The organism is Gelidibacter pelagius, from assembly GCF_017581925.1.
GTDB lineage: Bacteria > Bacteroidota > Bacteroidia > Flavobacteriales > Flavobacteriaceae > Gelidibacter > Gelidibacter pelagius.
Genome location: NZ_JAGEVG010000001.1, coordinates 346,029 through 390,838 on the forward strand (window position 1 = coordinate 346,029; position 44,810 = coordinate 390,838).

Below are 44,810 nucleotides of genomic sequence, written 5' to 3' on the forward strand. Positions count from 1 at the left end.
CCTTCAAATAGTTCATTAACATTGGTCATGTTGAAATTCCCTGCTACAATCAGGTTTCTGTGCATCCAATTATTTTGTCTTAGGAAAGGATGGACATTCTCTACACTGTTTTTTCCAAAAGTTCCATATCGTACGTGTCCCAAGAGTACTTCCCCTATATAAGGAATGTTCTTTTTTTGTAAGGCCACATCGTCTGCATATTCTGGATGCTCAGTAAGTTCTTTATTGATGCGCTCGTTGATTTGGGCAAAAATATCCTGAATTGGTTGTTGGGCGATCGAGCGTACTCGACTGATATAGCGTTCCCCTGGTGCGGTATCGAGTTTAATGCTTGCAAAGCCAGCCCCATCTTGTCCCCGATTGTGCTGTTTTTCCATCATCAAATACATTTTATTGACACCATAAAATGCACTGCCGTATTTTTCTTTATAAAATTCTAAAGGTTTTAAAAGTCTGATGAGTGCAATTCCGCACTCATGTTTTATCGCATCACTCATTGGGTTTTTACAATTTTAGATTCGCTATTAATTACTGAGGTTTAGTCTTAATAAGTTGAGGATTATTACAAACTAAGGTTATTAAAAAACGCGCTCCATTTAGAGCGCGTTAGTTTATGTCAATTCAATTTATAGGTTTCCAATAGATGTTGATTAAAATCCATATTAAATTGTTTTATTTTTTTAGTTCTGATGATATGTTTTTTTGTAATCTTATTGGTTACTCTAAAATGATTTCAAATTTGGTCAATTGTTTAAACTGATTCAATCGTTGATAGACTTCTCTATCTTGGAGTTGTTCCATGCGTTCGGTTCCAAATTTCTCAACACAGAATGATGCTAATGTCGAGCCGTAAATAACAGCAGTTTTCATATTCTCAAACGAATAGTCTTCTGTTTTCGCCAGATATCCGGCAAATCCACCAGCAAAGGTATCGCCAGCACCAGTTGGATCAAATACCTCTTTCAAAGGCAAGGCCGGTGCAAAAAAGACATTTTCGTTATGGAACAATAAAGCGCCATGTTCTCCTTTTTTAATGACCACATATTTTGGACCCATCTTATGGATTTTCTGAGCGGCCACGACAAGCGAATATTCTCCGGTCAACTGACGTGCTTCTTCATCGTTGATAGTGATCACGTCCACTTTATTGATGACTGCTTTTAATTCGTCCAAAGCACAATCCATCCAAAAATTCATAGTGTCTAGAATCACCATTTTTGGTTTTTTGTTCATTTGTTCCAAAACACTCATTTGGACCAAAGGATGCAAATTGCCTAACATCACTACGTCTGCCTTTTTGTAATCTTCTGGAACTATCGGATTGAAATCGGCAAGGACGTTAAGCTCTGTTGCCAGAGTATCACGTGTATTCATATCATTATGATATTTGCCACTCCAAAAGAAGGTTTTGCCCTCTTTTACAATTTCAACACCAGAGATATCAAGGTTTTTATTAGCTAATAAATCTAAATATTCTTTAGGAAAATCACCCCCAACAACCGAAACAATGGCGGCATCTACATTAAATTGGGATGCAGCCAAGCCTATAAAGGTTGCAGCACCACCCAAGATTTTATCAGTTTTTCCAAAAGGGGTTTCGATAGCGTCAAAGGCAACGGTACCTACAATTACTAATTTGCTCATATTGCGGTTTCAAAATTTGGTGCAAAGATAATGCTTTTTAGCTACGAATTCAGCACTATTTTTGAGGAATTTATGTGTGTTTATTCGGAATTGAAATGTCGCAAAAAGGCATTGGGGTCATTTAAAAACGATTTTGTAACCGAATAATGATCCGTGTTTTCGAGTGGGGTTGCCTGCATTGCTTCATTGGTAATCTCATAAATGGTTGCTCCAGGATAAGCCATCAACATGGGGGAATGTGTGGCAATAATGAATTGGGATAAGTGATTTTGCAAGTGGTTATGGAGAAAATAAATAAAAGACAGTTGTTTTGATGGAGAAAGTGCCGCTTCGGGCTCATCCAATAAGTAAATACCTGGCGACTTTATCATTTGCTCCATGATATGAAGATAGGCTTCCCCATGGGAAAACGCATTTAATTCCTGACCATAGTTTTTCCGCATATAGCGCAGTTGGTAATTGGCGTTTTCTTTCATTTGACTGATGATGTGATCCGGAACATAACCTTCTAAGTCAGAAAATTTATTTTGAATTTGGGCATCTGTTCTATTCACACTGTTCAGATAATCGCCAAAATCTTCAGCCCTAAAGAAAAATCCTGTAGGACGTTCTATGGTCCAAGTGAGCTCCAAATAGGGCAGTAGTCGTTTTGCCGCATCAAAACTAGGTTTGTTGTAATCGGCACCGTCCATGTGTGGCAGCTGTAATCTACATGCCAATGTTTCCAGCAAGGTCGATTTTCCTGAGCCGTTTTCTCCAATCAAAAACGTGATTGGGTTGGATACATCAATGTTTTTCGCATATTTGATTGCAGGAATATCATACGGAAAAGGGTGGGTTCTGTTGGTTTCGATATGTAGGGAAGAAAGGTAGGACATTGTTTTTATAAAAGGAATAAGATGTTTCTATAATATCAAGATACATATTTTAATTCTTCCAATTTGGAGAATGAGAAGATAATAAAAAACATCACTTCGGCATAAAAATATTTGACATGAATGATGCGTATTCTCACAAATATGATTAGAACAAAAACCTTAGATATTCCTTTCCGTATAAATTACAAGATATGGATTTGCAAAAAAAACGCAAAGAAATTGTTTTAGATGAAGGAACGCTATCCATTCTTGAAGAAAAGGCAAAAACCCAAGGTTGAGATTTAAAGAATTATATAGGATTTGTGTTACGATAAAAAAACAAATTACACGTCGTGGGAGGAGGTTAAAAAAGAACTGTTTTAATGTCTTTTTTGATAAAATTTAGTAACGAATCGAAATTGGATTTGACGTAAGCCAACGCCTATTATTTGGCAGTCCCTAAGGAGTTATTCGCCAAATTCAAACTCGAAATGAGCGAAACCATTGATAGAATCGTTAAGAACCCCGAGTATTTTTAAAAACGCTATCGCAGTATCAAAATTGTTTTTACCAAGGTGTTTCCTTTTGGTGTTCATTATTTGGTTGAAGGCAATACAGTTTTTATTCAGAGGATCATGTGCCAAAAGCGGCTTTATCAGTAAGCTATTTTCGTCAAGAAACCTTTAGAAACATATTTCTAAACCTTTGCTTCCGACAGATTTTTATAAGATGTGATCTTTAGTTTTGCAAAATCGAAAAAGCTAATTTAGAGTAAAAGAAGCGTTGGTAAAGATTTAACTAAAATTAATAAATTGAGTATCTTTATTTAAATTTTAAGGCCAGTTATGACAACAACAGCGAAAAAGAAAGAATTGATTGATTGGATCTCTTCTATGGAAGATAAAGATACTTTGTAGCAAATTTTTCAGTTCAGAAAATTGAAAAACCAGAATTTCGATAAACATTTTGAGCGGGCTATTACCGTTGATGAGTTAAGAGAAGAGACCGATGTTTACATAAAATATTTATTTAGTGACGTTTATATCAAATAATCACCAACCTATTTCCAATCATTTTTGATGGTCATTTCCTCCCAAAATCCGCAGGGATTTCCCCCCAAGCTTTCGTTTCCCACTTAACTATAGTCGTCGAATAAGTATTCGTTTTAAGCCAATTTACGGCCCTATCCACCAACTCAAACAATGCTTTGTTTTTGGCATTGCGAGGTAATTTTGTATTACACGTTTTCTTCTTGACCCAACTCATCGCAATTTTTGAATCTGTGTAAAGAATACGCTGGCTATTGTTGTTTTTAAGGAAGGCCAATCCGTGAACAAGCGCCAAAAATTCTCCAATATTATTCGTGCCCTCAGGAAATGGGCCTTGGATGAACAATTGTTTTTTAGTTTTGGTGTCCACACCTCTATATTCCATAATGCCCGGGTTGCCACTTGATGCGGCATCCACCGAAATGGAATTGTAGTTGGGCTGTCCTATTTTTTTGAGTTGCGCCTCGGACAAATCACTTTTAAAGCTTTTGGATTTGCCAATATAGTCCTTGTAGTTGCCATTTAATGCTTTTTTGGCAGCATCGAAGGTTTCAAAAGACTTGTATATTGCACCTTGGTAATCTTTGATTTGGGCTTTGCAGTCATTCCATTTTTCAAAAACACCGGTGTTGTGGCCTTTCCAGACGACGTAATATTTCTTTTTTTTAGACACAGATTACACAGGTTTTTACGGATTGCTTTTTGAATTTGATCTTTGGGAAATTAATAATTCCTCCACCACCTTCGGAAAATGTTCCATCTCCAACTCATGTATTTTTGCCGCAACCGTTTCTGCAGTATCTGATGGATTTACTTCGCATTTCGCCTGAAAAACAATCGCACCTTCATCATAATGTTCATTGACATAATGGATGGTAATGCCTGTTTCAGTTTCCTTATTGGAGACGACTGCCTCATGAACATAACTGCCGTACATCCCTTTTCCACCGTATTTGGGAAGCAACGCAGGATGGATATTGATGACTATATCTGGGAATTCATGAAGTATGAAATCCGGGAACTTCCATAAAAAGCCGGCCAGAACAATCAGATCGGGTTGGGATGCCTTTAAAATATTAAGGACATCATTGCTTTGGGAAAAGGCCGTTCTGTTAAAAGACAGCGCGCTCACTTTTAGGCTTTTACACCGATCTAAAACTTTGGCATGAGGATTGTTAGTCAACACCTGAATGACAGAACCTATATCTCTGTTGTTGAAATACTTGATTAAATTTTCAGCATTAGTACCACTTCCGGACGCAAAAACAACGATACGTTTCATCTGCTACTTTCTATTTTTAAATTATTGTCAGACCTGTCTGTCAAAATGCAGGTGCAATTCACTATCAAATTAAAAAATGTTCAGCAAAATTCCATAATCTCATTTCATTTACAGATATTAGCTTCGAAATCAAAAACAAAAAAAAGAATAAATATTAACAATTAGGAGGTAAAATAGAAATACTTAGATGTATTTTTGCTAAATTACAAACACATTGTAGAAATAAAAATGGGTTTTAAACTAAAGTTTTTTATTTTTGCCAATTAATAAAACTTAAAATTAAAGATTATGTCAGACATTGCATCAAGAGTAAAAGCGATTATAGTAGACAAATTAGGTGTAGACGAGAACGAAGTTGTCACTGAAGCAAGCTTCACAAACGATTTAGGAGCAGATTCTTTGGATACTGTGGAATTGATCATGGAATTCGAAAAAGAATTTGATATCCAAATTCCGGATGACCAAGCAGAAAACATCGCTACAGTTGGTCAAGCTATCTCTTATATAGAAGCAGCAAAATAAGTAACAGACTTTTATGGAATTAAGGCGAGTTGTAGTTACAGGGTTAGGTGCTCTTACACCAATCGGGAATACCAAAGATGAATATTGGAATGCCCTGGTTAGTGGTAAAAGTGGTGCTGCGCCAATAACATATTTTGATACTGAAAAGTTCAAAACTAAATTCGCGTGCGAATTAAAAAACTTTGTGCCCACCGATTTCATTGAGCGCAAGCTGGTCAACAGAATGGACAAATTTACGCAGTATGCCATGGTGGCTTCAGATGAAGCTATTGCTGATGCTAAATTGGATCTAAGTGTGGTTGACAAGCTTCGTGTTGGTGTGATTTGGGGAGCAGGAATTGGAGGGTTGGAAACTTTTCAAGAAGAAGTACTTAATTTTGCCGCAGGAGATGGAACCCCGCGTTTCAATCCTTTCTTTATTCCGAAAATGATTGCAGATATAGCTCCAGGAAACATTTCCATTAAACATGGGTTTATGGGTCCTAACTATACCACGGTTTCGGCCTGTGCATCTGCTGCCAATGCAATGATTGACGCCCTAAACTATATACGTTTGGGCTATTGTGATGTTATTGTTACTGGCGGTAGCGAAGCAGCCGTCACCATTGCAGGAATGGGTGGCTTTAACGCTATGCATGCTTTATCAACAAGGAATGAGAGTCCAGAAACGGCTTCACGACCATTTGACGCTACCAGAGATGGTTTTGTCTTGGGTGAAGGTGCTGGTGCCATTATTTTGGAGGATTACGAGCACGCAAAAGCAAGAGGAGCTAAAATATATGCTGAGGTATTAGGTGGCGGTTTGTCATCCGATGCCTATCATATGACTGCCCCACATCCTGAAGGGATAGGAGTTATTGCCGTAATGAGAAATTGTTTGGAAAATGCTGGATTGAAACCGGAAGATGTTGATCATATCAACACACACGGTACCTCCACACCTTTAGGTGATGTTGCCGAACTAAAAGCTATTACGGAAGTTTTCGGTGAACACGCCAAGAACATCAATATCAATTCAACAAAATCAATGACAGGTCATTTGTTGGGTGCTGCCGGTGCCATTGAGGCTATTGCCTCTATTATGGCAATGGAGCATGGCATTGTGCCTCCAACGATCAACCATTCGGTTGTTGATGAAAATATTGATCCGCAATTAAACTTAACACTTAACAAAGCTCAAAAGAGAGAGGTTAAAGTGGCCATGAGTAATACTTTTGGATTTGGCGGTCATAACGCTTGTGTATTATTCAAGAAATTAGATTAAATCCCGAATGAATTACATTCGTAACATATTAAATTCCCGTTCTAAAAATGACGGGAATTTTTTTTTAGAACTTCAAAAAATATTAGGTTATAAACCTAAAAACAAGAGTCTTTATATCAAAGCGTTTACGCATCGCTCCATGAACGTCAAGGACAAAAATGGAGTAGCGCTTAACTACGAACGGCTTGAGTTTGTTGGAGATGCCATGCTTGGCCTTGTCATTGCCGCTTATCTTTATGGTGAAGTACCAGAAGGAGATGAAGGTTATTTAACCAAAATGCGTTCTAAAGTGGTCAGCAGGGAACATCTTAATGAGCTGGGCAAGGAACTTAAGCTTATTGACTTTGTCGAATCAAAAATCCCTAAAAATAATTTTGGCAGCAACATCCACGGTAATTTGTTTGAAGCCCTTGTTGGCGCCGTGTTTTTGGACAAAGGCTATAAGCAATGCGAGAAATTCATCAATAAAAAAGTCATCAATAAACATATTGATATTGAGACGCTTGAAGGCAAAGTTATCAGCTATAAAAGTTTGTTGATCGAGTGGTGCCAGAAGGAAAAGAAAACTTTTGATTATAATGTTTATGAAGATTCAGGTAATGATAATCTCAAACATTTTTCGGTTAAACTCTCCATTGACGGTAAAGTAGTTTCAAAAGCAAGGGCAACCTCCAAAAAGAAGGCCGAAGAAAAGGCTTCCAAACGTGCTTTTTTTGCTTTTCAAAACAAGATCAATCGCTCTTTTAAAGAATAGATGTAGGCATTCAATAAAAGTTACTAACTATATCGATTTCGCTTGCTGAGCCTGTTAAGAATATTCCAAACTTGATATTACAGTGGAGATAAAGTACTATCTTTACCATTCATGTTATTATCACTATGGCGTTACACAAACTACTTGTAGATGATTTTTATGACGCATCCTACTCACTTTTAGCCGTACACTGTAGATTGGAAGATTACAGATTAGCGTATCTTCTCAATAAATATTTGAACCTGAACCTGAAACGTCAACCTCAAGATTTAGACTACAAGTATTTTGCTGCCTCCTATCCTATTTATGAATGGTTTGATGAAGAGCTTTTTACGACTTGGAACATGGTGTCAAATGTCTGTAAAAGAGAGGAGGACAGTCTGCAAAGTTCTGGTTCATTGTTTTCAACGAACGAAAAAGTATTGAAAACATATCATTTATTGCCAGAACTTAAGAATGTGGATTTCTTGATTAAGATCACCAATGATGATCGGTATTTGGACGAAAAACTGATGTTAGATAAAATCCAAGCCATACCTCGAGTAATAACAACCTACACTATAGATGTAGACCAACTAAGGTCTAGAGATAACTTAATTTTTTGATTAATGCAAAAACGAAAAAAAACAAAAATAGTAGCGACATTAGGACCAGCTACAAGTACTAAGGCCATATTGAAAGGAATGCTTGAAGAAGGTGTGGATGTCTTTAGAATCAACTTTTCGCATGCCGATTACGCAGATGTTGAAGAACGTATCAAAATGATTCGTGAACTCAATGAAGAATTTGGATATAATGCCGCCATCTTAGGTGATTTGCAAGGACCTAAATTACGCGTTGGTGTAATGAAAGGCGAAGTGGTGGTTAATGCAGGCGATGAGATTATTTTTGCTACTGGCAAAAAGTTTATTGGCACGAAAGAGCGGGTCTATATGACTTACGATAAATTTCCACAAGATGCAAAACCAGGCGAGCGCATATTGCTAGATGATGGCAAATTGATTTTTGAAGTGGTTTCTACAGATAAGAAATCTGAAGTCAAAGCTCGTGTCATTCAAGGTGGACCGCTAAAGTCGAAGAAAGGCGTTAACCTTCCAAATACCAATATTTCACAACCAGCGCTGACCGAAAAGGATATTGAAGATGCCATTTTTGCCATCAAGATGAAAGTGGACTGGATGGCCTTATCTTTTGTGCGCCATGCGGAAGACTTAATGGAACTTGAAGAATTGATCAAGAAACATAGTGATCATAAAATTCCGATCATTGCTAAAATTGAGAAACCGGAAGCGGTAGAAAATATTGATAAAATTGTTGCCTATTGTGACGGATTGATGGTAGCACGTGGTGATTTGGGTGTGGAAATTCCGGCAGAGGAAGTTCCTTTAATTCAAAAACAACTGGTTTTAAGAGCAAAACGTGCTCGTATTCCTGTGATTATTGCCACGCAAATGATGGAGACTATGATTTCCAGTTTGACTCCAACGCGAGCAGAAGTTAATGACGTTGCCAACTCCGTGATGGATGGCGCTGACGCTGTGATGCTTTCTGGGGAAACTTCTGTGGGACAATATCCTGTGCAAGTGATCAGACAAATGAGTAATATTATTAAAAGTGTGGAGGACTCACCTTTGATTAAAGTACCACAATCGCCACCACACATTCGCACCAAGCGTTATATTACAAAATCTATATGTTTTCACGCCGCAAACATGGCCAACGAAATCAATGCGAGAGCTATTTCTACGCTGACGAATAGTGGCTATACGGCCTTCCAGATTTCAGCATGGCGACCAAGCTCGCATATTTTAGTATTTACATCTAATAGACGTATTTTGACTCAACTTAGTATGTTATGGGGTGTTAAAGCTTTTTTCTATGACAAGTTTGTAAGCACCGATGAAACTATTGAAGATGTCAACGCTATAGCGTGTAAGCAAGGCTATCTTGAAACAGGAGACATGTTGGTGAGTTTAGCCGCAATGCCTATACAGGAAAAAGGCATGGTGAATACCTTAAGAGTTACTGAAATCACCAATTGTAATTTTTAGATATCAGAGACCCTTTACAATTAGCTGATAAGCATAAAAACCTCAAAAGACTTTCAAAGTCTTTTGAGGTTTTTTTATTCTCCCTAATAGGCTTTATTCTCCTGATGTTCTTGATTGGGATACATGAGCTGATTAAAAAAGATTAAATTTGTAGTAATTTAATTTTTCTTATTCATAAACGCAACCAATTGATTGAAAATGCATCTATTATTAAAGTATCACTAAATAGGCTTTGCTGCAAATCAAATCAAACTCTGATGAAAAGATGAAAAAAGCTGTTCTTCTCTTACTCGTACTTATTGGCTTTAGCTGCGCCAATAACGATGATAGCAGTCAAGGCGCCATTAATTTAAAAGTAGATGGGTGCTTTGACAAGTTTGAAAGTGGTGCCAAAATATGCTTAGACTCCATTTTCAATGATTCAAGATGCCCAACAGGACTTGATTGCGTTTGGGAAGGTGATGCCGTGGCCGCTTTCACATTGACTAAAAATAACAAGGTCAATAGCTTTAATTTGCACGCTAATAAGAAATTTCAAAATGACACGATCATTGAAGGAATTGCCATCAAGCTACTTCGAATAACACCTTACCCTGTGGCAAATCAACCAATTGATCCCTATGCTTATAGATCTGAAATAAGTGTAGATGAAAATTAAACTGAGGATAAACCCAATCTAAAATCCAAACTTTAACTGTACGTTCACGGTTTGTTTTATGTTTTTGACAGCTGTAGCCTTGTTGTCTTCAGTATTTAGGTTGGACATTGATATGCCAAGTAATCTTACCGAGTTGCTCATTTTTTCTTGATATAATAAATCTTTGGCAGTCTCAAGAATGATCTCTTTGTTGCTCACAAAATATGGTAAGGTTTTACTTCTGGTCTGTAGTGTGAAATCGCTGTACTTAATTTTTAAAGTGACCGTTTTTCCTGCAACCTTACTATGATCCAAGCGCTTGGCCACTTCTTTGGCAATTTTCTCCAACTTTTCAAGCATAAAAATTTCACTCGATAAGTTTTCATTGAAGGTTCGTTCGGCAGCTAAGGATTTTCGGATGCGGTTTGGCTTTACAGAGCTATTGTGAATCCCTCTAACCAAATAGTAATAGTAACTTCCTGATTTACCAAAATGCTGTTCAAGATATTCTAAGCTTTTTGTTTTTAAATCTTCACCCGTAAAAATACCAAGTTGGTACATTTTATCGGCAGTTACCTTTCCTACCCCATGAAATTTTTTGATATCCAAAACTTTTATGAAGTCTAAGACATCTTCCGGATTGACCGTTTTTTGACCGTTGGGCTTGTTGTAATCGCTGGCAATCTTAGCTACAAATTTATTAATGGATATTCCTGCGGAAGCCGTTAGCCCAACTTCCTTAAATATACGTTCCCTGATTTCTTGGGCAATCAACGAGGCACTTGGATTTCCTTTTTTGTTCTCGGTCACATCCAGGTAAGCTTCGTCCAATGAAAGTGGCTCCACCAAATCGGTATAATCATAAAATATGGCTCTTACCTGGTTTGAAATTTCCTTATAGCGATCAAAACGCGGACTTACAAAAATCAATTCCGGACAATTGCGTTTGGCCTGCATCCCGCTCATGGCGCTTCGAACCCCAAATTTTCGCGCTTCATAACTTGCGGCTGCAACCACCCCTCGTTTCTCACTGCCACCTACGGCCAATGGTTTACCTTTTAATTCAGGATGGTCCATTTGTTCAACAGAAGCGTAAAAGGCGTCCATATCTACATGAATGATCTTTCTTATTGGTAAATCGTTTGGCATGGCGTAAATTTATGACATCTAAACGGAACAGAAATTATAAAAGATGGCAAAAACCGCTATTGTTTTGGGTGCGACTGGATTGACAGGAAACATTTTGTTGAACATGCTATTGGAAGATGAGCGCTATGGTCACGTGACTGTTTTTGGAAGAAATAGCTGTAATATCAAGCATCCAAAATTAGAAGAATATATTATTGATTTATTTGAATTGACGCATTACGGCAATAAGTTTAAGGCGGATGAAGTGTATTGTTGTGTTGGAACTACCAAAGCGAAAACCTCAAATAAGGAGACCTACATTAAAATTGATTTCGGAATTCCTGTGGCAGCGGCAAGACTCTGTAAAGAAAATGGTATTGAAACCTATGTTGTTATTTCAGCGTTGGGAGCCAAAAAGAAGAGCAAGATTTTTTACAACAGGACCAAAGGTAAAATGGAAGCAGTCGTATTGGAGCAACAGATCCCTAATACCTATATTTTACAACCTTCATTGATTAGTGGTAAACGCGAGGAATTTCGATTGGGAGAATCCGTATTCAATGCTATAATGAGTCTATTTAAACCCATGTTTCGTTTTGGTGCGCTAAAACGTTATCAGCCGATTGCACCAGAGACGATTGCTAAATGTATGATTTGGTTGACGAATAATAATTATGTATCAGGACGAATAGAATCAGAAAAAATACAGGAATTAGGTGAGTGAATTAATTGAAATAGAACGAAAGTTTTTGGTGGTTTCCGACGCTTTCAAATCGGAAGCATTTAGACGAACACGGATAGTTCAAGCCTTTTTAAATTCTGATAAAAGTCGGATTGTCCGGGTGAGAATAAGTGGGGAGGAAGGTTTTTTGACCATCAAAGGTGAGCCGTCGGAAGATGGCGTATCACGTTTTGAATGGGAAAGACAAATTTCCAAATCAGATGCTGAGGCATTGTTGAAGTTATGTGAAGAAGGCTTTATCGATAAGATCAGATATGAGGTCAAATCTGGAGACCATATCTATGAGGTAGATGAGTTTTTTGGCTCAAATGTGGGGCTGATAGTTGCTGAAATTGAACTCAGTCATGTTTCTGAGAGTTTTTTAAAGCCCAAGTGGTTAGGAAAAGAAGTTACCGGCCAGCCAAAGTACTTTAACTCCCAATTGCTAAAGAACCCCTATAAAAACTGGTCTTAGTAATAATTTTATAAAACTGAGAATGATGAAAAATATAGTTTGGATGATAGGAGCAATGCTCTTTTTGACGTCCTGCAATGAGAAATACAGAAAAATAGACAAAGATGATGTGACGGTCAGTTCAGAACGTTTAGATACGATTATCCCTGAACCCAAGACCCAAACGGAAATTAGGGAGGACTTACTCACCAAGGGCTATCAAATCTTTGATGTTATTGATGAGAAAACGAATGATACCATTATCATGCAACAATATTTTGTGGCATTCTTAAAAAGCGGCGGCAATAAAATTCAAAACGAAGAAGAATCCAAACGTTTATTAAAGGAACATTTAGCGCATTTAAAGAAGATGTACGATTTGGGTTATGCTGATATTTCTGGACCTTTTGGGGATATTGATGAGATCACTGGCATTACCATTTATAACGTGCCGACTTTAAAAATGGCGGATAGCCTGGCAAATGCTGACCCTATGGTAAAAGCGGGCAGTTTAGAAATTGAAATGCATCCATGGTGGGCACCTAAAGGTTATTCTTTGAGATAGGATCAAAAAAACCACTATCGTAAAAACAGTGGTTCTTTTAATCTTAAAATTTCAGAAGTCCTATGCTTTTTCTTTTTTAGCACAGCATGCCATTTTACAGTCGTCTTTACATGCTTTTTTGTTCGCGGAAGCTTGCTCCTCTCCCATGTTTTTATCAGCACAACAGGCCATTTTACAATCAGCTCCACAGTTATGATCTGTAGAAAATGCATCCACATTTTTCATCTCCTTAACGCTGTAGGTATCTGAAACCGATACAACAGCTTCTTCAAGAGAAGTAGCGGTTACTTTGGCGTTGTCGTACTCAACCATGGCCAAACGCGTGTCAAAATCGACGGTAGCTGATTTGACACCTTCCATATTTGCGATTTTCTTTTCAATCATTTTAGCACAACCCATGGCGCAGGTCATTCCTTCAATACCAAATTCTGCTTTTGCGTAGGTGGCATTAGGATCCAATTGTTTTTCAGAGACTATTTCTGGTTGCTCCATATCAATCGTTTTTACTTCTGGCTGAGCTTCTTTGCAACTTGCTGAGAAGATTGCCAAGACAGTAAGCAATACTAGTGTTTTGAATGTTTTCATAGTGTATAATAATTAGAACTCCATTTGAGTTAAGGATTTAGATGCTGATAAAAATCAAAATTAAGAAAAGTTCAGGTTTATTTCATGAAAATAAACAATTAACTCCTCAGATAGTTAGAAGAGGAAAGATAAACATATTATATGGTATTACTTCAGCCACTGGGTTTTAATGTCCCGAGCTTCTTGATTGCCTTGAGCATGGAGCATAAAAAAAGTCTGAAGTTCAAAACTTCAGACTTTTATATTTATTCTAAAAATGAAATGTTAATTGAAATCAGCTTCAGTAACACCTTCATTAACTCTGTGGTTGGTCACGTTCATTTTGATGACCTGTGGGCCTGTCGTAACAGACATGCTGTAAGGGTACATCATTCCTTTAACTGGCGAGTAATTACCAAAATCCTCAACCGTAGTAAAGGTCTGTCCTTGTGCTTCTGTTGTTTTTTCAACTCTTACCAAATAACCTGACTCTACTTCGTAATAACGGAACGAATCTTTGCCATTTAAAGTAACTTTTACTTTATAAGCATCCTTTCCATCAATACCGATCACACTTTCTAAAGATAATGCACTTGGCTCAAAATACAATTCAGGGTAAATCGAATTCTCAGCTTTTTGGTCTGCAATCTGATCTTCTGTTAGTTCTAACTTGGCACCTTGTTGTTCAATATAACCGGTGGTGCCATTGAATTTTTGCTTCATGATAACACCCATTCCTTCAATGGACATTTCCAAAGAGGTTTTGTTTGGTGTCATTGCTTTCATTTCACCCACTGGAGAAAAGGGCATACCTTCAATGGTGACATTGGCATCAGTCCAAACTGTTTTTACATCTTTTGCCTTGTCCTTGCCTCCAACAGCTTCAAAATAAGAGTCCATCACGGTTTGTGCAGTGACTCCAGCAGGAATCGGTTTTGAGAACTTAGGCTTATCAATAGGATTCGCAAAGGCGTCAAAATATAAAATCGGGATGCCCGTTTTTTCTAAGTTTTCTAACACATCGGCACCTTTACCAACAATAATAATACGTGAATTTTCTGGTTTGAAATACTTGTTGGCTACACGATTGACATCATCTGCAGTAACCGCATTTATTTTCTGCAAGAAAGTCTCGTAAAAATCTTTTGGCAAGTTGTTCAACTTAATGTTTAACGCATAACGGGCAACAGTTTGTGGGTTTTCCAAGGCCAATACAAAATCACCTACATATTTTGCTTTTGCGTTTTTAAGCGCTACAGCATCGACCGGTTCTGTTTTAATACGGTTGATTTCCGCCAATGTTTGAACCACCGCGCTATCCGTTACTGCGTTTCTGACAGCAGTACTAGTTCTAAAACGACCGATATATTTATCAGCATTTACATTAGATCCTGCACCATAGGTATAGGCATGCTTTTCGCGTAAGTTCATATTAAGGTAACTATCAAAACCACCACCCAAAATTTTATTGGCAATCAATACGGCGTGGTAATCTGGATCATTCATTTTCAAATTGATGTTATTGGTCAATACAATGTTTGATTGTACGGCGTTTGGCATATCCACAAAATTGATTTGTGTGTATTGTGCATTTGGCATGGCATCTGGTACAGTAGATTGAATGTCTACAGATTTTGTCCAGTTTCCGAAACGTTTTTCGATTTGAGACTTAATTGTTTTAAAATCTACATCGCCAACAACCACTAAATATGCATGATTGGGGTTGAAACTTCCTTCATAAAAACTCTTTACATCTGCAAAGGTGATATTATTGACCGTTTCAGTAGATACAAATTCTCCATAAGGATGATTTACGCCATAAGATAAAGCTCCTCCGACACGTGAAGCGACAGCATCAACGCTTTTTTCTTGCGTTTTTAAACCTTCAATGAGTCGTTCTTTCTCTTTTAGAAATTCTTCCTCAGTCAACAACGGGTGGATGGTAGCATCTGCCATTAATTCTAAAATTCTATCAGAATATTGAATTAATGCACTCGCAGAAGCACTTGAAGATCCAAAGTTTAAACGCGCACCTAGGAAATCAATTTCTTCATTAAACTCTTCTTTGGAAATAGATGTTGTCCCGTTGCCCATCATGGCGCCAACTATACTGGAAACACCAGCTTTAGCACCTTCTCTTTCTGGCTTGTTGTCAATAGTCAGGTTAAAAGAGACTCTAGGAAGTTTATGGTTTTCAACGACCATCACTTTCATCCCGTTATTAAGCGTGAATTCTTTAGGTGATTTTAAATCGATTTTCGGAGCAGGTCCTGGTTGCGGTTGTTTTGAACGATCAATTTGTGCATGAGCAGAAAAAGCCATAAAAAACACCATTAAGAACCCTGATATATATGTTTTCATATGATACAATGTTTGTTTTAAATTTTAATTATTGGTTATCTTTTTTTGGAAGATAGTCAAGCTCAAGACGATGGTTTGAACTCAAATATTTTTTAGCAACATCTCTAATTTCTTCCCTTGTGACAGAACGATAGATATCAATTTCGCTGTTGATAAGGTTCACATCACCTTTTAAAAGGTAGTTGGTTGCCAAATTCGAAGCAATACCTGCAACGCTTGAGTTTGAGTTGACATATTGGTTCTCAAACTGATTTTTGAGTTTTTGGTAATCTCTTTCAGATATCAATTCATTTTGAAGTTTCACAATCTCTTCATCCATTTCAGATAGTAAGCTGTCCAGCGACACATCCCCTAAAGGCAATGCTAAAATTGCAAATATGCTGTAATCCATTTGGCCTACGTTGATGGCCTGTGCTTGAAGAGCCATTTTCTTCTCATCTACCATTTTTTTGTAAAGGACTGAACTTTTACCTCCACTTAAGTAGCTCGAAATCATATCTAATATATAAGATTCACGTTCTTTAAATCCTGGTGTGCGGTAGGCAGCAATGACTGCTGGAATTTGAATGTTGTTGTCGTAATAATTGGCCTTTATGGTTTCAGTAATTGGTGTTTCTTTTAGGAAATTTCTTACCACGTCAGCACCCCTTGGGATGGGACCAAAATAATCCTTTACCATTTTTTTGGTTTTTGCTACATCAATATCTCCAGCAACTACTAAAACCGCATTGTTCGGTACATAGTATTTTTTGAAATAAACTTCAAACTCTTCTAAAGTAGCAGCATCTAGGTCTTCCATTTCACCAATGAGCTTTTCTTTGTAAGGATGTACTTTGAATAAGTTTTCTCCAATCGCAGCTAAGAATCCACCATAAGGAGCATTATCAAAACGCAATCGTTTTTCTTCCTTTACCACTTCATTTTGAGTATCTACACCAATTTGATTGATGATTGGATGCATTAAACGCTCAGACTCCATCCATAAACCCAGCTCTAAATTATTAGAAGGGAAAACTTCGTAATAATAAGTTCTGTCTTGAGATGTATTGGCATTGTTGGATCCTCCGTTTGAAGAGACTATGGTAAACCATTCGCCACGACCAATATTTTCTGTACCTTCAAACAATAAATGTTCGAAAAAATGGGCAAAACCGGTGCGGCCAGGTTCATAATCTTTCCCTCCAACATCATACATGACTGAGGTAATTACTACAGGAGCTGAATTGTCTTGATGAAGAATGACGTGTAATCCGTTGTCTAAATCAAACTCTTCAAATTCAACCTGCTGTGCGTTGGCAAGAGACCCAAAAAGCAGCAAAGAGGTTAAAGAGAATAAGAATTTTTTCATTGTGTGTTTTTTTAATTAGTTATTGTATACCATAAGTAACCTTAAGTGAACATTTGTTACAAATTCCAACAAAAATAAGAAATGATTACGCCAATTGGGTAGGCACGACAAAAAATAAGCATGAAATATTGTTATAATAAAGATTTTTTCACGAATTTTAAGATTCGAAAGTTTAAAACACGCATTTTATGAATAGATCCTTATCAGTAGCCTTAAAATATGGGGTGCTTGTTGCCGTTAGTCTAATTGCTTATTTCCTGATTTTGAGATTGTTTAATTTGCATGATCAACCATGGTTTCGTTTAGCCAATGGTCTCTTTATGGCTGCAGGGATTTACTTTGCCATCAAGTCTTACAAGTTTAAGTACAATGCTGAATTCACTTATGTAGATGGTTTTAAAACGGGTTTACTTACTGGATTTATTGCCACGGGATGCTTCATTATTTTTATGGCTATCTATATGTTCCATCTCGATACGGGCTTTCCCGAAACCATTTTAAAGAATTGGTTTGACAATACGGAGCGCGGCGGTGGTATTTTAATTATTATTATCTTAATGGAAGGGCTCGCCTCAACTGCCGTATTGACTCTGACTTGGATGCAAATCTTCAAGAAAAGCCAACATGTTGGGCAACAGGAGCGTATTGGTGATAATTCCCAAGAAGATAAAAGCTAAGATTAACTTTATTCTGACGTCGATAAGTCAATCAAACCATTGAATCAAAGCCTCATTCATTACGGAATCGTAATATCCAATTCTGTTGATAAAAAAGCTTTTATACATCATGTATTATCCAAAAAATGTATAGGTGCTTTGGGCATATTTAATGCTTATGATGGCGTGTTGTTTTCTGATTTGGCAATTGCCGAGTTCATAGAAAAGGAGCACAGACACCACACTATTGAAATTACAACATCAGAAAATAGACCGTTGCGCACTTTTTCTTCGGGAGAGCGACGAAAGCTTTTCTTAGAATATTGCTTGGCCCAAAATCCCGACTATATTATTTTTGACAATCCCTTTGACCATCTGGATCAACAATCGAGAATAGAGCTGCACCATCAACTTTTCAAGTTGTCGCATTCCATTTCGATACTTCAGTTGTCCCACCAAAAGGAAAACTTACTATCATTCATAAAACATAGAGGTTCTGTGTCTGAAAGCTCATTTGTGGTGTCTGAGATTAATAAACTAATTGAACCTCAAATAATTAAGTATAAATCAGATTTTCCGAGTTCATTAGTATCTTTCAAAGAGACTTATGAAACCCTCATAAAATTTCACCAAATTTCTGTAAATTATGAGGAGCAGACAATTGTCAAAAATATTTCATGGGAAGTTAATCATGGGGAATTTTGGCAATTAATTGGACCTAATGGCTCAGGCAAGAGCACCCTGTTATCTTTAATTACTGGAGACAATCCGAAAGCCTTTGGACAGGATATCACTATTTTCGACAGAAAGAAAGGAAGTGGTGAAAGTGTATGGGACATCAAAAGGAAAATAGGTTATTTTTCGACTCATCTAACCGAGTTGTTTAAAAGAAACCATACGGTCGAACAGATGGTTCTGTCAGGTTTTTTCGATTCTATTGGTTTATATGTAAAGCCCAGTGGGTTACAACAACAAAAGGCCTTACAATGGCTTGATGTCATTGAAATGAGGCATTTAAAAAGCAACTACTTCAATAGACTAAGCCTAGGACAACAACGTTTGGTATTAATTGTTAGAGCATTAATTAAGCAGCCACCCTTATTGATTTTGGACGAACCTTTTGAAGGTCTTGATATAGAAAACACAGCCCTGGTATCTCAATTGATCAATAGCTTGGTTGAAAATTCCGAGATTACGATCATCTACGTCTCCCATACTGTTGAAAAGACATTGGCACCGTCTCATATTTATGAATTGATTCCTACTCAAGATGGTTCTATTGGGCAATTGAAATTAGAGGGTTAATTTGGTTTTTTAAGGAAATTCAATACTTTCGAAAAATAGGAATTTTAGGTTCCATAATATTAAAAGTCGTCATCTTTCTCCAATTAAGGGCAAATATTCCGTTCTGTCGTTAAAAAACGTTTGTAGATTAATTATTTAGGTGTATATTTGCACCCATTTTATAATAAAAATTAACTAATTTAAACGTTACGCTATGTACGCAATTGTAGAGATAGCAGGGCAACAATTCAAAGTTGAAAAAGACCAGAAAGTGTTTGTTCACCGTTTAGCAACAGAAGAAGGAAAGACAGTGTCTTTCGATAATGTTCTTTTGATTGGTGATGGTGATAAATTTACTTTAGGCGCCCCAGCTATAGACGGAGCTCAAGTAGGAGCAAAAGTCTTAAGTCACCTTAAAGGTGATAAAGTTATCGTTTTCAAGAAGAAAAGACGTAAAGGTTACCGTGTGAAAAACGGACACCGTCAAGCCCTTACTGAAATCGTTATTGAAAGCATTGTTGCTTCGGGAGCTGTTAAGGCAACCAAAGAGACAGCTAAAGCCGACAAAACTGTAAAAGCTAAACCTGCTAAGGCAGAAAAGCCAGCAAAAGCTGAGAAAGCTGCACCAGTTAAAGAGGCAAAAAAAGTAGAACCTAATAAAACTGCTAAAAAAGAAGTTGAAGTCAGTGAGAATTTAGTAACTCGTGCAGAGCACAGAGCGGAAGATGCTAACGTTGAAATCAACATTGACAAAGTACTTCACAGTATTGGAACTGCGTTAAAGGCAGATGCTGATGATCTGAAATTGATCAACGGAATCGGTCCTGTTTACGAAGAAAAGCTCAATGAATTAGGTATTTATACTTTTGAGCAAATCAGCAAATTAAAAGCTGCTGATAGAGAGGAACTTTCAGCAATCGACGGAATCACACGTGAGAAAATCGAATCTGATGAGTGGGTAAAACAAGCAAAAGCTTTGTTGAAAGACAAAAAATAATATAATAACCTGTCTGCCGATACGGCAGATATTTAAAACCTTAAGACAATGGCTCATAAAAAAGGAGTTGGTAGTTCTAAAAACGGTAGAGACTCAGAATCGAAACGCCTTGGTGTGAAGATTTATGGTGGTCAAGCTGCTATTGCTGGAAATATCATCGTAAGACAAAGAGGCTATACACATCACCCAGGTGAAAATGTGTATGGTGGAAAAGATCACACTTTGCATGCACAAGTTGATGGTCTAGTGAAATTCACAAAGAAAAAAGACAATAGGTCTTATGTATCAATTGAACCGTTTGAGGTTTAATTGTTATAGATTCTTTAAATACCTAAAAACCCTTTCTGATAACAGAGAGGGTTTTTTGCATTCAGACCTTTACGATCCTGATAGTTATCGGGAAGAAACCTGTGAGGCCTCTTTGTACTATATAATCTCCATCTTCTTCAATAAGAAGCTGGCATTCATGTTTTTACAAACGCCGGTTTTAAACGTATAATCAAAATAGAGTTCGTTATTAATGATTTCTGCATCAAAATAGTAATTTTTCACTTCTTCGAGTTCTTTTTCAATTTCACACAAACTTAAATCGTGGGTAGCAATGATTCCCGTAGCATGTGATGCGACTAATTTTTCAACAAATTTGCGGGATCCGATAGCTTTGTCGGTACTATTCGTGCCTTTTAAAATTTCGTCCAAGATGATAAAATAGGATTCTTTTTGAATCTCATCAACGATGAATTTTAAACGTGTCAATTCTGAAAAGAAATAAGAACTATCGTCCGTTAGAGAATCGCTGGTACGCATGCTTGTAATCAGTTTTACAGGATTGTATTCACTTGTGGTTGCACAAACGGGTAGGCCAACATTCGCCATAACGATATGAAGCGAAACGGTTCTTAAGAAGGTACTTTTGCCGGCCATATTGGCGCCTGTAACAATAAAGAATTGTTCGTTATCAATTGTTAAATCATTATCAACTCGCTTTTCAGGTTTTAGTAAAGGATGGCCTAACTCTGTTGCCTTGATAACGTGTCCATCAGTCGTGATTTTCGGAAAAACATATTGGGGATGATTGAAGGCGTAATTTCCCAAACTATTATAAGCATCAAAAAAGGAAACGACCTCAAACCAATCTTCAACTTTGTCTTTATAAGCGGCAAGCCATTGTTCCACTTTATAACTGTTCTTTAAATCAGTCAGAAAGAACCCATTCCCAAAAATGGCCGAAATAAAATTGTTCCGATTATCCAAGGCATCTAAAGCTTTGGATAGTTTCGTGAAAATCACCGATGCTTTTTCCGATTCGGATTGAATGTATTTTTGCTTTTTAGATAACGATTCGGAACTGAAAACCTCATTTTCAATTTGTTTCAACAGCAAAGTGTACTGCCTGAAGGTTTCTTTGACTTTTTCTGTATGGAAAGATAGCTCGTTGACTTTCTTTAAATATATACCTGTAATACCCAATCCTAAAAGTAGCCAATACCCCAAAAAACCAATACTTAGGACTTCCAAAAAGAACAACGAGAACATGATGATGGTTCCTCCCAAAAAGACGTATGGAAGCCATTTCATCACTTTTGGTATAAATGTTTTATGATTTTTAAGCCAACTGATAATTGAAGTGGCAGATGTTTCCACTTTTATCAGACTTGCGGTTGCTGAATAGAGTTGGCGCCATTCGGGTTTTGAAGCCAGTTCTTTGATGGCTTCTTGTCGTTGAGCAATATGTTCTATATTGTTGGCTTTAAGGGCGTCCGAAAGTTGCTGAGTCCCCTCATTGATTACAGTTCTGTTAACAAATTGAAAAAACGATCCACGTCCAAATAAGTCAATATCTAAACTATAAAAGTGTAAAGGATCTTGAAAGGCCAGACCTGGATCTCGATCATGAAACTTGCCTGAACTGAAATCGAGCTCCGATCGATTAATAGCTGTCAAGGCCAATTTTAATTGCCGTTGGGCTTTAATGTCGGTGTATTTAGATAATAGTATTACAAAAATGAGAATTCCGGCCAAAGTTATCCCTGCTGCGAGTTGCCACTTGGAAAATGTAAAGTAAATACCTAAAGAAGTGATAATAAACACCAACACCCGTAAGGTACTGAGGAGGGTCATCTTTTTATATAAGGCATTCGCTTCAGCATGGTAGCGCTCAACGTTTTGATGGTAATAGGTATTGGGATGGTCCATACTTTAAAAGTTTAATTTAAAAGCGCATTGTATCTAATGTGCTGAAAATTGAAATTATTGTTTTTACCGCGCTTTTATAAAATTCCTGATGGACATTTTCAAAAACATCAGTCGGTTTATGGTAGTCTTTATGGTCTTCTACACCGAAGTATAAAAAGGGAATATTTTTTTGATGAAACGGCGCATGATCTGAAGACATCGTCCAGTTTGCTAAACCATCGTTACCATCATGACCCATTAACAGTGTCAACTCTTCAGGGTTTTTAAAGTTTGAAATCGCCCTTTTTAAGGTGTTGTTAAACGCTGTTCCAACGACATAAAGTTCGTTTTTATCGTTGCGACTAATCATGTCCATATTTATATTCAGCTTGATATTTTCTAAGGGCACGATGGAATGGTCAATAAAATGGCGGGAGCCTGAAAGACCCAGTTCTTCTGCATCAAATGCAGCTAGAATAACCGAATGTTCTGGCGGATGGGTTTCGAAATATTCTGCAAAGGCAAATAGTGCCGCTACCCCAGAGGCGTTATCATCAGCACCATTATAAATTTGATTGTTTTTTATGCCTTCATGGTCATAATGCGCACTGATTACAATATAGTCTTCAGGATGTTTTGAGCCTTTAACATAACCCAAAATATTAATGCCTGAATACGATTTTCCTCTGGAAACAAATGAAAATGATTGTTGATAATCCTTCGTGAAGGGTATTACATTTAGACTTTCATATTTTTTAATGATGTATTTTTTTGCTTTTTCTGCACCTGCAGTGCCTGTGCGTCGGCCTTGAAATGCGTCAGAAGACAAGGTTTTAAGCTGATAAATCAAACTGTCCGTATTAAAAGGAAACTGTGCTTCAAGAGTGTTTGCTGGCTTAAGTTCCTGTGCGGTTGAAACGGCAGTAAAACCAAAAAACGCAAAAATTGTAAGCCATAAAATGTGCTTCATAGTAGAGGGGAATTAAAATATAAAGAAACAAAAAATCCCAATAATGAATTGGGATTTTGTGAGTTTTTAACGCCTTCTCTTTTTATGAAGGTTTTGAAGATATTATCCTTTTAAGCTCGCCGCCAAATATTCGCGGTTCATGCGTGCAATATATTCGAGTGAAATTCCTTTAGGGCACTCTACTTCACAGGCACCAGTATTAGTACAGTTACCAAATCCTTCTTCATCCATTTGCTTCACCATGTTGAGAACACGTTCTGTAGCTTCAACTTTACCTTGCGGCAATAGAGCAAACTGAGAGACTTTAGCAGCGACAAACAACATAGCCGAAGAGTTTTTACAACTCGCCACACAGGCACCACAACCAATACAGGTAGCTGCTTCAAATGCTTCATCAGCATCATGCTTGTTGATAGGGATGGTATTGGCATCAATGGTATTTCCAGAGGTGTTTACTGAAATAAATCCACCTGCATGTTGCACACGTTCGAATGAGCTTCTGTCAACGACCAAATCTTTAATTACCGGAAATGCGTTGGCTCTGAAAGGTTCAATAAAGATCGTATCGCCATCTTTAAACATACGCATATGTAATTGACAGGTAGTAATCCCTTTATCAGGTCCGTGTGGTTCACCATTAATATGAAGTGAGCACATGCCGCAAATACCTTCACGACAATCGTGATCAAATGCCACAGGTTCATCACCTTTATTGATTAATTCTTCGTTTAAAATGTCCAACATTTCCAAGAATGACATATCGCCATCAATTCCATCGATTGGGTAATCGACTATTTTTCCTTTTGTATCGGCGTTTTTTTGACGCCATATTTTTAAAGTTAATTTCATAACGTTCCTTCTTATTTATAACTTCTTTCTTTCACTTCAATATTCTCGAATTCTAATTCCTCTTTATGAAGAATGGCATCTTTAGGTGCGCCTTTATATTCCCAAGCGGCAACATATTGGAATTCGGGACGCCTTAAAGCTTCCCCTTCTTCAGTTTGGAATTCTTCTCTAAAATGTCCTCCAGCAGATTCCTCTCTTTCAAGAGCATCCTTGGCAAAAAGCTCACCTAATTCTAAATAGTCAGCAACTCGCATTGCTTTGGCTAATTCTTCATTAAACTCGTGTTGGATTCCAGGAACTCTTACATCTTTCCAAAATTCTTCACGAAGCGCTGCAATTTCAACGATCGCTTCTCTTAAACCTTCGGCATTTCTGGCCATTCCGCATTTGTTCCACATGATCTTTCCAAGTTTTTTATGAAAATGATCAACAGAATGTGCTCCATTATTATTGATTAAGTGCTCCAAGCTATCGTTCACGTTTTTCTCAGCTTCATCAAATTCTGGCGTATTGGTTGGAATTTTACCAGTTCTGATATCCTGTGCCAGATAATCACCGATTGTGTAAGGCAGTACAAAATAACCATCCGCCAGGCCTTGCATCAATGCCGACGCGCCAAGACGGTTCGCACCGTGATCAGAGAAGTTAGCTTCTCCAATACAATATAATCCGGGAACATTGGTCATCAAGTTGTAATCTACCCAAAGACCACCCATGGTATAATGCACCGCTGGATAAATCATCATTGGGGTTTCATACGGATTCTGATCTACAATTTTTTCGTACATCTGGAAGAGGTTACCATACTTTTCTCTGATCACTTCTTGACCAAATTTCTTGACGACTTTAGGGTCGTTTTCATCAAAACCTTTAACGTGGGCACGTTCTTTTCCGTAACGTTCAATTGCGGAAGCGAAATCCAAAAACACCGCTTCACCAGTTCTATTGACACCGTAGCCCGCATCACAACGTTCCTTTGCAGCACGAGAGGCCACATCACGCGGCACCAAGTTTCCAAAGGCTGGATAACGACGCTCTAGATAATAGTCTCTGTTTTCTGCAGGTATATCGGTAGGTTTTAATTTGCCTTCTCTAATGGCCAACACATCATCCATGTTTTTTGGTACCCAAATACGTCCGTCATTACGAAGTGATTCAGACATCAAAGTCAATTTGGATTGATGCTCGCCAGAAACAGGAATACAGGTTGGATGAATTTGAGTATAACATGGATTTGCAAAGAAAGCACCACGCTTGTGCGCTTTCCAGGCAGCAGTAACGTTACTTCCCATGGCGTTGGTGGACAAGAAGAAAACGTTTCCGTAGCCTCCAGTACCCAAAACAACAGCATGAGCCGAATGGCGCTCTACTTCTCCAGTCACTAAATTTCTTGCAATAATACCTCGCGCTTTTCCACCAACTACAACGACGTCTAGCATTTCATGACGATTGTACATGGTGATTTTCCCACGGCCTATTTGACGGTTCATGGCAGAGTAAGCACCCAATAATAGTTGTTGTCCTGTTTGACCTGCAGCGTAGAATGTTCTTGACACCAATACCCCGCCAAAAGAGCGATTATCTAATAATCCGCCGTATTCACGAGCAAAAGGAACCCCTTGAGCTACGCATTGGTCAATGATATTTGCCGATACTTCTGCCAATCGATAAACGTTGGCTTCACGAGAACGGTAGTCGCCACCTTTTACGGTATCATAAAATAATCTGTAGGTCGAATCGCCATCACCTTGATAGTTTTTAGCGGCATTGATTCCTCCTTGTGCTGCAATAGAGTGCGCACGACGTGGCGAATCCTGAAAACAAAATGCTTTTACATTATAACCTAATTCTGCCAAAGTCGCAGCAGCTGAACCACCAGCCAATCCAGTACCAACAACGATCACATCAATGTTACGCTTGTTAGCAGGGTTGACAAGGTTAATGTTATTTTTATAGTTAGTCCACTTATCAGCAAGTGGGCCTTCTGGTATTTTAGAATCTAAAGCCATATTAGATATTTTTTAGTTGAAGTGATGATAGAGAGCGATGAAAATAAACCCTAATGGGATGATAATGGCATAAGCCTTTCCAAATCCTCTTAATCCTCTTGTATATTTATTATTTGCGCCCACCGACTGAAATGCCGAACTGAACCCATGTAATAAGTGCAATGCTAAAAACACAAACGCCAAACAATAAAGCGCTACGCGCCATACGTCTACAAATTTGTGCTGTAAGTGGTCAAAATAGCGATACTCACCATTTGCAAGCAATCCTGACATGTCGCCATCAATGAATTTGATTTGAATTTCTGGAAACCAAAAATCGTAAAAATGAAGTCCCAAGAACAATAGAATCACTGCTCCTGTGTAAATCATGTTTCTGCTCATCCACGTAGAATTGGCATTGCCATTATATTTGACATACCCAATGCTTCTTGCGTTTCTGTTTCTTATTTCCAGTACCATGCCCATTGCAAAGTGAAAAAGCACACCCAGAATTAAAATAGGTTGCGCAATATATTGCACTACCCAATTCGTTCCCATAAAGTGAGATACGTCGTTAAAAACGTCTGCACTGAACACTGAAAGCATATTAATTGCAAAATGTTGTACTAAGAAAATCATAAGGAAGAATGCCGAAAGCGCCATGGCAAACTTTCTTCCAACTGAAGAATTAAAAATTCCGCCCATATTTTGTAGTTAGTTTAATGTGATACAAAGATACGTTTCAAACGATTGAATGCCAAGAAATAGATTTAATTATACTTATTTGGAATGAGTTTAATTAAAGAAAGGAATCCACCTGTTTTGAAAATGGACCGAAGCCTTGAATCCATTTGGTTTGTTGATCTAAAAATAAACATAATCAAAATGCCTGCAAAATATGGGGTTAAAAGTTTCATAAAAGAAGGTAAGATTTTTTTAACAACGGTCAAATCTGTAATTTTGAAAAAACGATTATCCCATGAAATACGACAGAATAGATTCCAAACTTTTTATAAAAAACCGAAAAAACTTTATGGCTCAGATGACGCCAAGTAGTTTGGCGGTTTTTAATTCCAATGATATTTATCCAATCAGTGCAGATAGCACCATGCCATTTCAGCAACACCGCGATATTTTTTATTTAAGTGGTGTGGATCAAGAAGAAAGCATTTTAGTGCTTTTTCCTGATTGTCCGAAAGAAAAGCACCGCGAAATTTTATTCTTGAAAGAAACCAACGATCATATTGCCGTTTGGGAAGGGGAGAAATTGACTAAGGATGCGGCCTTTCAAACCTCAGGTGTTAAAACCGTTTATTGGTTGCAGGACATGGAAAAAATCATGTTTGAATTGATGACGCAATGTGATACCGTATATATTAATACTAATGAACATTATCGGGCCAGTGTAGAAACGGAAACACGAGAAGACCGTTATACGAAATGGTTAAAGGAAAAATATCCGGCACATTCTGTAGCCAAGAGCAATCCTATTTTACAGCGTTTACGTTCTGTAAAAGATCCAATTGAGCTTGATCTCATGCAAAACGCTTGTGACATTACTGAAAAAGGCTTTAGGCGACTCTTAAGTTTCGTTAAACCAGATGCTTGGGAATATGAGATTGAAGCGGAATTGATGCATGAGTTTTACGCAACCGTTCCAAAGGATTTGCTTACACGCCGATTATTGCATCCGGGAATAATGCGAATGTGCTACATTACGTGGTGAATAATCAGCAATGTAAGGCCGGCGATTTGATTTTATTGGATGTTGGTGCAGAGTATGCCAATTATGCAAGTGATATGACACGAACCATTCCAGTATCTGGGAAATTCTCGAAGCGTCAAAAAGAGGTGTATAATGCGGTCAACCGTGTGAAAAAAGAAGCTCAAAAAATGTTGGTACCTGGAACGATTTGGGCAGACTATCATGTAGAAGTTGGAAAAATAATGACTTCAGAATTGTTGGGGCTAAAATTATTGGACAAGACCGATGTGAAGAACGAAGACAAAGATTGGCCAGCCTACAAAAAATACTTTATGCACGGCACCAGTCATAATATTGGGTTGGATACACATGACTACGGGATTTTGACGGAGCCAATGCAAGCGAATATGGTCTTCACCGTAGAGCCCGGAATTTATATTCCTGAAGAAGGCTTTGGCATTCGATTGGAAGATGATTTGGTGATTCAGAAAAAAGGCGAGCCTTTTAATCTGATGGGTAATATTCCTATTGAAGCGGAGGAGATTGAAGAGATTATGAATTCATAAAATAAATTCCAACCTAATTGGTTTTCACGCAAAAGTATATGGTAAACATAAATTGGGTTTTTTTATGCCGGCACTAAATCAAACACATAACGGTTAAGTTTTCTCAAAGTTTCAATCTTATCGCCGGTATTGATCAATAAAGAAATATTGTTGCTGCTGCCGCCATAAGAAATCATTCTAACATTGACATCTTGCAGAATCTGGAATAATTTTGGCGTATCTGGGTGATATACTATATGGTGACCTACAAGGCAAACAATCGTTCTAAAACTATCGACTTCTACTCTTGCAAATTTTTCTAATTCAGATATAATTTCAGACAGGTTTTTGGTGTCATCAATAGTGAGCGATATGGCGATCTCTGAAGTTGTAATCATATCAATAGATGTTTCGTATTTCTCGAAAATCTCAAATACTTTCTTTAAGAACCCGTATGCCAAGAGCATTCTGGCGGATTTAATTTTGATGGCAGTAATACCATCTTTGGCAGCAATGGCTTTTATCCCTTCGCCATGGATGCTATTAGTGATCAATGTGCCGTGTGCAGCCGGTGAGTTGGTATCTTTCAAGCGTACCGGAATATCTAAGTCTCTTACCGGTGTAACAGTTTGTGGATGTAAAATCTTCGCTCCAAAATAAGCCAATTCTGCGGCCTCATCAAATGACAAGTTGGAAATAGCATGGGTGTCTGTCACCACCCGCGGATCGTTATTGTGGAAGCCATCAATATCCGTCCATATTTGAATTTCTTCAGCATGTATTGCTGCACCAATAATCGTCGCCGTATAATCGCTACCACCACGTTGTAAGTTGGCAATCTGTCCCTCGGCATCCAAACAGATGAACCCTTGGGTTATATAAATATCAGCTTCAGGAAGTTCATTAATGATGCGATTAAAATTTTGACGGATGTAGAAACAATCAGGTTCATTGGATTTATCTATCCGCATAAAATCCAAGGCTGGTAACAAACAGGCATTTAGACCTTCTTGCAGCAAGAAACGACTAAATATAAAAGTGGACAATAGTTCGCCTTGGGCTACTATTTTATTTGAAAGTGTCGTCGAATAATTGTCGTTGACAGTTGTTTTAAGCGTGTCGAAAATGGAGCTGACATAGAGTTCCACCTCACTTTGTAAGTCACTTTGATGAATTAATTGATTCACCGTTTGTATATAAGTTTTGTGAAGATCAGAAATCAACTCTAGAGCATTTTCTATTTCTTTATATTTTATACACTCTGAAATAGTGACCAGCGCATTGGTGGTTCCTGACATAGCAGATAATACCACCACTTTACGTTGACCATCATTGATAATATTTTTGACATTGGTCATATTTTCTATAGACCCGACTGAGGTGCCTCCAAATTTTAAAACAAGCATAATTTTAATTTTTATCGAGCGAAAATAGATGTAACATATCTTTCTACAATGAAAATAAAAATATTTGACTAATTTTACACAAAATGTTATATAGTTAACAAATGCGTACAATTACTGCTTGTGTCAATGAGATTTTAATTGCTCAACCGTTTTTGGGAGAAGCGTTGTCAAGAGGTATTATCAACTATTCTGCTTTGGCGGAAGAATTGGTTATTCCCATTAGTGATATGCTCAAGAAACCGATAAAATCTGGAGCTGTCATGATGGCGTTGCGCCGCTACCAATCACCCATGGATTTTGGAAATTCGTTAAAACTTAAGCGTGTCATGCAGAATCTCGGGGACATTACCGTCAGATCCAATTTAACCGATTTCACCTTTCAAAATTCAAAGACATTAAGCTATAGCCACTCTAAAATTTTGGAGCAAATGGATAGCTATTCTAACGTCTTTTACGCATTTACACGCGGGATCTACGAGAGCAACATCATCATCTCAACCTCACAAAAACATAATATTTTAAAGAGTTTTCATAATGAGATTTTGTTGGGAGAAAAGGCCGAGTTATCGGCGATCACCATAAGCCTACCTTCTGAGAATTCGAAAGTAACAGGTCTTTACTACCAAATATTTAAGCGTTTGGCTTGGGAAGGGATTGCGCTTTATGAAGTCGTTTCAACAACCAATGAATTTACTATTCTAGTTGAAGATGAAGTGGTGGATAAGGCGTTTTCGGTCATGAAGCGGTTGAAGGATTAAAATGTTTAACGGCATTCAATAATACAAACATTGCAAGTGAAGGCAGTAACCAACCTAAATTGAATTGACCCAATGGTATAAAATCTATGATAGCATTCAAGTTCTCCGAAGGCATCAAAATTTTCAGAAAATCCGGAATACTGAATATAAAGGCTGTAATGACTACCCCTCTAAACACTAAGGATGATGCCCATTGATCAGGAATGGTATTTAATAAAATTAAAATGATGGTTATTGGATAGATGAACATAAGGGCTGGAATAGCGATGTCAATAATAAAACCAACATCAAATTGGCCCATCGCGACCCCTAATAGACTTCCTATAATGGCGGTAAGAGTATACGCTTGTTGACTGTTATTGAACAAGCCTTTGAAATAATCGGCAGTGCCTGTAACAATTCCCACAGCAGTGGTAAAACAAGCTAAAGCAATTAAAATGCTCAATAAGCTCGCACCTGCGCTTCCCAAGGTTTTGTTGCCTAATCCCAAAAGTAATTCTGGTCTTGTGACATTCAATGGAAATTCTGAATTGTGTAAGGACCCTATCAAAATAAGTCCTGTATAAATAACGAACAATCCAAAGCCAGCTACCAATCCAGCCTTGAAAATGAGTTGTCTTTTTTCCACAAAGGATTGTGAGCTATTTAAATTTATTGAGATGATCAATACCGCTCCCACAACCATAGCTGCAAGCGCATCAAAGGTTTGGTAACCTTCTAAAATACCATCTACTAAGGGTGTTTTAAATTGTGAAGCTTGCATGGTGTCAGCAGGCAAAAAAACGGCAATTCCTATGATAGCAAGCAATATCGCAATAATGATAGGTGTTAGGTATTTGCCCAAGAGGTCTAAAACTTTTGAGCGATTCATCACAAAAATAAATACCAGAAGGAAATAGATGCTGCTGGTGAGTAAGCCGCTGCTATTAAAAAAAGGAGCAATGGCCATTTCGTGGGTTACAGATGCCGTCCTGGGTGCAGGTAATATAATGCAGATGGCATAAACCAGTATACAAAAAATGATACTAAAAATAGGGGATACTTTCTTGCCGAAATCGTACATCGTGCCCTGTAATTTGGCGTGTGCGATTATGCCCAATATTGGAATCACAACCGCAGTGATCACAAAACCAATCGTGACCAAAAACCAATCCGGGCCTGCATTGAATCCCAAAAATGGGGGCAATATTAAATTTCCAGCTCCAAAAAACATTGAAAATAATGCGAAGCCTGTAATAAGTATGTCCTTGGTTTTATTCATTCTATAATTAATATAATGTCTTCACGCTTTTGCGTCACGCCTCAAACTCTTTATATATTTGCCGAATATAGTTCAAATATGATTTTAGAATACAAAAATAGCCCAATCTTTTATACCGATGTAGGACAGGGAAAAGTCGTGGTTTTGCTTCATGGATTTTTGGAAACTTCGTCCATGTGGAACGATTTGGTTATAGAGATTAAAGATAATTATAGGATTGTTACAATAGATTTATTGGGCCACGGAAAAACAGGCTGTCTGGGTTATATCCATACTATGGAAATGATGGCTGATGCCGTTGTGTTCGTTTTGGTTCATTTAAAGATTGAAAAATCATTCTTTATTGGGCATTCTATGGGTGGTTATGTAGCTTTAGCAATCGCTGAAATTTTTCCTGAAAAGGTTGATGGTCTTTGTTTGGTGAATTCTACGCCGTATGCTGATAGTCCTGAACGCCAAATTAACAGGGACCGTGCTGTTAAAGTGGTGAAACAGAGCCCTAAAAATTTTATAAGGATGTCCATTTCAAATTTGTTTAGCTCGGACAATAGAGCGCAGTTTGTCGAAGAAACTGAATCCATAATGTTGGAAGCTATGAATTTGTCAGTTCAAGGTATTATTGCCGCTTTGGAGGGTATGAAAATCAGGAAAGACAGAAGTATAGTGCTTAAAGAGATACAGGCTTACAAAATTATTGTTTTAGGCCTTAAAGACCCTGTTCTGGAATTTGATAGCTTATCGACTCAACTTACTGGGTTAGAGGTTAAAATTATTAAACTATCTGGAGGACACATGTCATATATTGAAAATAAATACGAATTCACTTACATCATTAAGCGTTTTATCGAAAATTGATGTGTTTTGACGTTGATTTCGATATTTTTTTTTAAGTTAGGCATCTCTAACTAAGACAACCATGAAAAAAACCAGTAATGCCCCAGCCCCAATGAAGCTTTATTGCAGCCTTTTTGGTCACAATTATGAGGTTTCGAAAAAAGTCACTTCGCATGTAAAGGAATATACCTGCAAGTGTTGCAAAAGACAACTGACCACCAACAGTAATGGTGATCTCACAGAGTTGACACCTAAGTTTAAAGAAATCAATTCTATTTTAGAAGAGATGTACATGCGCAGAACGCTCCGTTCAAGGGAAAAAGCGTTCAGTTCATCGATATATTAGATATGGAGATTGGCTTATTGTTTTGATTTTTATATATTTAAATATCCTCTAAAGTAATAATTAAAACTAATAACCAAGTGAAAACTGTTTACTGCTCTGTTTTTGGACATAACTATGTTGTTTCCAAAAAAATTACCTTTCACGTAAATGAGTATAAATGTACCCATTGTCGTGCGCAAATGACCACTAATAGCAACGGAAAATTGACCCCGTTGACTCCAAAGTTCAAAGAAATCAACTCAGTTCTTGAACGTATCCACAAAAGACGAAAATTTAAAAGATTGGAAGGCTTGCTCATTTTTGAACATTGATTTATAGCCTAATTTAAGAAAAAAAGGATCTGATTTTTGTCGCTTTAAAAACTGCTCAAAATAACTTTGTGGTGTTTTGATGTGCCCAAATTTGAATTAAAATACCCACGATTCTTCGGATTTTAAAAATTCAAATTGTAGGTCACATTTCTCAGGATCCATGTTGGGCTACAATGTCGTTATATCTCTAAATTGGCTTTTATTAAAATCTTAACACATAATTTTCTCAATTGTAATTCGTTTTGATTACCATGTAGATGGTCCTAAAATCTTGAGCTTTGAAACATTTATATTGCCGATTATTTAGTCACGATTTTATTGTGAAAAATGAAATCACCAAATTTGTCAAGGAGTACCAATGCTTGCGCTGTGGCATACAATCGACCACTAGCGATACTGGAGAGCTTATTCCTTTGACCGATAAGAGGCGGGAAATTAATAAGGTATTAAAAAAACTCTACAACAAAAGACGAAAAATAAAACAAAAGGCTTATTGATCCTTTAGTGCATTCCAACCTTTGGCAATTAATGGAATAAGTGCATCACCACGTGTGATCAGATGCATGCCTTGTTCTTTTTCGGTCATATAACCTATAACCGTTAAATTGGGATTCCCTTTAATTTTTGGAAAATCTTCTTGGGAAATTGTCATTAGCAATTCGTAATCCTCTCCACCATTTAAAGCAATCGTTGTGCTGTCAATATTAAATTCTTCACAGGTAGAAATAACTTGTGGATCTAACGGAATCTTGTTTTCATACAATACAGCTCCCACGTCACTTTGCTTACATAAATGAATAATTTCAGAAGACAAACCATCGCTTATATCAATCATAGAAGTGGGTTTCACTTTTAAATCCTTTAAAAGCTTAACAATATCTTTACGTGCCTCTGGTTTCAATTGGCGTTCCACAATGTAAGTGTAGGGTTCTAAGTCGGGTTGGTTGTTTGGGTTGACCTTAAACACCTCTTTTTCACGTTCCAAAATTTGAAGTCCCATATATGCGGCGCCTAAATCACCAGTAACCACCAACAAATCGTTGGGTTTCGCACCGCTTCTATAGACAACATCATTTTTATTGACTTCCCCAACCGCAGTTATAGAAATAATCAGTCCTGTTGTAGAGGAGGTCGTATCGCCACCAACCACATCCACACCATAGATTTTTGAAGCAGCTTCGATGCCGGCGTAGAGTTCTTCCAAGGCTTCCAAAGGGAAGCGGTTGGAAATTGCAATGGCAATCGTCACCTGTGTCGCATTGGCATTCATGGCATAGACATCAGATAAATTAGCAATCATAGCCTTGTAGCCTAAATGTTTTAAGGGCATATAGCTCAAGTCGAAATGCACATGCTCCACCAGTAAATCTGTAGTTATCACAACTTGTTTAGATTTAAAGTCTAAAACAGCGGCATCATCACCAATGCTTTTGATCGTGGATTTTTGAGTCACCTCAAAGTGTTTGGTCAAATGGTCTATAAGACCAAATTCACCTAATTCACTAATAGGGGTGCGCGATTGATTTTTATCTTCTATCATGATGCAAATTTAGGGATATAGGATAGAAAACACCAATCAATTTTCGGAATAATTCCAAGTAGTCCGGTATCTAAAAAACCAATAGCACTATTTGGGAATATATTGAAAAGTTCTATGGAAATACCCTTCTTATATCGTATATTTGTCCACTATTTAGAAATAATCTTAATAACGAATGATAAAAGTATCTGAAACAGCTAAAAAAAAGGTCATGGAACTCATGAGTGAAGATGGCTTTAACTGTGCAACCGACTTTGTACGCGTTGGTGTGAAAAGTGGTGGTTGTTCGGGTTTATCGTATGATTTAAAATTTGATAAATCACAAAGAGATGAGGATAAGGTCTTTGAAGATAATGGTGTCAGAATCGTTATCGACAAAAAAAGCTTTTTATACCTCATTGGTACTACCCTTGAATATTCAGGTGGTTTGAATGGTGCAGGGTTTGTGTTTAATAATCCAAACGCAAATCGCACATGTGGATGTGGGGAATCATTTTCTCTATAGGCCCATCCCAACCTTCCCAAAGGGAAGGAGTTTAACAAAATAATGTAAATGAAAATGACGAAATATACAGAAGACGATTTAAGAGAAGAATTAAAGACCAAGGAATACGAATATGGATTTTTCACTGATATTGAGTCCGATACGTTTGAGCCTGGTTTAAATGAAGATGTTGTTCGCGCGATTTCTTTGAAGAAAGAGGAGCCGGAATGGATGACCGAGTGGCGTTTGGAGGCCTTCCGAGCATGGGAAAAAATGATTGAGCCAGAATGGGCAAATGTCACCTACGAAAAACCAGACTTTCAAGCCATTTCCTATTATTCAGCGCCCAATACCAAGCCTAAATATGACAGTTTAGATGAGGTAGATCCGCAATTATTGGAAACTTTCAAGAAATTGGGGATTTCTATGGATGAGCAGAAGATGTTAGCGGGCGTTGCTATGGATGTTGTGATTGACTCTGTTTCAGTGGCTACAACTTTTAAGAAATCATTGGATGAGAAAGGCATTATTTTTTGCTCCATCAGTGAAGCCATTCAAAAACATCCTGAATTGGTCAAAAAATATATTGGTACTGTTGTGCCACGGACCGATAATTTCTATGCGGCTTTAAATTCGGCCGTCTTTAGTGATGGTAGTTTCTGTTATATTCCAAAAGGCGTCCGATGCCCAATGGAACTATCAACCTATTTCCGAATCAATCAAGGTGGAACTGGACAGTTTGAAAGAACACTTCTCATTGCTGATGAAGATAGCTACGTGAGTTATTTGGAAGGATGTACGGCGCCAAGCCGTGATGAAAACCAAATGCACGCTGCTGTAGTGGAATTGATTGCTATGGATGGCGCAGAAATTAAATATTCAACGGTCCAAAATTGGTATCCCGGTAATGCAGAAGGTAAAGGAGGCGTTTTCAACTTTGTAACCAAAAGAGGAATTTGTGAGAAAAATGCCAAAATCTCCTGGACACAAGTAGAAACTGGTTCTGCTGTGACTTGGAAATACCCAAGCTGTATCTTAAAAGGTGATAACTCAGTAGGCGAATTTTATTCGATTGCAGTGACCAATAATCACCAGCAGGCAGATACAGGAACAAAAATGATCCATTTAGGCAAGAACACCAGATCGACTATTATTTCTAAAGGAATCTCAGCTGGGAAATCTCAAAATTCCTATAGAGGATTGGTTCAAATTGGACCTCGAGCAGAAAATGCCCGTAATTTTTCGGAGTGTGATAGTTTGCTAATGGGAAATGATTGTGGCGCACATACCTTCCCATATATTGAAGTGAAAAACAAATCGGCAATAATAGAACACGAGGCCACAACAAGTAAAATTGGTGAAGACCAGATTTTTTACTGTAACCAGCGTGGTATTGATACTGAAAAAGCCATTGCGCTTATTGTAAATGGATTCAGTAAAGAGGTATTAAATAAATTACCGATGGAGTTTGCTGTGGAAGCTCAGAAATTATTGGAAATAAGTTTAGAAGGTTCAGTAGGATAGTGATTGATTAACCTGCACAAGGCATGAATGATCAACCTGCAAGGTTTTAAAAACGTTGTAGGTTTAAAATAGATTAAGTTTTCTATCTCAGACAACCCAAAATATATGAAAAGAACAGTCTTTCTTGTATTTATTCTAATGGCATTTACATGCTGTAAAAACGATTCAAAATATCCGAACGTAGGAGATGAGGATCAAGATCAGCTTGATGTCAGGGAGCTAACGGGAAATTTCATTTATTTTGATGATGCCGGTGTCTTGCAAACTAAAAGTGAACTGTTTGGTGTTATTGAAGATGAAAAAGCCAAAGAGCTGATAAAAAAGGCTGAGCCTTTAAAAGACCTACCGACGGATGAGGTTAACGTGACTCTAAAGGTAAAAGTCACCAAAAAGCCAAAACATGAAGAGGGTTGGGATAACAGAGTAGAAATTATTGATATCATAACTGTTTCTAAAGTGGAAGAGAAAAACAGTAATGTTATAAAATTAAGATCACAAGAATAAAAATATAAAAATCAAATTCTGAAAGACAACTTTTAAAATTTGTATGTTAAATTTAAGTAAAACCGTATGTTGAAAATCATTGATTTACACGCAAGTGTTGAAGATAAAGCCATTTTAAAAGGCATCAATTTAGAAATAAATGCAGGCGAAGTACACGCCATTATGGGACCAAATGGTTCTGGTAAGAGTACTTTGGCATCTGTTATTGCCGGTAAGGAAGACTATGAAGTCACTCAAGGAGATATACTTTTTGAAGAGGAAAGCATCAACGAGCTGGCACCCGAAGAACGTGCCCACAAAGGTGTTTTTCTATCGTTTCAGTATCCAACGGAGATTCCGGGGGTTTCTGTAACCAATTTCATGAAAACAGCCATTAATGAAACTCGTAAAGCAAGAGGGCTTGGAGATATGCCAGCTAACGAGATGTTGAAAATGATTCGTGAGAAATCAGAGATGCTCGAAATTGATCGTAAATTTCTATCTCGATCATTAAATGAAGGTTTTTCAGGTGGTGAAAAGAAACGTAATGAAATCTTTCAATTGGCTATGTTAGAGCCAAAACTCGCTATTCTTGATGAAACCGATTCAGGATTGGATATTGACGCACTTCGAATTGTGGCCAGCGGCGTAAACAAACTTAGAAGTGATGAGAATGCTGTCATTATCATTACCCATTACCAACGATTGTTAGATCATATTGTACCTGATTTTGTACACGTCATGTTTGAAGGACGTATCGTGAAATCTGGCGGTAAGGAATTGGCCCACGAGCTTGAAGAAAAAGGCTACGACTGGATTAAGGATGAAGTGAACGCGTAATTTAAGTATGCAGTCCATAGTATGCAGTCTTCAGTGACTGCTAACTGAAAACTGCCAACTGAAGACTGAAAAAATGGAACTAAAAGAAAAACTCATAGCCTCATTTATGGCATTCGAAAACTTGGTGGATGTAGATTCGCCAGTTCATGATGTGCGAAGTGAAGCCATCAAAGAATTTGAAACTCAAGGCTTCCCATCAAGAAGGGATGAAGCTTGGAAATATACTTCATTAAATAGTATTTTAAAACACGATTATAGTGTGTTTCCGAAAAGTGAAAACCATATCGATTATAACGATATCAAGAAATATTTCATCCATGATATTGACACCTATAAAATTGTCTTTATCGATGGGAAATATTCATCACATCTTTCTGAAACGACACATGACGGCGTTGATATCTGCTTGATGTCATCGGCATTATCAAAACCAAAATACAGACCTGTTATTGAAAACTACTTCAATAAAGTCGCTACAAAGGACGGTCTGACCTCATTGAATACGGCATTTTCTCAAGAAGGTGCTTACATTCATATCCCTAAGAACAAATCGGTAGCAAAACCAATACAGATTGTTCATTTCTCAACAGGTAATGAAGCAGCATTGATGCTACAGCCACGGAATTTGATTGTTGTGGACGAAAATTCACATGTCCAAATTATTGAGCGTCATCAAAGTTTGACTGAAAATCCTGTATTGACCAATACGGTCACTGAGATTTTTGCCGATAAACGTGCCATTGTGGATTATTATAAAATCCAAAATGACAACGAAAATGCCTCCTTGATTGACAGTACATTTATCAATCAAAAGCAGGAAAGCTGTGCAACCGTACATACGTTCTCGTTTGGTGGTAAATTGACACGAAACAATCTTAGTTTTTATCAACATGGAGAGCGTATCGATTCTACATTAAAGGGCACCACTATTATTGGTAACAAACAACATGTAGATCACAACACTTTGGTACATCATATTGAGCCAAATTGTGAAAGCCATCAAGATTACAAAGGTATTTTTGATGACAATGCTACAGGCGTATTTAACGGAAAGGTATTGGTTGATAGATTAGCTCAAAAAACCAATGCGTTTCAGGCTAACAACAATATTTTGATTGGGGATAAGGCAAGCATCAACACCAAACCGCAATTGGAGATTTTTGCGGATGACGTAAAATGTTCGCACGGATGTACTATTGGTCAATTGGATGAAAGCGCTATGTTTTACATGCGTTCAAGAGGGATTCCGGAAAAAGAAGCTAAGGCTTTATTGATGTATGCGTTTAGTAACAACGTATTGAGTTCGGTTAAAATTCCAGAAATTAAACAACGTATTACTAATATTATCGCTAAGAAATTAGGGGTTAATATTGGATTCGATCTATAGATGTGCCATTCCCACGAAACTGGGAATATCTTTAAATTAATCTCAATTTTTTTTGGAGCTATTTCCAGCTTTCGGCAGTCGCTCTCTGCGAGGAGCTCCAACAATGCCTCAATCTGGGCTATCAAAAAAGATCGCTATGTTCAACGTAGAAACCATAAGAAAAGATTTTCCAATACTTCAAAGACAAGTCAATGGGAAACCATTGGTGTATTTTGACAATGCTGCCACTTCACAGACACCACAACAAGTTATTGATGCGATTGTAGATTACTATTCAAACTACAATGCCAATATCCATAGAGGTGTCCATAGTTTAAGTCAGGAAGCAACTGATAAATATGAAGAAGCGCGATTAAAAATTCAAAAGCACTTCAACGCAAAAGCTTCACATGAGATCATCATGACTGCTGGTACAACCCATGGCATCAATTTGGTGGCGAGCGGCTTTACAGCACTGTTAAAAGAAGGTGATGAAGTTATTGTATCTGCATTAGAGCACCATAGTAATATCGTGCCTTGGCAAATGTTATGCGAACGTAGTGGTGCTATTTTAAAAGTCATTCCTATGAATGATGAGGGCGAGCTGGTCATGTCGGCATACGACGATCTTCTTTCAGAAAAAACGAAACTCGTATTTGTCAATCATATTTCAAATGCATTGGGAACCATCAATCCTATTGAAAGCATCATCAAAAAAGCACATGCCGTTGGGGCCGCAGTTTTGGTGGATGGGGCACAAGCTTGTCCTCATGTGAAGGCAGATGTACAAGCTTTGAATGTTGATTTTTATGTTGTTTCAGCCCATAAGATGTGTGGTCCAACGGGCGTTGGAATGTTGTACGGAAAAGAAGAATGGCTCAATAAATTACCACCATATCAAGGTGGTGGTGAGATGATTGCGGAAGTGTCGTTTGAAAAGACCACTTATGCTGGATTGCCACATAAATTTGAAGCGGGCACTCCAAATATTTGCGGAGGTATTGCTTTTGGCGCCGCCATTGATTATATGAATAACATAGGTTTTAAGAATATTAATGCCTATGAACATGAGCTCTTAGAATATGCCACAAAACGACTTTTGGAAATAGAAGGCTTGAAAATCTACGGCACTTCGAAGCGTAAAACATCGGTAGTTTCATTTAATTTAGATGGCATTCATCCTTATGACGTTGGGACCTTACTCGATAAAATGGGTGTGGCAGTCCGTACGGGACATCACTGTGCACAACCGATCATGGACTATTTTAAAATCCCAGGAACGATAAGGGCTTCTTTTGCATTTTATAATACCAAAGCCGAAATCGATGTCTTGGTGGAAGGCGTTAAAAAAGCTAAAATGATGCTGTCCTAAGCGTCAGGTGTCAAAATTAAATATATGAGTTCAAAGTTTTTAGCCATTATTCCAATGGTCGTGTTATTTTTTTCCTGTTCGTCAAACAATAAAACAATTCTAATTGCAAATGCCAAAGTTGATTGCACGGACGTAGCAACTCAAAAATGTCTTCAAATTAAGGAAGTAGGCGAAAGCGATTGGACTTATTTTTACAGTGATATTGAAGGCTTTGATTATATTGAAGGGTTCTATTATAAAATAAAAGTTGCGGTTACAGAAGTAGAAAATCCTCCAGCAGATGGTTCCTCATTAAAATATAAATTGATTGAAGTTTTAGAAAAGTCAAAAGCACCTTTAAATTTAGACCAAGGCTCGTGGTTGGTCACACGGGTAAAGGACAGGGACAGTTTTGGTAGAAATCCGTTTATTAAAATAGATCTGTCACAAAATGAAATTAATGGTAATACGAGTTGCAATCGGTTTTCAGCAAAAATTATAGTTACCGATAATAAGGTGGACATCTCTGAGCTTTCTTCAACTGAAATGATGTGTAGGGATATTAAAGTGGAAACTGCGTTTCTTGATGCCCTGGCAAGTATCAGATCGTACACTTTAAAGGATGATAAACTTCAGTTGTTAGATGAGAATAAAGAACTGCTTATAGAATGCAACTACTTGAAATCGGAGTAGTATATAGGATTTAATGGCTTGATATCCATTGTTAAAATGCTAATTTTGGAGAGATAAATTGTAACTTTGTATAAATTTTTAGAATGACTATAAAAGCGATACAAGAAGACCTGATTGATGAGTTTTCAATGTTTGAAGATTGGGAAGAACGCTATCAATACATGATCGATTTGGGTAAGACCTTACCGTTAATTGACGAGCAATATAAAACGCAGGAGAACATTATTAAAGGCTGTCAAAGTAAAGTTTGGGTCCATGCTGAAATGGACAGCGATAAAGTGGTATTTACTGCAGATAGTGACGCCATTATCACCAAAGGCATTATTGCGATTTTAATCCGTGTATTTTCAAATCAACACCCTCAGGATATTATTGATGCCGATACTGATTTTATCGATGCCATTGGACTTAAGGAACATTTATCGCCAACACGTGCCAACGGATTGGTGAGTATGATCAAGCAATTAAAAATGTATGCCATTGCATACCAAACACAGTTACAGTAATTCCTGCGTAGGCAGGAATCTCATGTTAATTCCTGCGAAGGCAGGAATCTGAGTAAGGATAGATACATACTATCTAAAATAGAGAATAGATTTTATACTAACACAGATGAATTAAGTTTATGAGTTTAAAATATTTAGGTCTATATTTTTTATTATGACCTAAACTTTTAAACTTCTAAACTTCTAAACTTTTAAAAAATGAGTGAGAAAATAGATACATTCGCCTTAGGCGAAAAGATAGTGAACGTTATAAAAACGGTTTACGACCCTGAAATTCCTGTAGACATTTATGAGCTGGGATTGATTTACGATGTTTTTGTCAATGAAGATTACGATGTTAAGATTCTGATGACCTTAACTACTCCAAACTGTCCGGTAGCTGAAAGTTTACCTTTGGAAGTTGAAGAGCGTGTAAAATCAATTGACGAGGTGAGATCTGCTATAGTAGAAATGACTTTTGATCCACCATGGAGTCAAGACTTGATGAGTGAAGAAGCTAAATTGGAATTGGGGATGCTTTAGTGTTCAGTTAGCAGTTAGCAGTTAGCAGTCCTCAGTTTGCAGTTGGCGGTCCTCCCGCCATAGCGAGAGCTATAGATGGACGGATAGTTGATTGCCTTCGAAAGACGATTTTTGAGGTCTTATCTTGGTTTCCGTCATCCGTCTTCGGTCATCCGTCCTTAAGATGACCTCTAATTGATATTCAGAACACCTCAATCCTACATCGCACTTTAAACAATGGCAAGACCAACTCCAAAATCATTAAAAGACAAAGACAAAACAAGTCTAAGAAAGTCCTTTAGTGCTTTGGTGTTTATTCCGCGTTTCTTTAAGGAGATCTGGAGAACTAATAAGAAACTATTTCTATTGTCGGCATTTTGCCGACTTGTAGGCGCCCTTTTACCAGTGGTTATCTTATGGGTTGGGAAGCTCATTATTGATGAGATTATTCTTCAAACTCAAATGGAGGCCTCAAATTTAACACAGCTGTGGACCTACGTGGGTATAGAATTGGGTCTCATAGTCCTTTCAGATCTCATGAGTCGTGCTATTTCGTTGACCGATGGTCTTTTAGGTGATGCGTATTCCATAGAATCCTCAGTCAGTATTATTAAAAAAACCAATCAAATAGATATCAGTCTCTTGGAAGATTCTGAATTCTATGACAAATTGGAACGCGCCAGGATGCAAACTTCAGGACGGGTAGGTCTCATGTCTAACGCCTTGGGTGAAGTTCAAAGTTTAATCTCCATAACCACACTCGTCGCGGGATTAATTTACTTTGAACCCTATCTGATTATTTTATTGGTGTTAAGTATCATCCCTTCTTTTATTAATGAGATTTGGTTCAGTCAGCAGCAATATTCGCTGGCAAGAGGTTGGACGGCAGAAAGGCGGGAGCTCGATTACCTGCGATTTATCGGTGCCAATAATGTCACTGCAAAAGAAATTAAGCTCTTTGGATTGACCGATTTTATTGTTAATCGTTTTAAAAACCTTTCCCAAGAATATTTCGAACTCAATAAAAAGCTGGCAGTTAAACGCTCTGCTTTAGGGTTTTTATTTAACGTTTTGGGTACCCTGAGTTATTACGGGGCTTACGTATTCATTATTTATCGCGTGATCTCTGGAGTGATTACTCTTGGTGAATTGACATTTTTGTCGGGCTCTTTCAATAGATTGACCCGAAACCTTCAGGATTTCTTTTCAAAATTCACAAGGATTACAGAAAGTGCACTTTATTTGAAGGATTATTTTGAGTTCATTGACCTCTCGATTGTTCCGAACCACCTCGAGGATCAGATTTTACCAGAAAAAATAAAAACAGGTTTTGAATTTAGAAATGTGCGCTTTTCTTATCCCGATTCCGAAACAGAAATTCTTAAAGGCGTAAGTTTTAAAATATCTGCCGGAGAGAAAATTGCTTTTGTAGGTCAAAATGGCGCAGGAAAAACGACTCTTACTAAATTGATGCTACGGTTTTATGAACCCACATCTGGTGAAATATTATTGGACGGCATCAATATCAATCGATTTAAACAAAATGACTATCAGAAGTTTTTTGGTGTGATTTTCCAAGATTTCTTCCGTTATGAATTTACGGTTAGGGAAAACATTGCCATTGGTGATATTGACGAGTTGGATAATCAAGAAAAAATCGAGAATGCTGCTGAATTGAGTTTGGCTAACGAAGTTATTTCTGAATTTAAAAAAGGCTATGATCAACAACTCGGAAAACGCTTTTATAAAGGACAGGAACTTTCCGGTGGTCAATGGCAAAAAGTAGCTTTGGCAAGAGCATATATGAAGGACGCGGAGGTAATGATTTTGGACGAACCAACGTCAGCATTGGATGCCAAGGCTGAAAGTGATGTGTTTAAGCGTTTTATTGCGTTGACTAAAGGGAAAACGAGCATTATCATCTCTCACAGATTCAGTACCGTCAGACAAGCCGATCGGATTTTGGTATTGGAAGAGGGTAAGGTATTAGAAATGGGAACGCATCAGGAATTGATGGCAAATGACGCACTCTACGCACAACTCTTTCAATTGCAAGCGGAAGGCTATCAGTAAAGAGATGTAATTGAATAATCGATTAAGAGCAATGGTTCTCAAGTTTAACTATGAGATCCCGCCCAAATGCGCATGAGCGTCAACCTAATTTTTAAAAAAGAGCACTAATTATATTTTAAAATACTGATTGTCAGAAGAGTATTTATCTTTACATAAATTAATT

General features: G+C 37.6%; 45 protein-coding genes and 1 pseudogene (1 of these 46 only partly in view). 29 read left to right on the top strand and 17 right to left on the bottom strand.

Going from position 1 to position 44,810, the window contains the following annotated elements:
• The 5 genes from J4051_RS01470 to purN form a co-directional block, all read right to left on the bottom strand.
• Positions 1-497 carry the start of an amidophosphoribosyltransferase gene (locus J4051_RS01470; protein WP_208231854.1) on the bottom strand. Its footprint begins 1,402 nt before the window's first position, so only the first 497 of its 1,899 coding nucleotides appear in the window; the start codon lies at positions 495-497; the stop codon falls past the left edge of the window.
• Between the two features lie 220 nt (positions 498-717).
• Positions 718-1,644: a PfkB family carbohydrate kinase gene (locus tag J4051_RS01475; protein ID WP_208231856.1), complete on the bottom strand. Its 927-nt coding sequence runs from the start codon at positions 1,642-1,644 to the stop codon at positions 718-720.
• Between the two features lie 80 nt (positions 1,645-1,724).
• Positions 1,725-2,522 carry an AAA family ATPase gene (locus J4051_RS01480; RefSeq protein ID WP_208231858.1) on the bottom strand — a complete coding sequence of 266 codons (798 nt, stop codon included), beginning with the start codon at positions 2,520-2,522 and terminating at the stop codon, positions 1,725-1,727.
• A gap of 1,062 nt (positions 2,523-3,584) precedes the next feature.
• Positions 3,585-4,223: a ribonuclease H1 domain-containing protein gene (locus J4051_RS01485; RefSeq protein ID WP_208231860.1), complete on the bottom strand. Its 639-nt coding sequence runs from the start codon at positions 4,221-4,223 to the stop codon at positions 3,585-3,587.
• A 15-nt stretch (positions 4,224-4,238) separates the two neighbouring features.
• Positions 4,239-4,832, bottom strand: a complete 594-nt coding sequence (purN, locus tag J4051_RS01490; RefSeq protein WP_208231862.1) for a phosphoribosylglycinamide formyltransferase — start codon at positions 4,830-4,832, stop codon at positions 4,239-4,241.
• Positions 4,833-5,120: 288 nt separating this feature from the next.
• On the opposite strand from purN, the gene J4051_RS01495 reads away from it, so the two are divergent.
• The 6 genes from J4051_RS01495 to J4051_RS01520 all read left to right on the top strand — a co-directional run bounded on the left by J4051_RS01495 (position 5,121) and on the right by J4051_RS01520 (position 10,081).
• A complete protein-coding gene (locus tag J4051_RS01495) occupies positions 5,121-5,354 on the top strand; it encodes an acyl carrier protein (RefSeq protein WP_007647141.1) in 234 nt (77 codons plus the stop codon).
• A 13-nt stretch (positions 5,355-5,367) separates the two neighbouring features.
• Positions 5,368-6,618: a beta-ketoacyl-ACP synthase II gene (gene fabF / locus J4051_RS01500; RefSeq protein WP_208231864.1), complete on the top strand. Its 1,251-nt coding sequence runs from the start codon at positions 5,368-5,370 to the stop codon at positions 6,616-6,618.
• 7 nt (positions 6,619-6,625) lie between these two features.
• Positions 6,626-7,372 (top strand): ribonuclease III, encoded by a 747-nt coding sequence (gene rnc, locus J4051_RS01505; RefSeq protein WP_208231866.1) that lies wholly within the window; start codon positions 6,626-6,628, stop codon positions 7,370-7,372.
• 125 nt (positions 7,373-7,497) lie between these two features.
• Complete coding sequence (locus J4051_RS01510) at positions 7,498-7,977, top strand: IPExxxVDY family protein (protein WP_208231868.1); 480 nt, start codon at positions 7,498-7,500, stop codon at positions 7,975-7,977.
• A gap of 3 nt (positions 7,978-7,980) precedes the next feature.
• Positions 7,981-9,423 carry a pyruvate kinase gene (pyk, locus tag J4051_RS01515; protein ID WP_208231870.1) on the top strand — a complete coding sequence of 481 codons (1,443 nt, stop codon included), beginning with the start codon at positions 7,981-7,983 and terminating at the stop codon, positions 9,421-9,423.
• A gap of 265 nt (positions 9,424-9,688) precedes the next feature.
• Positions 9,689-10,081, top strand: coding sequence for a hypothetical protein (locus tag J4051_RS01520; protein ID WP_208231873.1), 393 nt, complete (start codon positions 9,689-9,691; stop codon positions 10,079-10,081).
• 18 nt (positions 10,082-10,099) lie between these two features.
• Here J4051_RS01520 and dinB read toward each other — a convergent pair whose 3' ends face one another.
• Positions 10,100-11,209: a DNA polymerase IV gene (dinB, locus tag J4051_RS01525; protein WP_208231875.1), complete on the bottom strand. Its 1,110-nt coding sequence runs from the start codon at positions 11,207-11,209 to the stop codon at positions 10,100-10,102.
• Between the two features lie 43 nt (positions 11,210-11,252).
• On the opposite strand from dinB, the gene J4051_RS01530 reads away from it, so the two are divergent.
• The 3 genes from J4051_RS01530 to J4051_RS01540 are packed head-to-tail and all read left to right on the top strand — an operon-like array spanning position 11,253 to position 12,928.
• The gene (locus J4051_RS01530; RefSeq protein WP_208231877.1) at positions 11,253-11,912 is read left to right on the top strand and encodes an NAD(P)H-binding protein; all 660 of its coding nucleotides are present in this window, start codon (positions 11,253-11,255) and stop codon (positions 11,910-11,912) included.
• Positions 11,905-12,384 (top strand): CYTH domain-containing protein, encoded by a 480-nt coding sequence (locus J4051_RS01535; RefSeq protein ID WP_208231879.1) that lies wholly within the window; start codon positions 11,905-11,907, stop codon positions 12,382-12,384. The genes J4051_RS01530 and J4051_RS01535 overlap by 8 nt, the downstream gene beginning before the upstream one ends.
• 25 nt (positions 12,385-12,409) lie before the next feature.
• Positions 12,410-12,928 carry a YciI family protein gene (locus tag J4051_RS01540; RefSeq protein ID WP_208231969.1) on the top strand — a complete coding sequence of 173 codons (519 nt, stop codon included), beginning with the start codon at positions 12,410-12,412 and terminating at the stop codon, positions 12,926-12,928.
• Positions 12,929-12,988: 60 nt separating this feature from the next.
• Here the strand turns inward: J4051_RS01540 and J4051_RS01545 are convergent, their stop codons facing one another.
• The 3 genes from J4051_RS01545 to J4051_RS01555 form a co-directional block, all read right to left on the bottom strand.
• Positions 12,989-13,513 (bottom strand): heavy-metal-associated domain-containing protein, encoded by a 525-nt coding sequence (locus J4051_RS01545; RefSeq protein WP_208231881.1) that lies wholly within the window; start codon positions 13,511-13,513, stop codon positions 12,989-12,991.
• Positions 13,514-13,777: 264 nt separating this feature from the next.
• Entirely contained in the window at positions 13,778-15,853 is a 2,076-nt protein-coding gene (locus tag J4051_RS01550; protein WP_208231883.1) for a M16 family metallopeptidase, read from the bottom strand.
• 28 nt (positions 15,854-15,881) lie between these two features.
• Positions 15,882-17,201, bottom strand: coding sequence for a M16 family metallopeptidase (locus J4051_RS01555; RefSeq protein ID WP_208231885.1), 1,320 nt, complete (start codon positions 17,199-17,201; stop codon positions 15,882-15,884).
• Between the two features lie 188 nt (positions 17,202-17,389).
• Here J4051_RS01555 and J4051_RS01560 point away from each other — a divergent pair, with 188 nt between their 5' ends.
• From J4051_RS01560 to rpmA, 4 genes are all read left to right on the top strand, one after another.
• Positions 17,390-17,878 (top strand): DUF4199 domain-containing protein, encoded by a 489-nt coding sequence (locus J4051_RS01560; protein ID WP_208231887.1) that lies wholly within the window; start codon positions 17,390-17,392, stop codon positions 17,876-17,878.
• Between the two features lie 39 nt (positions 17,879-17,917).
• Complete coding sequence (locus tag J4051_RS01565; protein WP_208231889.1) at positions 17,918-19,162, top strand: ATP-binding cassette domain-containing protein; 1,245 nt, start codon at positions 17,918-17,920, stop codon at positions 19,160-19,162.
• Positions 19,163-19,355: 193 nt separating this feature from the next.
• Entirely contained in the window at positions 19,356-20,138 is a 783-nt protein-coding gene (gene rplU / locus J4051_RS01570; RefSeq protein ID WP_208231892.1) for a 50S ribosomal protein L21, read from the top strand.
• 48 nt (positions 20,139-20,186) lie between these two features.
• The gene (rpmA, locus tag J4051_RS01575; protein WP_208231894.1) at positions 20,187-20,447 is read left to right on the top strand and encodes a 50S ribosomal protein L27; all 261 of its coding nucleotides are present in this window, start codon (positions 20,187-20,189) and stop codon (positions 20,445-20,447) included.
• 117 nt (positions 20,448-20,564) lie between these two features.
• Here the strand turns inward: rpmA and J4051_RS01580 are convergent, their stop codons facing one another.
• From J4051_RS01580 to J4051_RS01600, 5 genes are all read right to left on the bottom strand, one after another.
• A complete protein-coding gene (locus J4051_RS01580; protein WP_208231896.1) occupies positions 20,565-22,334 on the bottom strand; it encodes a MutS-related protein in 1,770 nt (589 codons plus the stop codon).
• 16 nt (positions 22,335-22,350) lie between these two features.
• A complete protein-coding gene (locus J4051_RS01585; RefSeq protein WP_208231898.1) occupies positions 22,351-23,283 on the bottom strand; it encodes a M28 family peptidase in 933 nt (310 codons plus the stop codon).
• 102 nt (positions 23,284-23,385) lie between these two features.
• A complete protein-coding gene (locus tag J4051_RS01590; RefSeq protein ID WP_208231900.1) occupies positions 23,386-24,132 on the bottom strand; it encodes a succinate dehydrogenase/fumarate reductase iron-sulfur subunit in 747 nt (248 codons plus the stop codon).
• Between the two features lie 11 nt (positions 24,133-24,143).
• Positions 24,144-26,141, bottom strand: coding sequence for a fumarate reductase/succinate dehydrogenase flavoprotein subunit (locus tag J4051_RS01595; protein WP_208231902.1), 1,998 nt, complete (start codon positions 26,139-26,141; stop codon positions 24,144-24,146).
• Positions 26,142-26,153: 12 nt separating this feature from the next.
• Complete coding sequence (locus J4051_RS01600; protein ID WP_208231904.1) at positions 26,154-26,825, bottom strand: succinate dehydrogenase cytochrome b subunit; 672 nt, start codon at positions 26,823-26,825, stop codon at positions 26,154-26,156.
• 274 nt (positions 26,826-27,099) lie between these two features.
• Here J4051_RS01600 and J4051_RS01605 point away from each other — a divergent pair.
• Positions 27,100-28,391: pseudogene (locus J4051_RS01605) on the top strand (aminopeptidase P N-terminal domain-containing protein).
• Positions 28,392-28,453: 62 nt separating this feature from the next.
• Here the strand turns inward: J4051_RS01605 and J4051_RS01610 are convergent.
• Complete coding sequence (locus J4051_RS01610) at positions 28,454-29,776, bottom strand: aspartate kinase (protein ID WP_208231906.1); 1,323 nt, start codon at positions 29,774-29,776, stop codon at positions 28,454-28,456.
• 101 nt (positions 29,777-29,877) lie between these two features.
• On the opposite strand from J4051_RS01610, the gene J4051_RS01615 reads away from it, so the two are divergent.
• On the top strand, positions 29,878-30,534 hold the full coding sequence (locus J4051_RS01615; RefSeq protein ID WP_208231908.1) for a hypothetical protein: 657 nt from the start codon (positions 29,878-29,880) through the stop codon (positions 30,532-30,534).
• On the opposite strand, the gene brnQ is transcribed toward J4051_RS01615, so the two are convergent.
• Entirely contained in the window at positions 30,512-31,795 is a 1,284-nt protein-coding gene (gene brnQ / locus J4051_RS01620) for a branched-chain amino acid transport system II carrier protein (protein WP_208231910.1), read from the bottom strand. The genes J4051_RS01615 and brnQ overlap by 23 nt on opposite strands.
• 78 nt (positions 31,796-31,873) lie before the next feature.
• Between brnQ and J4051_RS01625 the strand changes: the two genes are divergently transcribed.
• From J4051_RS01625 to J4051_RS01640, 4 genes are all read left to right on the top strand, one after another.
• A complete protein-coding gene (locus J4051_RS01625) occupies positions 31,874-32,650 on the top strand; it encodes an alpha/beta fold hydrolase (RefSeq protein ID WP_208231912.1) in 777 nt (258 codons plus the stop codon).
• Positions 32,651-32,711: 61 nt separating this feature from the next.
• Positions 32,712-32,975, top strand: coding sequence for a DUF1660 family phage protein (locus J4051_RS01630; protein ID WP_236027146.1), 264 nt, complete (start codon positions 32,712-32,714; stop codon positions 32,973-32,975).
• A gap of 77 nt (positions 32,976-33,052) precedes the next feature.
• A complete protein-coding gene (locus J4051_RS01635) occupies positions 33,053-33,286 on the top strand; it encodes a hypothetical protein (protein WP_208231914.1) in 234 nt (77 codons plus the stop codon).
• A gap of 278 nt (positions 33,287-33,564) precedes the next feature.
• A complete protein-coding gene (locus tag J4051_RS01640) occupies positions 33,565-33,783 on the top strand; it encodes a hypothetical protein (RefSeq protein ID WP_208231916.1) in 219 nt (72 codons plus the stop codon).
• On the opposite strand, the gene thiL is transcribed toward J4051_RS01640, so the two are convergent.
• A complete protein-coding gene (thiL, locus tag J4051_RS01645) occupies positions 33,777-34,826 on the bottom strand; it encodes a thiamine-phosphate kinase (protein ID WP_208231918.1) in 1,050 nt (349 codons plus the stop codon). The genes J4051_RS01640 and thiL overlap by 7 nt on opposite strands.
• 175 nt (positions 34,827-35,001) lie before the next feature.
• Between thiL and J4051_RS01650 the strand changes: the two genes are divergently transcribed.
• The 10 genes from J4051_RS01650 to J4051_RS01695 all read left to right on the top strand — a co-directional run bounded on the left by J4051_RS01650 (position 35,002) and on the right by J4051_RS01695 (position 44,647).
• On the top strand, positions 35,002-35,331 hold the full coding sequence (locus J4051_RS01650) for a HesB/IscA family protein (RefSeq protein ID WP_208231920.1): 330 nt from the start codon (positions 35,002-35,004) through the stop codon (positions 35,329-35,331).
• 54 nt (positions 35,332-35,385) lie between these two features.
• On the top strand, positions 35,386-36,834 hold the full coding sequence (gene sufB, locus J4051_RS01655; protein WP_208231973.1) for a Fe-S cluster assembly protein SufB: 1,449 nt from the start codon (positions 35,386-35,388) through the stop codon (positions 36,832-36,834).
• Between the two features lie 105 nt (positions 36,835-36,939).
• Positions 36,940-37,338 (top strand): hypothetical protein, encoded by a 399-nt coding sequence (locus J4051_RS01660; RefSeq protein ID WP_208231922.1) that lies wholly within the window; start codon positions 36,940-36,942, stop codon positions 37,336-37,338.
• Positions 37,339-37,404: 66 nt separating this feature from the next.
• Positions 37,405-38,157, top strand: a complete 753-nt coding sequence (gene sufC, locus J4051_RS01665; RefSeq protein WP_208231924.1) for a Fe-S cluster assembly ATPase SufC — start codon at positions 37,405-37,407, stop codon at positions 38,155-38,157.
• 73 nt (positions 38,158-38,230) lie between these two features.
• Complete coding sequence (gene sufD / locus J4051_RS01670; RefSeq protein ID WP_208231926.1) at positions 38,231-39,544, top strand: Fe-S cluster assembly protein SufD; 1,314 nt, start codon at positions 38,231-38,233, stop codon at positions 39,542-39,544.
• A gap of 136 nt (positions 39,545-39,680) precedes the next feature.
• The gene (locus tag J4051_RS01675) at positions 39,681-40,895 is read left to right on the top strand and encodes an aminotransferase class V-fold PLP-dependent enzyme (RefSeq protein ID WP_208231928.1); all 1,215 of its coding nucleotides are present in this window, start codon (positions 39,681-39,683) and stop codon (positions 40,893-40,895) included.
• A 24-nt stretch (positions 40,896-40,919) separates the two neighbouring features.
• Positions 40,920-41,567, top strand: coding sequence for a DUF4377 domain-containing protein (locus J4051_RS01680; RefSeq protein WP_208231930.1), 648 nt, complete (start codon positions 40,920-40,922; stop codon positions 41,565-41,567).
• Between the two features lie 83 nt (positions 41,568-41,650).
• Positions 41,651-42,073, top strand: coding sequence for a SufE family protein (locus J4051_RS01685; protein ID WP_208231932.1), 423 nt, complete (start codon positions 41,651-41,653; stop codon positions 42,071-42,073).
• A 198-nt stretch (positions 42,074-42,271) separates the two neighbouring features.
• Entirely contained in the window at positions 42,272-42,595 is a 324-nt protein-coding gene (locus tag J4051_RS01690; RefSeq protein WP_129015657.1) for a DUF59 domain-containing protein, read from the top strand.
• Positions 42,596-42,811: 216 nt separating this feature from the next.
• A complete protein-coding gene (locus J4051_RS01695) occupies positions 42,812-44,647 on the top strand; it encodes an ABC transporter ATP-binding protein (protein ID WP_208231934.1) in 1,836 nt (611 codons plus the stop codon).
• Positions 44,648-44,810: the final 163 nt, after the last annotated feature.

What these genes read in the sequence shown, in the direction of transcription:
- J4051_RS01695 (WP_208231934.1), top strand. Translation starts at nt 42,812, where the DNA reads ATGGCAAGACCAACTCCAAAATCATTAAAAGACAAAGACAAAACAAGT.
- brnQ (WP_208231910.1), bottom strand. Translation starts at nt 31,795, where the DNA reads ATGAATAAAACCAAGGACATACTTATTACAGGCTTCGCATTATTTTCA.
- sufD (WP_208231926.1), top strand. Translation starts at nt 38,231, where the DNA reads ATGGAACTAAAAGAAAAACTCATAGCCTCATTTATGGCATTCGAAAAC.
- J4051_RS01585 (WP_208231898.1), bottom strand. Translation starts at nt 23,283, where the DNA reads ATGAAGCACATTTTATGGCTTACAATTTTTGCGTTTTTTGGTTTTACT.
- J4051_RS01580 (WP_208231896.1), bottom strand. Translation starts at nt 22,334, where the DNA reads ATGGACCATCCCAATACCTATTACCATCAAAACGTTGAGCGCTACCAT.
- J4051_RS01550 (WP_208231883.1), bottom strand. Translation starts at nt 15,853, where the DNA reads ATGAAAACATATATATCAGGGTTCTTAATGGTGTTTTTTATGGCTTTT.
- thiL (WP_208231918.1), bottom strand. Translation starts at nt 34,826, where the DNA reads ATGATAGAAGATAAAAATCAATCGCGCACCCCTATTAGTGAATTAGGT.
- rnc (WP_208231866.1), top strand. Translation starts at nt 6,626, where the DNA reads ATGAATTACATTCGTAACATATTAAATTCCCGTTCTAAAAATGACGGG.
- J4051_RS01495 (WP_007647141.1), top strand. Translation starts at nt 5,121, where the DNA reads ATGTCAGACATTGCATCAAGAGTAAAAGCGATTATAGTAGACAAATTA.
- J4051_RS01625 (WP_208231912.1), top strand. Translation starts at nt 31,874, where the DNA reads ATGATTTTAGAATACAAAAATAGCCCAATCTTTTATACCGATGTAGGA.
- J4051_RS01520 (WP_208231873.1), top strand. Translation starts at nt 9,689, where the DNA reads ATGAAAAAAGCTGTTCTTCTCTTACTCGTACTTATTGGCTTTAGCTGC.
- J4051_RS01530 (WP_208231877.1), top strand. Translation starts at nt 11,253, where the DNA reads ATGGCAAAAACCGCTATTGTTTTGGGTGCGACTGGATTGACAGGAAAC.
- J4051_RS01680 (WP_208231930.1), top strand. Translation starts at nt 40,920, where the DNA reads ATGAGTTCAAAGTTTTTAGCCATTATTCCAATGGTCGTGTTATTTTTT.
- J4051_RS01540 (WP_208231969.1), top strand. Translation starts at nt 12,410, where the DNA reads ATGAAAAATATAGTTTGGATGATAGGAGCAATGCTCTTTTTGACGTCC.
- J4051_RS01675 (WP_208231928.1), top strand. Translation starts at nt 39,681, where the DNA reads ATGTTCAACGTAGAAACCATAAGAAAAGATTTTCCAATACTTCAAAGA.
- J4051_RS01600 (WP_208231904.1), bottom strand. Translation starts at nt 26,825, where the DNA reads ATGGGCGGAATTTTTAATTCTTCAGTTGGAAGAAAGTTTGCCATGGCG.
- rpmA (WP_208231894.1), top strand. Translation starts at nt 20,187, where the DNA reads ATGGCTCATAAAAAAGGAGTTGGTAGTTCTAAAAACGGTAGAGACTCA.
- dinB (WP_208231875.1), bottom strand. Translation starts at nt 11,209, where the DNA reads ATGCCAAACGATTTACCAATAAGAAAGATCATTCATGTAGATATGGAC.
- sufC (WP_208231924.1), top strand. Translation starts at nt 37,405, where the DNA reads ATGTTGAAAATCATTGATTTACACGCAAGTGTTGAAGATAAAGCCATT.
- J4051_RS01660 (WP_208231922.1), top strand. Translation starts at nt 36,940, where the DNA reads ATGAAAAGAACAGTCTTTCTTGTATTTATTCTAATGGCATTTACATGC.
- fabF (WP_208231864.1), top strand. Translation starts at nt 5,368, where the DNA reads ATGGAATTAAGGCGAGTTGTAGTTACAGGGTTAGGTGCTCTTACACCA.
- J4051_RS01480 (WP_208231858.1), bottom strand. Translation starts at nt 2,522, where the DNA reads ATGTCCTACCTTTCTTCCCTACATATCGAAACCAACAGAACCCACCCT.
- J4051_RS01510 (WP_208231868.1), top strand. Translation starts at nt 7,498, where the DNA reads ATGGCGTTACACAAACTACTTGTAGATGATTTTTATGACGCATCCTAC.
- J4051_RS01650 (WP_208231920.1), top strand. Translation starts at nt 35,002, where the DNA reads ATGATAAAAGTATCTGAAACAGCTAAAAAAAAGGTCATGGAACTCATG.
- pyk (WP_208231870.1), top strand. Translation starts at nt 7,981, where the DNA reads ATGCAAAAACGAAAAAAAACAAAAATAGTAGCGACATTAGGACCAGCT.
- J4051_RS01590 (WP_208231900.1), bottom strand. Translation starts at nt 24,132, where the DNA reads ATGAAATTAACTTTAAAAATATGGCGTCAAAAAAACGCCGATACAAAA.
- J4051_RS01630 (WP_236027146.1), top strand. Translation starts at nt 32,712, where the DNA reads ATGAAAAAAACCAGTAATGCCCCAGCCCCAATGAAGCTTTATTGCAGC.
- J4051_RS01560 (WP_208231887.1), top strand. Translation starts at nt 17,390, where the DNA reads ATGAATAGATCCTTATCAGTAGCCTTAAAATATGGGGTGCTTGTTGCC.
- J4051_RS01545 (WP_208231881.1), bottom strand. Translation starts at nt 13,513, where the DNA reads ATGAAAACATTCAAAACACTAGTATTGCTTACTGTCTTGGCAATCTTC.
- J4051_RS01475 (WP_208231856.1), bottom strand. Translation starts at nt 1,644, where the DNA reads ATGAGCAAATTAGTAATTGTAGGTACCGTTGCCTTTGACGCTATCGAA.
- J4051_RS01595 (WP_208231902.1), bottom strand. Translation starts at nt 26,141, where the DNA reads ATGGCTTTAGATTCTAAAATACCAGAAGGCCCACTTGCTGATAAGTGG.
- J4051_RS01610 (WP_208231906.1), bottom strand. Translation starts at nt 29,776, where the DNA reads ATGCTTGTTTTAAAATTTGGAGGCACCTCAGTCGGGTCTATAGAAAAT.
- J4051_RS01685 (WP_208231932.1), top strand. Translation starts at nt 41,651, where the DNA reads ATGACTATAAAAGCGATACAAGAAGACCTGATTGATGAGTTTTCAATG.
- J4051_RS01615 (WP_208231908.1), top strand. Translation starts at nt 29,878, where the DNA reads ATGCGTACAATTACTGCTTGTGTCAATGAGATTTTAATTGCTCAACCG.
- J4051_RS01555 (WP_208231885.1), bottom strand. Translation starts at nt 17,201, where the DNA reads ATGAAAAAATTCTTATTCTCTTTAACCTCTTTGCTGCTTTTTGGGTCT.
- sufB (WP_208231973.1), top strand. Translation starts at nt 35,386, where the DNA reads ATGACGAAATATACAGAAGACGATTTAAGAGAAGAATTAAAGACCAAG.
- rplU (WP_208231892.1), top strand. Translation starts at nt 19,356, where the DNA reads ATGTACGCAATTGTAGAGATAGCAGGGCAACAATTCAAAGTTGAAAAA.
- purN (WP_208231862.1), bottom strand. Translation starts at nt 4,832, where the DNA reads ATGAAACGTATCGTTGTTTTTGCGTCCGGAAGTGGTACTAATGCTGAA.
- J4051_RS01690 (WP_129015657.1), top strand. Translation starts at nt 42,272, where the DNA reads ATGAGTGAGAAAATAGATACATTCGCCTTAGGCGAAAAGATAGTGAAC.